The sequence below is a fragment of the Thioalkalivibrio sp. ALE30 genome, assembly GCF_000377465.1.
Lineage (GTDB): Bacteria > Pseudomonadota > Gammaproteobacteria > Ectothiorhodospirales > Ectothiorhodospiraceae > Thioalkalivibrio.
The window spans coordinates 456815-513950 of the sequence record NZ_KB898168.1 but is presented as its reverse complement, the minus strand read 5'-3'; the positions used below and the strand labels follow the sequence as shown (position 1 = coordinate 513950).

The window sequence follows — 57136 nt, the reverse complement described above, 5'->3', positions numbered from 1 at the left end:
CGACAGACGGTCCCGATCCAGCTCCGCCTGCCACTCTACGGCGCGCACGTTTTCGCACGGGGGCAGCACTGCCGTGTCGTGCCGATATTCCCCTGTGATCGTGCCAACGTGATAGATCCGGCGACTGGAGTCGTACGTCAGTACCCGGTCTCCTGCGGCCATCTCGTCCCGAAAACGGATCAGTTGGCTCGCCGCGCTCAGGCGTCGGCCATCGGGCCAGTCCGGAAAGCGTGAGCGGTATTCTTGTACGAGCGATGCCTTGTCCGCGAAGGCGGACAGATCGCCTATCTCTTCCCAGCCAATGCCGACATGGCCCTTTTCACGAAACTCATCGGCCTGCCGCCCTCCCTGGCCCGCACGCACCATCCACATATTCGTTTTAGCCATCGTGCACCTTGTTTAACGTTTCCATGCGGACCATTGGCCCATTAGCCAAGTCTCCCACCAGCCCGCGTCTGTGGCTGAAGCTCATGCTCCTGTCTTGTTCCATGCTGGTTTCAACGTGGAGACCAGGCTGTCTTCGAGGCCGGCGGCCAAGTTCACGTGAAACCCGCCGTAATGAAGCAACCCATTGTCCGGGAGGGCGTATACGGTGACGGCGCTTCCGGTACGTAGCGCCTCAATGATCAATTTGTTGCCCTTGATGTTTGTCGACTGAGTTGGCCCTGGGTTCTGGTAGCCGTAGAGCCGGGTCTTCAAGGGCCGCGTGGTTTTTCCGACGTACATCACTTCACCGTCCACTACTAGCGCATACAGGATATTTCTTTCAGAGGCGCAATCTGTGAGCGTGCATCGGGCTCTGCCGTCTTCAAGCGCCCAGTTCCCTGCGGGTCGAAAGCCAATATGCTCCAGTCTCTGGAGTGCTGTTTCGTCGGTGCTCATGGCGAATTGTGGTCGTATCCTTTACCGAAAGCCCATGTCGGTTTCTACCGGGTCGGGGTTGGCCGATGCCGTGCGGTTTCCGTATCTAGTTCCCGTCGGCAGTGGTTGGCTGCTCGAATACTACCCACTCGCGGGAGCAGTCCTGGCAGGCGCTGGTGTAGGTCGGGCCGGATTTTGTCACTCGGACCTTGCGGGACTGGCAGGCCGGGCAGGGCACCTTCATTGAGGTGTTCGTGCCGCAGGAGTCGCAGCGAACGTAGTAGCCGTATTTGCCGTACATGCCGGTCAGCTTGTCTTGCTGGTCGCAATTCTTGCAGGCGAGCGTGGAGGCTTGGCTCGGGCTTGTAGCCGGTGAGGGCGCGGCTTGGGTGGGCTGCGGTTCCGGCGTCGACGGTCGCTGTGCCTTTGGTGCCGGCTCGGGCTTAACGGAAGCGGGCGGCTCCTGCACCTGCGGGGCCGGCTCGGCCACGGCCGAAGCACTCGCACTTGCTCCGAGGTGGCTTTGGAGCAGGAAGTCGCCGATGCCTTCGATTTCCTTTTGGCTGAATCGTGGCCGGGCCGTCACCAGCCCCTTGGCTCGTGAGCCGACCAGTTCGCGTACCTTTTCCGCGACGAACTCGCTCTTGACCACGCGGTTCGCGATCGCACGGGGCATCTCATCGCGGTGCAGGATCGCGCTGCTGGATACGGCGCAGAGCGTCCTCCAGTCACGGCCACCAATCTGGGTCTGGAGGCCCAGCAGTCGGCCGAGAAACTTCTCCACGTTCTGGCGAAGGAGATCCTTGACCAGGGCCTCTTGCAGCTCCGCTTGCCGCACAGGGGAGGGCATGCCGTACCAGTCGCCGCGGTAGCTACGTGACCACTCCCCATGGCCGTTCACCTTCACCTCGCCGTAGATGCTCTTTGACTCGATGATGACCAGCCCATAGGGATGCACCACCAGGTGATCAACCTGCGCGCGCTCCCCGTTATGCTCGATGCGCAGGTCGTTGATGATCCGCACGGTCTCATCGTCGCCGAATTCGCGCCGCAGGTAGAATGCCACGTCCTGTTCCTGCTGGTGCCCGGCCTTTGAGCGTTCATCCTGACCGCTTGGCCCATCCTTCTCCTTAAGAATCATCGAATCTCCTGAGTTGAGCCGTAAAGCCTCTCCGTCGTCGCCTTACACGATTTCCGCCAGGCGCCCCCAGCGGCCGATTTCAGCGTCGAAATGGGCGCTTTAAGGCGTTGAACAAGCCTTTAGGGGGCGTTAATCGTCAACAATACAGATGGTTATCGTGGTCCGACCCCGTTATCTTGTGCCCTTAAAGTCCGGTTTCTACAGTAGGTTACCGTGGTCCGACCCCGTTATGGTGTGAGAGGGTTACCGTGGTCCGACCCCGTCATGGCCTGGACCACCGGTAGATTACGAGCGGAGCGAGTAATTTATCCGTGTGCAGCAACTTGTTACGTGTTTTCTATAATCCGTTCGGCCTCACGTACACCCAAAGGAGAAATTTTACAAATTGACCCTTGAACAATATCGATTAAATTGTCAGAGCGAAGCTTCTCGATTATTGACTTAAACCTGGTTCGATTTCTGTAACCAATAAGGCTTTGAATTTCGTCGATACTATATCTATCTCTCTTGTATAGGGTGATGATAACTTTCTGATCTGCCTTCAATTTATTGTCCATAATCATAAAAGACTCGCCGTCATCCCAGATCAAGTCGAGATCTCTCTCAAGAATGGCGTCGGTTAGGGCGTGAGCATCATCAGGGTTAGAGGCGGTTACATTACGCACAAGCTCTGCCAAAACCCACTTAGTCGAATTCAGTATAAACGTGGCGTCCATTTTGTTCGGGGAAATCGAAGAAATATGGCCAACCCCCCGTTTATTCCGAATGCAATAGATCGAGAAAAGAACTCTTGGAATTAAAATCCTGAACGCTTCGTCTCCCGTTGCGGATTCATATTTACTCAAAACTGTGGGACTAAAGGATCCCATAGCTTTTGCCAGCGGAGTGGTGCTGCCAAAAAGCTCAAATTCAACGATTCGTCGAGCGGCTTCAACGAAATGACCAGCATCGAGCTCACTCGGCTTCCACCTTTCTATGCGATAATTTCTTAGAACCTCTGAGTATGCAGAAATCAGCGCATCGACGATGTCAGCCGGATAAGAAGATTTTAAATACTGACCGATTTTAGGATTGAGCACTTTCTAGCAGCTCCCTTGCCTTCTTTTCTCCTTGGAAAGTGAGCTTTACATTTTTATTACCACCCTTCACGCCGTCCGACAGAAAGATAGTTCTATCACTGAATACTTTAGAAAAGTTCGGGGAATCTAGACAACCGTGCTCCTCGCAAACCGTGCGAATATCCTTGGAGGCAATCATTTCGTCGCCAAGCAACTTGGATCCGTAGCAGAGCAAAATTGCCGCATTAGTCATCTTAGACTTAACTGTAGTGCCAGGTATGTCAGAAACAATTTTTAGTTTTCCGTTTATTTCTGAAAAATAGTTGGGATACTGAGCAATACCTTCATTTTGAATATCAGCAACAGTCTGGCTTGCTTGCGAAGCATTGTCTTCTTCAGCTTCAATGCTAACGCTCGCGCTTCTCTCCGCGCCAGCTTTTTCGGTAGCATTTTCTTGTTGATGCTGTTCAACTACCACATGCCTTGAGATGACCCTTATCAAGTCAGTCAGACTCTCAAAGTGCTGTGACACAAACTCCTCTGAACCCTCTAGCTCCAAGATACCTTCGTGTGCAGAGTACTTAAACTTTGCTTTTTCCGTCATTTTTGTCTCCTAATTGGTAACACGTAACGCCGCCAACACGCGCGGCTTTGCAGTGGAGGCGAAGCCGCAACGGAAAAGCCGTCGCTGTGCTTGGCATGGTTAGGCATTACTATGCTCCCTTATCAATCCACCACATGATAACTTGTGCCGCAACGCCCAATACTCCGATGATCACAATAGCCCAGGTAAGGTTGTTGCCAACTTTGGCCGTTGCAAGATTATCTCTATGTTTCTGCTTCTCCAATTCGTGATTCGATAGCGTTTCAAGAGCTTTGCCCGACAACAAGTACCCATCGTTATCCCGCTTCAAATCACCTGATTCAGCAAACGATTCAAGCAGGAGCTTAAGGTGTTCTTTGTGTTGGTCTTTGCCGGGGTGAAAGAACCATTTCCTCGAATATAGCTGCATACCAAGAAATAGCGGGTCAAATTTTTCCTTAGGTTTTTGGATGCTGCGCTCAACAAGATACTGAAGCAAGTCCATACGCTCAGCTCTAATAAGTTGCTGCCGATTGAATCTCTTCTGGGAATGTTTGTCACGGAAGATCACCCATCGGTGCCAATAGCATGCATTAGCCATCAAGAACTTGAGCGGACTAGAGTAATCGAACTGGTACCCGTTGTAGTAGTGCTCAATTCTTAAAGAATACTCGGTACTTCTAATATCCTCTTGAGAAAGAGTCGTAATATCTCCCGAATCATTGTCTTTTCTTACGAGCGCTTCATACCCTTTTTCGGTCTTTCCTTTGAGCCATACCTGCTCTTTACCAGTACTGTCCACGAGATGCACAGCGTAGAAATCGTTCTCAAGTGCTCTCGGGCCACTTAGAGGTATAGAACCAGGTGCGGGCTTTTCAAGAGCTTTGTCAATGGCACGAAAAAACAATGTTCTCCCCCCCCTGCCTAACAGTGATTGGATGGCGCGCACGGATATTGGATGAACGTGCGCGCGTGTTTAATTGGGTATTCAACCGGGCGCGTGGCGTAAGAAAGCGTCGTTAAATCAGCCGGATCGGGCGCCGAAGTGGTGTTTAGGGCCGTGTTATCTCGCGCGGCTGTCAATGCGGTTTGGGGCCATGGTCGAGCGGTGAACCCTTGGTGCTTCTGGTCGTTTGTCATGTCAGGCGCCAGTGGACGTTGTCCGTGCTGGCCTGGCCGAGGATTTGGAGGGCGGCTAAGACCTGGGTGATTGACTTCGTTGGTTTGCGCTTGAAGTGGCTGGCCAGGGCGTCCGGGGTCTGGGGGCCGATGGCGAGGAGGCGGCGGACGGCTTCGACCTGGTCGGGCATGGATTTGGGCCAGGTGGGCTTTTTGGCCGGTTCGGTTGGGGTCGCGGCGGCGGCCTCGGGCTGGGCTTCCAGGGTGGCGGTGGTCTGGGTGGCTTCGGGGGCCTGGTAGTCGGGGCGCAGCCAGCGGATGTGGCCCTGGGCTTCTTCGGCGGCGCGTTCGGCGTTGAGCGCGACGAGGCGGCTGAGAAGTTCTTCTTCGGCTTCGGCCTGGTCGGCGGGCTTGTCCGGCAGCGGGGTGGTGGCGCCGGGGCGGCCGACGAGGCGGTCGTCGAGGTCGCTCCAGCCGTAGGCCTGGAAGACGGCGCGGTCGAGGTCGTCGTGCAGTTCGCGCAGCAGGGAGACGAGGCCCTGTTCGTGGATGGTGCGTTCCTTGACGGTCAGCGGTTCTTCGGCGCGCAGTTTTTCCAGCACGTTGTACATGCCGGTGAGGGTCAGGTCCGGGTGCTCGGCCTGGCGCCCCTTGCGGTGGGCGTCGATGCGTTCGGCGAGGTCGCCGATGGTGGCGGCTTGCTGGTCGTCGAGTTCCGGGAAGGGAAAAGTGTCAAAGCAGCGAATCTTATTGTAGATCGGATCATTGCCAACGCCCAATCGGCTGCCTGTCGCGAGGCTCCAAATAATGTGGAGCCGCGATTGGAGAACCCCAAGGTGAAACCCGCTCTCCAACGCGATCGTGAACACCTTATGGTCGGTTACGTAAGTGCGGTCGATAAACACGAAGACGCGGTGTTTCGACGTTTCTGTGGTCCCGACGAACCGTGGCAGACCCGCCAAGGCAGCTCTTATCTTGGGTCGCTCCCATCCAAATCGCCACCATAGTTCTCGGATGGATTTTCGCCTGTTCTGGTCTCGCTCTGGTTTTACGTGGTTGAGCACATGCTGGAATGCGGCTGGATTGGCCTTTCGGGATTCTTCTTCCGACATTCCGGAGAAGTCGATGACATAGCGCTCGCGAGGCTTCTGAAGAATGTCGCGCCCACCGAGGTAGGGGCGAATACATGATGCGTTTGACTGCATCATCTCCGTAGCTGAACCTGAGTCTAGGATAAACCCCGAACCATGCAGTGCTGACCCCATTCCGCTAAGCCCAAGAGGAGCTTTCAGCGGGATCGCTGAGCTTACATTGGCACCAATACTGAGATCTGAAAAAATTGTCCCCGTTCGAGAAGTAAGGGACACATTGCGATAGTCGTCGTTTCCCGAGCGCTCAGAAACGACCGAAGATAAAATTCCCTGCTGCGCTCCACTATCTGTGACCGTCATGCTGATACGGACGGCAGCGCCATTGGCGGTGTCCACCCAGGGATGGTCAGGAACTGCAAAGGCGATTGATACCGGGTTCTTGCCGGAGAGCGCCGATTCGACCACCTTTCGGTTAAATGATTGCCCGATACTGTTGGTAGTAATGAAGCCGAAGCGCCGCGCTGCGCCCTTGCTGACTTTCTGTGCAGCGATGCACCACCAATACATCACGAAGTCCGCGGAGTCCGGGACGATGCTCCTGAAAACCTCGCGCATGGCGTCCACATAGCCATCGCCTAGTGCTGCGCGCATTCGTTTTGTTCCGATAAACGGCGGGTTACCGACGATGAAGTGGGCTTCGGGCCATTCGGTGCGGCGCGGGTTGCTGTAGTGGTAGACGGGGGTGCGGGCGGTCTCGTCGGGGATGAGTTCGCCGGTGACGGGGCTTTTCTTGTAGCTGATGCCGTCCCAGATGGTCACGGGCTGGCCGTGGTCGTCGGTCATGGGTTCGCGGGCATCAAAGTCGATCAGCGCGTCGCGGCATTCGATGTTGTGGAAGTCGCGCAGGATGGGTTCGGGCAGGCTGAGGCGGCCGTGCAGGCGGTAGTGCCATTGCAGGTAGCCGATCCACAATACGATTTCGGCGATGGCGGCGGCGCGTGGGTTGATCTCCAGCCCGAGGAATTGGTGCGGGTCGACGGTGAGGCCTTCGGTGTCGAAGCTGGCCTGGCCGGCGCTCAGGTCGCGGATCAGGTTGAGCACTTCGCCTTCGAGGCGCTTGAGGTGTTCCAGCGCCACGTAGAGGAAGTTGCCGGAGCCGCAGGCGGGGTCGAGCACGCGCGTTTCGCACAGCCGGTGGTGGAAGCGGCGCAGCTCGTCCAGGGCCTTGTCGGGCTTGTTCTGTTGCAGCCAGGCCTCGGCGGCGACCTGCACGGTGTTCCATTCGGCGCGCAGGGGCTCGATGAGCGTGGGCATGACCAGGCGTTCCACGTAGGCGCGCGGGGTGTAGTGGGCGCCGAGCTTGTGGCGTTCGCGCGGGTCCAGCGCGCGTTCCAGCAGGGTGCCGAAGATGGCGGGTTCGACGAAGCGCCAGTCGGCCTTGCCGGCCTGGATGAGGAGGCCGATCTGGTCGGCGTTGAGCGGGATGGGGTCGATGTTCTGGAACAGGCCGCCGTTGAAGCGCTGCACCTTGTGCATCAGCTGGCCTTCATAGCCGCCGGTGTTCATCGTCTCCCACAGCGAGCGCATGGCGTCGGGGAAGTGTTCGGGGTTTTGTTGCAGGCGCTCGAGCAGGGCGGTGAAGCTGCCCTTGGGCAGGAGCTCGACGTCCTCGCTGAACATGGTGAACAGGCAGCGCTTGAGGAAGTGCGCGACGCGCTCGACATCAAAGCCGTGCTGTTCCAGGGACTTGGCCAGTTCGGCCAGGCGTGCGCTGACCTCGCGGGTGACGCGGGCGGCGTGCTTGCTGGCGTCGAGCTGGTCCGGCGCCAGCCACAGATGGTGCAGGCGTTGCTGGATCTCGGGGTCGCGCAGGTCTTCCAGGCGGATGCGGTGGCGGCTGGGATCCGGGTACGGGACGTAGGTGCCGCCGGAGCGGGAGAACTCGGCGTAGAGCTCCAGGCTGCGGCCGACATCGGTGACCACGATGAACGGCGGGCGGGCTTCGTCTTCCGGCAGGGCGCGCACGTACTGGTCGGCCTGGTTCTGCGCGGCGAGCATGGCCTTGTCCCAGCCCTGGGTGTGCAGGCCCTTGCCGGTCTGCTTGGCCTCCAGCACGAAGCAGCCGCGGCGGTAGAGGTCGATGTAGCCGCGGTTCTCGCTGCCGTCCGGGTTGCGGATGGTGACGCGGCGTTCGAAGACATAGGCGTTGTCGGCGGTGTCGTCGCTGGCCGGGTCGGGCTGCGGCAGGTCGAGCAGCGCGCACAGCTCGGTGAGGAAGAGCTGGTAGTTGGCGCGTTCGCTGCCGCCGGTGTCGCGCCAGCGGTCGAGGAAGGCCTCGACCTGCTCCGGCGCGGCAATGGGGGCGGGGCCGGATTCTTCGGCGTGGGCCGGGCGGGCCGCGAGTCCATCCATGTGACGCATGTCCGTTTACGTGTTGGGCCCGACCTTACCGATTCTGTTTGCGGTTGTCCTGTGGGGTGCGGCTCTTGGGGTTAGGTGTGTAGTGCCGTGGTGGGTTCGTGCGTGGGAGATCGCGGCTCTTCGCTGCGCCGCGGCCGGGATGACGAGGGGGGGCTGCGGGCGGGATGACGGTGTGTGGTGGGGCACAAATTGTGGGAGTGTGCTGTGGGAGCGTGCTTGCACGCGAAGCCTTTGACTGTGTCCGACCTTGGCAGGGGCTTCGCCTGCAAGCAGGCTCCCACAAGGGGAGGCGGGCTGGTCGGGTAATTTCTTCGGGTGGGGTTAATGGGTTGGGAGGCAGTCGGGCAGGGATTGTTCGAGCGAGTGGGGGGTGATGCCGAGGTCGGCGAAGGTGCCGAGGGTGGGGTTGGCGATGTTGTCCTGTTGCATCAGGTAGAGCTGATCGCGGGTCAGGGGCGGGTTGGGGAGTAGTGAGCCGAGGGCGGCAAGGGCGTGCCAGACGGTAAATGGTATGGGCAGCATGGGGCGTTTGCGGCCCAGGTGCGTGAGGACCAGGGCCACGATCTGGCGGTAGGTGAGGATGTCCGGGCCGCCGAGTTCGTAGATGGGGTGTGTGGGCGGCTCGTCTGCGCACAGGCTCGTGAGGGCGCGGGCGATGTCGCTGACGTGTACCGGTTGCAGGCGGGTGGTGCCGCGGCCGAACAGGGGGATGACCGGCAGGGGCGCGAGGCCGGCGAGGTTGCGCAGGAAGGCGTCGCCCGGGCCGAAGAGGACGCTGGGGCGCACGATGATGGCGTCGGGGAATTCGTGCAGGACGGCGGCTTCGCCTTGCGCTCGGGCACGGATGTACGACGATGGCGAGCGGCTGTCGGCGCCGATGCCCGAGATCTGGATGACGCGCTCCAGGCCCGCCTTGTGGGCGGCGCGGGCGAGGCGCGCGGCGCCTTCGACGTGGATGGTGGTGAAGCGCAGGTTGCGTTGCTCCACGTACAGGCTGACGGCGTTGATAACGCCCCTGGCATCTTCCACGGCGCGGGCGACATCGGCATCGTCCCGGATGTCGGCGCGGCAGTGCTCCACTCGGGGATGATTTTGCAGAGAATCGGGTAGTACCGGGCGGCGTGAGGCGATGCGCACGGTGTGCCCGGCGTCGAGCAGTTCGTGCACCGTGGCGCGGCCGAGAAAGCCGGTGCCGCCGAATACCGTGATGCGCTTCGGGTGCATGGTGAGCCCCTTGGTTCAAGTTCGCCGGGCGGTATGACTGAGCGACGGCTTGTCGCGCAGACCGGCCGGGTCAGCGGCGCCGTGTTGCCCCTGGGAAAGCCGGAAGGCGATGCGTTGCGATGGGCTTTGACAGGGGGCGGGGAGTCGGTACAATACGCGGCTCGAAGACGACAGGCGCGTAGCTCAGCTGGTTAGAGCACTACCTTGACATGGTAGGGGTCGTTGGTTCGAGTCCAATCGCGCCTACCAGTTTGTAGAAAAAAGCGAGTCAGGGTCCGCCCGGCTCGCTTTTTTTGTGTCCGGGGTTCGGGCGGGCGCGTCGACAGGGCCGAGTAGAGGCGGCAGGCTGAGCGCTCGCGTGGGGTTTGAAAGGGGGGGCTTCGCGTCCGGCGATGGCTTGGTGATGCGTTATCCGGTTTGGTTTTCCTGGCTTGTGGCGGTGCTGTTGCTGGCGCTGGTGGCCGGCTGTGTCCCGCTGCAGCCGGCGCCGGAGCGTGCCTGGCAGGGGCTGGAGCCGCCGGCGAGCGAGGGGCCGCTGGCGACGTGGCTGCAGGGGCATCCGCCGGCCCGGGACGAGGGCAAGACGGGCTTCCGGTTGCTGGACGAGGGGGCGGAAGCGTTTCGCTGGCGCGTGATGAGCGTGCGCATGGCACGCGAGCGCATTCAGGTTCAGTCTTACATCTGGCGCGACGATGCGGCGGGCCGGGTGCTGATGGGCGAGCTGCTGGGGGCGGCGGATCGCGGGGTGCGGGTGTCGCTGCTGCTGGATGACATCGATGCGCGCGGGCGCGACGCCACCCTGGCCGCGATCGATCAGCACCCGAATATCGAGGTGCGGGTCTTCAACCCGTTTCGCAGCCGCGAGGGCTTGTTGCGCGCGAGTGCGGAGTTCTTCTTCCGCGGCAGCGACCTGAACCACCGGATGCACAACAAGGCCTGGATCGTGGATGGGCATCTGGCGATCACGGGCGGGCGCAATGTGGGGGACGAGTATTTCGAGGCCAGCCCGGACTACAACTTCGCGGACCTGGACCTGGTGGTGGTGGGGCCGCTGGTCCGGGAGATCGATCTTTCGTTTGTGGAGTTCTGGAACAGTCCGGGGGCGATCGGGGTCGAGCGTCTGGCGCGGGAGAACGCCTCACCGGAACGGCTGGCGATGCAGCAGGGGGCCTTGCGCGCCTGGCTGGCACAGAACCACACCCACCCCCTGATGCAGATGGAGCCCCTGAACGGATTGCCGGTGCCGCAGCCGGTGGCGGATGCGGCGGCCTATGTGTGGACTACGCAGGCCGAGTTCGTGGTGGATGACGAGGCCAAGGCGCGCGGGCGCGGCGAGGGTTCGCGGGTTGCGAATGCGCTGGGCGAGCGGCTGCTGGGCGTGGAAGAGGAACTGCTGATCGTGTCGCCGTATTTTGTACCGGGGCGCGACGGGACGGCCCAGTTGGCGCGCATGAGCGAGGCGGGGGTCCGGATCCAGGTGCTGACGAATTCGCTGGCCGCCAATGATGTGGCCTTTACCCATGCGGGGTATGCGAGCCGGCGCCACGCCTTGCTGGATGCCGGCGTGGAGCTGTTCGAGCTGCGCCCCACCGGGCCGCCGCGCTGGGCGCGCCTGGAGCGCGACCGCGGGATCGATGCCTCGCAGGCCAGCCTGCACACCAAGCTGCTGGTGTTCGACGGCCGCGAGGCCTTTGTGGGCTCGTTCAATCTGGATCCGCGCTCGGCGCATACCAACAGCGAGTCGGGCGTGTTCCTGCGCGAGCCGGTTCTGGTGGAGCGGCTCGCGGCGCTGCATCAACAAGGGATTCGGCCGCAGGTGGCCTACCGGGTGGGGCGGGATGCGACCGGCGGCCTGGTGTGGCGGGACGGCTCCGGCAATGCCCACCGTTACGAGCCCAAGGCGGGGCTGTGGCGGCGGTTCGTCTCCGGCGTGACCCGGATTCTTCCGGTCGAGCCGTTATTGTAGGGGCCGGCCGGAGGGTAGAGGCCGGCCAGCGGCCCAGACACTCAAGGAAAGGAGAGCGAGCGATCATGGAATGTGGACAGTGTGGCAAGCAGAACCCGCCGGACGCGCGGTTCTGCATCCAGTGCGGGGCGCCGATGGCGGTCGGAGGCGGCGGGCACGACGGCCCGCCCGAGGACCGCGCGGCCTATGGCGGGTTCTGGGTCCGTGTCGGGGCCTATCTGGTGGATGGCGTGATCATCGGGGTGCCGCAAATCGTCGCGCAGGCCGTGATCAGCCCGGAGACGATGGCGGTTCGCGGGCCGGATGACCCGGTGCCGCCGGCGGAGGTGGCCTGGTTTCTGGTGAATATGCTGGTGGCCTGGCTGTACTGGGCGGGCATGCACAGCTCCCGGTATCAGGCCACGCTGGGCAAGATGGTGTTCGGGCTGCGGGTGGTGGATTTCAACGGCGAGCGGATCTCGTTCCTGCGCGCGACCGGGCGGCATTTCGCGACCATTCTGTCCGGGATGATCCTGATGATCGGCTACATCATGGTGGCCTTCACCCGGCGCCGGCAGGCGCTGCACGACCTGATTGCGCAGACCCTGGTGGTGCGCAAGGAGTGGGTGCGCTGAGCGTGGGCGGGCGGCTGCGCCACATCCCGCTGGCCTCGGGGAACGTTTGGTGACGGAACCGGGGCGGGCAACTGTGGACTTCGACGTGGTCGTGATCGGCGGCGGCGCGGCCGGGCTGATGTGTGCGCTGACGGCGGGCGGGCGCGGGCGGCGGGTACTGGTGCTGGACCACGCCAACCGGGTGGGCAAGAAGATCCTGATGTCCGGTGGCGGGCGCTGCAACTTCACCAACATGTACTGCGAGCCGGAGAATTTCATCTCCGCGAATCCGCATTTCGTGAAGTCCGCGCTCAGCCGCTACACCCAGTGGGACTTTATCGCCCTGGTGGAGAAGCACGGCATCCCGTACCACGAGAAGAAGCTGGGGCAGCTGTTCTGTGACCGGTCGTCGAAGGACATTGTGCAGATGCTGCTCGACGAGTGCGCGGCGGCCGGGGTGACCGTGCGCACGGATACACCGGTGACGGATGTGGCCACGGGGGCGCCGCATCGGCTGCAGGCCGGCGGGGATGCGATTGCCTGCGAGTCGCTGGTGATCGCCACGGGGGGCTATTCGATCCCGCGCATGGGGGCCACCGGCTTCGGGCTGGACCTGGCGCGTTCGCTGGGCCTGGCGGTCCAGCCCACCCGGCCGGCCCTGGTGCCGTTCACCCTGGGCGGGCGGCCCCTGGAGGAGCTGGAGGGGCTGTCGGGTGTGTCGCTGGACACGGTGACGACCGCCGGGGGCATGGGGTTTCGGGAAAACCTGCTGTTCACGCATCGCGGACTCAGCGGGCCGGCGGTGCTCCAGGCCTCGTCGTACTGGGTGGAGGGGGAACCGGTGGCGATCGATCTGTTCCCGGGAATGGACCTGGCCGCCCATCTGCGCGAGCTGCGGGAGCAGCGCCCGAAACTGGAGCTGAAGAGCGTGCTGGGGGAGCAGTTGACCCGCCGGGTCGCGCAGCGCTGGTGCGAGCTGTGGGTGGAGAACCGGCCGCTGGAGCGCCTGAGCAATGCCGATATCGAGCAGGTAACGGGGGTTTGTCAGCCCTGGACGGTCTGGCCGTCCGGGACCGAGGGCTACCGCACCGCGGAGGTGACGCTGGGCGGGGTGGATACCGCCGCCCTGTCCTCGAAGACGATGGAGTGCCGCTCGATCCCGGGGCTCTATTTTATTGGCGAGGTCGTGGACGTGACCGGGCATCTGGGCGGGCACAACTTCCAGTGGGCCTGGGCCTCCGGGTACGCGGCGGGCATGTACGTCTGAGCGGTTTTTGTGCGCCGCGAACACGGCCTTTCGTGCTGTTCGGGAAACTGTGCTGGGGTTTCGCCTGTCGGGTTGGAAGGACCCGTGTTGGAAGAACCCGGGGTGGGTGACTACTCTTCAAATTCCCAAGCAGCAACGCAAGGAGCTGGCATGAAGATCGATCAGTTGGTAGAGACGGCCGAAGCGATGGTGGCCCCCGGCAAGGGCATCATCGCCATCGATGAATCCACCGGGACGATCGGCAAGCGGCTCGGCGCGGTCGGGGTCGAGAACACCGAGGAGAACCGGCGGACCTATCGCGAACTGCTGCTGACCACGCCGCAGCTCAACGAGTACATCTCGGGCGCGATCCTGTATGACGAGACCATCCGCCAGTCGACCCGCGACGGCAAGCCGTTCGTCGACGTGATGAACGAGTCCGGCATCCTGCCGGGCATCAAGGTGGATACCGGCGCGAAGGACCTGGCCGGGTTCCCCGGCGAGAAGGTGACCGAGGGCCTGGATGGCCTGCGCGAACGCCTGGAGGAATACGCCAAAATGGGCGCGCGGTTCGCCAAGTGGCGCGCGGTGATCACGATTGGCGACACCATGCCCACCGACACCTGCATCGAGTCGAATGCGCACGCGCTGGCGCGGTATGCCGCGCTGTGCCAGGAGCAGGGCATCGTCCCGATCGTGGAGCCGGAGGTCCTGATGGACGGCAGTCACGACATCGAGACCTGCTACGGCGTGACCGAGGCGACCCAGCGCGCGGTGTTCAAGGCGCTCTACGAGCATCATGTCCTGCTGGAGGGCACCATCCTGAAGGCCAGCATGGTGCTGCCGGGCAAGGACTGCCCCGAGCAGGCCAGCGTGGAGGATGTCGCGCATGCGACGCTGCGCTGCCTGGAGTCCGCTGTGCCGGCGATCCTGCCCGGGATCGTGTTCCTCTCCGGTGGGCAGAGCGATGCCGACGCCACCAATCACCTGGATGCGATGAACCGCATCGGCGGGGCCCCGTGGCCGCTGTCCTTCTCCTATGGTCGCGGCATGCAGCAGGCGGCGATGGAGCTGTGGGGCAAGGACATGGGCGCCAATTTCGAGAAGGCCCAGCAGACCGTGTACGAGCGCGCCCGCGACAACGGGCTGGCGGCCCAGGGCAAGTACGCGGCCTGAAGCTGATGCCGCATGGCCTGGATCCAGGGCCGGATCCACGGCCGGGTCCACGGATTGGGGGATCTATTGATCTGGATCAAGAAAGACCGGCGGATGGCTGACTAGCCTGAAACCGTCGGATCCGAACAACGGCCGCCAAGGAGCGCACGATCCCCCAGCGTGCAGGCGGCCGGATGCTTCCGACGGTGTATGTCGCGTCTTGGCCTGCTATCTCCGGATAGCAGGCTTTTTTGTGTCGATTGCCTGCCGAACTGTGACGCATTCCTCAGGAATTCAAAGTTTCGCGATCTCGCGGGAAGGGGTGGCGAAGGTGGGCGCTTCTCCTGCCCATGTCCGGGAAAATGTGGTTAGTGCAGGCTCGCTTGGCCGGCTCTGGCGGAACATTAATGGGTTTTGCGCGTCGGGAACTGCGTGGGGCCGCGGTAATGCCCCGTCGTTTGACGAGAAATCCAGAAGATCACCAAGGAGAGCGACATGAGTCTGACACGCCGAGAGTTCCTGGAGGCCATGGTGGCCGCAAGCGCCGCCGGCTTCTCGATGAATGCCTGGGCTGGCGAGAAGGGATCCTGGCGACCGGCCGATGCGGATATGTATGACCTGCCGAAATTCGGGAATGTCTCGCTGCTGCACTACACGGACTGCCACGCGCAGCTGAAGCCGGTGTACTTCCGCGAGCCGGACGTGAACATCGGGGTTGGCGACATGCAGGGCAAGCCGCCGGTGATGGCCGGGAAGGAACTGCTGGAATACTTCGACATCAAGCCCGGTACGCCGCTTGCGCACGCCGTGACGCACATGGATTTCAAATATGCGGCCGAGAAGTACGGACGCCTGGGCGGGTTCTCCCACCTGTCCACGCTGATCCAGAAGCTCCGAGCGGAACGCCCGAACTCCCTGTTGCTGGACGGAGGCGACACCTGGCAGGGCTCGGCCACGTCGCTGTGGACCAACGGCCAGGACATGGTGGATGCGCAGAAGCTGCTGGGCGTGGACATCATGGTCGGCCACTGGGAGTTCACCTTTGGCGACGAACGGGTGATGGAGGTCATCGAGAACGACTTCAAGCCCAACAACATCGAGTTTCTGGCGCAGAACATCGAGGATCGCGACTGGGGCGACCCGGTCTTCGAGCCCTACACCATCCGCGAGATGAACGGGGTCCCGGTGGCGGTGATCGGCCAGGCCTTCCCGTATACCTCGGTGGCCAACCCCGACTACATGTTCCCCGACTGGAGCTTCGGCATCCGCGACGAAAACATGCAGCGGATGGTTGACGAATGCCGCGAGAAGGGGGCCAAGGTGGTCGCGATCCTGTCGCACAACGGCATGGTCACGGACATGGAGATGGCCCGCCGCCTGCGCGACGTGGACGTGATCCTGGGTGGCCACACCCACGATGCCGTGCCCGGGGCGATGGAGATCGAGAATGCCGGCGGCGAGCGGACCCTGGTGACCAACGCCGGTTCCAACGGCAAGTTCGTGGGCGTGATGGACCTGGATGTGACCGACAGCGGCATCCGCGACTACAAGTTCACGCTGCTGCCGGTGTTCTCCAACCTGATCGAGGCGGACGCGGAGATGGAAGAGCATATCCGCAAGGTTCGCGAGCCCTACGAGGACAAGCTGAGCGAAGAGCTGGCGGTTACCGACGGCGTGCTGTATCGCCGCGGCAACTTCAACGGCACCTTCGACGAAGTGATCATGGACGCGATGATCAAGGAGATGGATGCCGAGGTGGCCCTGTCGCCGGGCTTCCGCTGGGGCGTGAGTGTGCTGCCGGGCTCGCCCATCACTTTCGAGGAGCTGATGACGCAGACCGCGACCACCTACTCGGAGACCCAGCGCAACGAGATGACCGGCGAGCAGTTGAAGAACGCGCTGGAGGACGTGGCCAACTCGATCTTCAACTCCAACCCCTATCACCACCGGGGGGGCGACATGGTCCGGACCTCGGGGATCGAGTACACCATCGATCCGCATGAATCCATGGGCAGCCGCATCAGTGATATGCACATCAACGGCGAGCCGCTGGATCCGGACAGGAAGTACGTGGTCGCCGGCTGGGCGAATGTCCACGAGCCGCTGGATACGGACCCGGTCTGGGACGTGGTCGCCAACTACCTGCGCGAGCACGACACCATCAGCCCCGGCAAGCCCTACCTGCCGCGACTGAAGAACGTCGAGGGCGATCCCGGTCTGGATCGCTGATCGACCCCTCTGGCTTGGCCCGCGCGAGCGGGCCGGTTAGTCTCGCAGCCGCCGTGCACTGCCTGCACGGCGGCTTTTTTGTGGGAGCGATCCGGAGATGGAGACAAACGGACCGGGCTTCTCGGGCCTGTTGCTGTACTGCCGGCCAGGGTTCGAGGCGGATCTGACGGCGGAACTGACCGACCGCGCGGCGCGGGCGGGATTGGGTGGCTTCGCGCGCGTGCGCGCCGGCAGCGGCTCGGTTCACTTCGAGCCGGCAGATGGCTCCGTCGAGGCGCTCGCGGGGGCGCTTCCGTTCTCCGCGCTGATCTTCGCGCGGCAGGTGTTCCCGGCGTTTCCGGTCCTCGAGGGGCTGGATCGCGCGGACCGGCTGACGCCGATCATCGAGCAGGCGGAGGCCTCCGGTCTGGCAGTGGATTCCGTCTGGCACGAGATGCCGGATACCAACGAAGGGAAAGGGCTGCGCCGCCTGGTCAAGGCCGTCGAGCGGCCGCTGGCCGCAGTACTGCGCAAGCGCGGGGTGCTGCGGGCACAGGCGGACGGGCAGCGGTTGCATGTCTTCTGGCATGCGGGCGATTGCGTGCAGCTCGGTGTGAGCCGGCCGGGGGAGCGCAGCGAGTGGCCGGGCGGCATCCTGCACCTGCGCTCGCCGCGCGAGGCCCCCAGCCGCTCGACCCTGAAGCTGGAAGAGGGGTGGCATACCTTCATCCCCCGGGAGGACTGGGACACGCGCCTGGCGCAAGGCATGCAGGCCGTGGATCTCGGGGCGGCACCCGGTGGCTGGGCCTGGCAACTGGTACGCCGCGGGATGTACGTGCACGCGGTGGACAACGGGCCGATGGATGACCGGTTAATGGCCACCACCCAGGTGGAGCATCACCGCGAGGATGCGTTTTCGTGGGAACCCCCGAATCCGGTGACCTGGCTGGTCTGCGACATTGTCGACAAGCCGGGGCGCGTGGCGGCGCGTATGGCGGACTGGCTGGAGGCGGGCTGGTGTCGCGAGGCGATCTTCAACTTGAAGCTGCCGATGAAACGGCGCTGGCAGACGGTGGACCAGTGCCTGGACCATATCGAGGAGCGCCTGTTGGACGCCCGGATCGCCCACCGGATGCAGGCGCGACAGCTCTACCACGACCGCGAGGAGATCACGGTCCACGTGCAGCGCGACTGAGTCGGGCGTTATTCGCCCTGCACGGTAATGGTCAGCCGGCGCGTGTGGGCGGCATAGCGGTGTTCCCACAGGAAGACGCCCTGCCAGGTGCCGAGGATCAGCCGCCCCTGGCCGACCGGGAGCGTCAGGTCGTTGTGCGTGAGCATGGCCCGGGCGTGGGCCGCCATGTCGTCGTCGCCTTCCATGTCGTGGCGGTAGGCGGGGTCGCCGTCCGGGGCCATGCGGGCGATCAGGGTTTCCAGGTCGTGGCGGACGTCGGGATCGGCGTTCTCGGTGACCAGCAGCGAGGCGCTGGTGTGGTGCTGGAAGACGTGGCAGGTGCCGGTGGTGATGCCGGAGGCGCGGACGATGTGCTCCACGGCCTGGGTGATGTTCAGCGTGCCGCGGCCGCGGGTCTGCTGGGTCAGGGTGTCCTGGTACACGGCCATGCATCTACCTCGAATGCAAACAAAAAAGCGCCCGCAGGCGCTTGATTGGTCGGTCTAATTTGGTGGAGGCGGCGGGAATCGAACCCGCGTCCGCAGGACCTCCGCCTTCGGCTCTACATGCTTATTCTGTCTTTGAGTTTAACCAGCCGCTACCCGACAGGCAGGGAATGCAACTGGCGATCCCGGTTGAGTTTTAATGGATCCACGCCGGGCGCGCTTCACCACGAGCTTATGAGAGTCGACGCCCGATACTGGACGCATAAGCACGGCTCCAGTCGGACGGCATCTACCGGTTTTTAAGCGGCGAGTGCGTAGTTGTCGTCGTTGGCAACTATTTTTTTGCAGCGGTTTTTACGAGGTCCACTACAGCCTCGGCATGCACCTCAGGTTTCGCGACCCGCGTCGAAGCCAAGTCGCCCCCAAGTACTGTCATGGACATGGTAGCGCATCCGAAGTTCCCCGGCCATGTGATTCTTCGTTCGGGGAAGGGCAAGGGCGGGTTCACCACGGAGGGCACAGAGGATACAGAGCAGGGCGATTTACAGGAAGATTGGAAGACGGGGAGATTTTTAATGGGATGACAGGCACCCGCCAGGGCGATCATCGACACCCCAAAACCTTCCTGCCTTCCCGTCTTCCTGTAGACAAGCCCTTGACCTTGACCTTCTCCGTGCCCTCTGTGGGCTCCGTGGTGAGATCGGTCTGGCAGGTCCCGCGCGGGGGGCGGGTCCGGTACAATGCGCTGCTTTTGGCACGTCCGGTTCGAGGAAGCGCAATGCGGGTTGTGGAAGGGGGCGCGGCGGTCTCGCCGTTTCGGCTGCGGGCTCTGGAGGCAGGGCTGCGGGCAAGCGTACCGGGCGCGGGCCCGCTGGCCGCGCGGTTTGTCTATTTCGTGGAGACCCGGCGGCGGTTGACGCCGGACGAGGAGGCGGTGCTCACGCGCCTGCTGCGGGAGGGCGAGACCTGGGTGGCCCCCGAGTTCGCCGTGCAGCGAGAGCTGGTGGTGATCCCGCGCTTCGGCACGATCAGCCCGTGGTCGTCGAAGGCCACCGAGATTGCCCATCACGCCGGGCTGGAGGACGCGGTCGAACGGATCGAGCGCGGCATTCACTGGCAGATCGGGGGCGACGCGGCGGCCGGCGCGGACCTGGAGGCGCTGGCCGCGCTGCTGCACGACCGCATGACCGAGGCGGTGATCGAGGATCCCGCGGCCGCGGCACAGCTCTTTCACAGCGAGACGCCGCGCTCGCTGGCGCGCGTGGAGCTGGGCGAGGACGCCCGCGCCGCCCTGGAGCGCGCGAACGGGGAGCTGGGACTGGCGCTGTCCCCGGACGAGATCGACTACCTGGCGGACGGATACTCCGCGCTGGGGCGTGCTCCGACCGACGCCGAGCTGATGATGTTCGCGCAGGCGAACTCGGAGCACTGCCGGCACAAGATCTTCAATGCCGCCTGGGTGCTGGATGGCGAGGCCGACGAACGCACGCTGTTCGGGATGATCCGCCAGACCCATGCGCGCCATCCCGAGGGGGTGTTGTCGGCCTACAGCGACAACGCCTCGGTGATCGCCGGTCACACGGGCGTGCGCCTGATGCCGGATGCGATCACCGGTGAATACCGACGTGAAACGCTGGATCTGCCGATCCTGATGAAGGTGGAGACCCACAACCACCCGACCGCGATCTCGCCGTTCCCCGGCGCCGCGACGGGTTCCGGGGGCGAGATCCGCGACGAGGGCGCCACCGGGCAAGGCTCCAAGCCGAAGGCAGGGCTTACTGGCTTCTCCGTATCGAACCTGCGGATCCCGGGCCGCGGGCAGCCCTGGGAGCGCGACTTCGGCCGGCCCGGGCGCATCGAGAGCGCGCGCCAGATCATGCTGGATGGCCCGATTGGCGCGGCGGCCTTCAATAACGAGTTCGGCCGTCCGGCGCTGGCCGGATACTTCCGTACGCTGGAGATGGCGCTGCCGAATCCGGCGGGTGGCGAGACGCTGTACGGTTACCACAAGCCGATCATGCTGGCCGGCGGGGTCGGGTCGATCCGTGGCGAGCACGTGCACAAGCAGGATGTGCCAGCGGGGACCCCGATCGTGGTGCTGGGCGGTCCGGCCATGCTGATCGGCCTGGGCGGCGGGGCGGCCTCGTCCATGGCCAGTGGCGCGAGCTCCGAGCAACTGGATTTCGCCTCGGTCCAGCGCGGCAATCCGGAGATGGAGCGCCGCTGCCAGGAGGTGATCGATCGCTGCACGGCCCTGGGGGCGGGCAACCCGATCCTGTCGATCCACGACGTGGGCGCCGGCGGGCTGTCCAACGCGATCCCGGAGATCCTCGACGACGCCGGGCGCGGGGGCGTGATCCAGCTCCGGGACCTGCCGACCGCGGAGCCCGGCCTGTCGCCGATGGAGCTGTGGTGCAACGAGGCGCAGGAACGCTACGTCCTGGCGATCGCCGCCGAGCATCTCGAGACCTTCCGCACCCTGGCCGCGCGCGAACGCGCGCCGTTCGCGGTGGTGGGCCGGGCGACCGACGAGGGCCACCTGAAGGTCGAGGACAGCCTGTTCCACGAACCGCCGGTGGACATGCCCATGGGCATGCTGCTGGGCAAGACGCCGCGGATGACGCGCGAGGACCGGCGCCTGCTACCGCCGGAAACGGCGTTCGATGCCGAGGCCTGTCCACTCGCCGAGGCGCTGGAACGGGTGCTGCACATGCCGTCGGTGGCCGCGAAGCACTTCCTGATCACCATCGGGGACCGCAGCGTGGGCGGCCTCGTCGCACGCGACCAGATGGTGGGGCCGTGGCAGGTCCCCGTGGCGGATTGCGCGGTGACGCTGACCGACTTCGACGGCTATACCGGCGAGGCGATGGCCATGGGCGAGCGCACGCCGCTGGCGATCCTGTCGGCCCCGGCCTCCGGGCGCATGGCGATCGGGGAGGTCGTGACCAATCTGGCGGCAGCCGATATCGACGGTACGCATGCGATCCGCCTGTCCGCCAACTGGATGGCCGCGGCCGGCGTGCCCGGGGAGGACGCCAACCTGTTCGACACCGTCCGCACGATCGCGGAGGACCTGTGCCCGGCACTGGGCATCTCGATCCCGGTCGGCAAGGATTCGCTGTCCATGCGGACGGTCTGGGAGACCGCGGACGGGCAGGCGCGGCACATGCACGCGCCGGTATCGCTAATCGTATCCGGGTTTGCCCCGGTGGCCGATGCGCGCCGGACGCTGACGCCGCAGCCCGACCCGGAGGCCGATGACCGGCTCTGGCTGATCGATCTGGGGGAGGGCCATGGCCGCTTGGGCGGCTCCGCCCTGGCCCAGGCCTACGGGCAGGTCGGCGCGACCCCGCCGGACGTGGTCGATGCCGCACGCCTGCGCGCCTTCTTCGAGGCCATTACGACCCTGCGTCGCAACGGCCTGCTGCGCGCCTACCACGACCGCTCCGACGGTGGCCTGATCACGACCCTGCTGGAGATGGCCTTTGCCGGGCGCTGTGGGCTGGAGATCGCGGTCCCGGAGGGTCAAGCGCCGGGGGCGTGGTTGTTCAACGAGGAGCTGGGCGCCGTGGTGCAGGTCGCGCCCGGTGCCGAATCGGCCCTGCGCGACGCGATGGCGGAGGCTGGCCTGGAGGCGCATCTGCATCCGGTGGCCCGACGGACCGACGACGAGCGCGTGGTGATCCGCCATGGCGACCAGGAGGCCTTCTCCGCCACGCGCGCGGCGTTGCAGCGCCACTGGCAGGAGACCTCGGCTTGGATGCAGCGGCTGCGGGACGATCCGGAGTGCGCCGACGAGGAGCTCGCCCGGGTAGACGCCGACGGCGGCCTGCAGCCGCGGGTCACCTTCGATCCCGCCGAGGACGTGGCCGCACCGATGATCGCGCGCGGCGAACGCCCCCGAATCGCGATCCTGCGCGAGCAGGGGGTTAACGGGCAGCTGGAGATGGCGGCGGCCTTCGAGCGGGCGGGGTTTGCCCCGGTGGACGTGCACATGACCGACCTGCTGGACGGTCGCCAGGATCTGGGTTCGATGCAGGGCGTGGCCGCCTGTGGTGGATTCTCCTACGGCGATGTGCTGGGTGCCGGTGGGGGCTGGGCGCAGACCATCCTCAACCACCCGGCGCTGCGGGATGCCTTCCAGGCGTTCTTCGAACGCCCCGAGACCTTCACCCTGGGGGTTTGTAATGGCTGCCAGATGCTGTCCCACCTGTCCCCGCTGATTCCGGGGGCGGGCCACTGGCCGCGATTCGTGCGCAACCGTTCCGAGCAGTTCGAGGCGCGCCTGTCCCAGGTGCGGATCGAACCGGGCCCGGCGATCCTGCTGGAGGGGATGGCCGGCTCGGTGCTGCCGGTGGCGGTGTCGCACGGGGAGGGGCGTACATACTATGCCGATGGAGCGCCGATCCACGACCAGGCCGCGCTGCGCTATGTGGAGGCCGATGACACGCCGGCGTCGCAATACCCGGCGAATCCCAATGGCTCCGTGGGCGGCGCCACGGGCTTTGCCAGCGAGGACGGTCGCGCGCTGATCATGATGCCGCACCCGGAGCGCGTGTTCCGTACGGTGCAGCACAGCTGGCACCCGGCGGACTGGGGCGAGGACGGACCGTGGCTGCGGCTGTTCCGCAATGCGCGCGCATTCGTCGGCTGAAGCGCGCCGGGTCGATGGTCTATAACGAAGGCATTTGGTCGGCGGACAGACGAGGCGGGTACGGACATGGATGACGCCAGCAAGGACGAATTCCTCGGGGAGGACCTGCGGGTTACGACGACTCTGATGATCGGCCCGTCGCAACGCCCGGTTACGGATCCCGTGCTGGCGCAGCGCCTGATCGAGAGCCTCGACCTGTTCGACGACGCACACCCGCGCGGAGCGATGCCCCACGAGGACGAGGGTGCCCCCGAGGTGCAGCGCCTGGAACACAAGCTGGACCTGCTGCTGCACCTGGTGGCGGAGTCGCTGCATCCGGAACGCCCGGACCCTGTCGAGCTGGTACTCAGCGGGCACGGCATGGTGCTGCCCGCGGGCACGCTGCCCGAGGATTGCGAGCGGGTGGAGGTCTATTTGAGCCGCCTGCTGCCGCAGCCCTGCGTCCTGGGTGTCGAGACTCCGACAACCCGCGGAGGCCAGCAAATGACTCGCTGGACGGGGGGCGAGGGGGCCCTGAAAGAGGCGATCGGGCGCTGGATCTTCCGCCTGCACCGCCGCGAGGTGGCGGAGAAACGCCAGAAAGTTGACGGCAATCGCAATTAGACAGGATACTGCGAACTCGATCACATCATCGGATGCGGGCCGGGCGTCACCCGTTGCCACATCCGGTCGCGAACATCGGGGCACAGCGGTATGCGGGATCCGGGCGAACAGCAACAGGCGATGCGTATTGCACTCAGCGGTGACTCGGGCACGACGGATGCCACCCGGGCGATCCTGAACTGCCTGGGCTGCGAGGCCGAGCATCAGCCGGCCACTGGCACCTTCGAGAACGTCGCCCCCGCCGCGATCTGGCTTTGTGGACCCGCCGCCGAGCTGTCCGCCCGGCTGCAGGATGCACGAACGGAAGACGCCGCGGTGGTCGTGCAGCCTACCGACGGGGGCGAGGTCCAGGGCGAAGGGGTGGACTGCGTGGTGGAGCACCCGCTTTCCATCGCGCGGGTTTCGCAGGTCCTGCAGTGGCTTCGGTTCGGCCGCGAGCCGGGATACGACGACATGCCCGGGCTGGTCGGGTCGCATCCGACCATGCAGGCGGTCAAGCGCCTGGTGGGCCAGGTGGCCCGCACCGACGCCACCGCGCTGATCCTGGGCGAGACCGGCTCCGGCAAGGAGGTGGTGGCCCGCGCCATCCACAACGCCTCGGACCGGGCGGACAAGCCGTTCGTGGCGGTGAACTGCGGCGCGATCCCCGGAGACTTGCTGGAGAGCGAGCTGTTCGGGCACGAGAAGGGGGCCTTCACCGGTGCCTTCACCGCCCGCGCGGGGCGTTTCGAGCTGGCCGAGGACGGCACGCTGTTCCTGGACGAGATCGGCGACATGCCGCTGCCGATGCAGGTGAAGCTGCTGCGCGTGCTGCAGGAACGCGTCTTCGAACGTGTCGGTTCCAACAAGTCGCTCCCGGCGCGGGCCCGAATCATTGCCGCCACCCATCGCAACCTGGATGACGCGGTGGCGGATGGCAGCTTCCGCCAGGACCTGTTCTTCCGCCTCAGCGTGTTCCCCATCGAATTGCCGCCCCTGCGCGAACGCACCAGCGATATGCCGCAACTGATCGGTGCGCTGGAAGAACGGCTGCGCGAGCAGGGCATGAGCCCGGCCCACCTGACGCCGGCCGTGGTCGCGCACCTGGGGCAGCTCAACTGGCCCGGCAATATCCGCGAACTGGCCAACCTGCTGGAACAGCTGGCGATCATGTATCCCGATCTCCCGGTGGATCTGGCACAGCTGCCTCCCCGGGTCCGTCCGGAAGGGATCGAGGATCTGGCCGTGACCTCTCCCACACCCGGCGGCACCGAGTCGGGGTCGGCGGGCGCCAGCCTGCTGGCCGGTGGACTGCCGCCGGAGGGGGTCGATCTGCGCAGCTTCCTCAATGATCTCGAACGCGACATGATCACCCGCGCGCTGGACGAGACCGGGCATGTGGTGGCGCGCGCGGCGCGTCGCCTGGGGATGCGCCGCACCACACTCGTGGAGCGCATGCGCAAGTTCGGGCTCGGCAAGGCCTGACCCGGCCTCCGGCCAGACGGGCCCCGACCGTAGTGGAGGTCGGGATCCCGTCACCACAAGCCCTGAATTCCCGCGCGACGGTCGACGGATGCTTGACGGGTTGCCCTCCCGTTTTGGATAAACCCCCAATTAATCAGTTACCTGTAACGCTGGCGCGTTTTTTGCTGAACCTTCCCCGAATCTCTATGGGAAGACGTTCATGTCGCGAGCCACAATCCTGTTGGTGGATGCCGAACCGGCACTGCGCGAGGCCGTGGTCCGGGTCCTGGCCACGATTCCTCGAGTCCGACTGCAGGCCTGCAAAGCGGCCGACCTGCCGCAAACCGTGGAAGGGGCCCGTCCCGCAGCGGTGCTGCTGGGCGGTGAACCCGCCCTGAGCGGAGAAGTCCTTCCCGAACCGCGATCCTGCGTCGCCGCGATCAGTCTGGAAGCCAGTCGCGAACGCGAGCTGTCGGCCATGCGAGCCGGGGTGGACGCGCACTTTGCCCTGCCGGAGATGGCGGACGCTCTGGCCGAGTGGCTGCGGCCGCTGCTGGTCTCGGCGCAGGAATTCGAAGCGCCGGCGCTGGTGGCCCGCAGTGCTGCGATGCAGGGGATCGATCGTTTTGTATCGCGGATCGCGCGCAGCGCCGCCACGGTCTTCGTGACCGGCGAGTCAGGGGTGGGCAAGGAGGTCCTGGCGCGGCAGCTGCACGCGCGCTCCCCCCGCAGCCGCGGGCCGTTCGAGGCGATCAACTGCGCCGCGCTCCCGGAGGCCATGCTGGAGGCGATGCTCTTCGGGCATGCCAAGGGCGCCTTTACCGGTGCGCTGGAGGCCCGGCCCGGCAAGTTCCAGCGGGCCCACGGCGGGACCCTGCTGCTGGACGAGGTGACCGAAATCCCCGTGCACCTGCAGGCCAAGCTGTTGCGGGCGCTGCAGGAGCGGGAGGTAGAGCCGCTGGGCGGGCGCCAGGCACAGCGTGTGGATGTGCGGGTGATCGCCACCTCCAATCGCGATCTGCGCGAGGCGGTGGCCGAAGGCCACTTGCGCGAGGATCTGTATTACCGCCTGAACGTCTTCCCGCTTTGCATCCCGCCGCTGCGGGAGCGCCCGGAGGATATCGTGCCACTGGCACAGGCCCTGCTGCGGCGGCTGAGCCGCGGGCGCCTGGGGAAACTGGACGCCGCGGCGCAGCGGCGACTGCGGGAGCACGACTGGCCGGGCAATGTCCGCGAGCTGGCCAATGTGATGGAGCGCGCGATCACGTTGCACGAAGGCGATGACGACCGGGTGACGCTGGAGGCGGTCTGGCTGGATGCGGACATGCTGGCACCCTGGAGCTCGGGCGACTCCGGCAATCAGGCGATCCGGATGAACACGCCCGAGTGGTCGGCCAGCGACGAAAACCCGACGCCGATGCTGGAGCAGACCCTGCAGACCCAGGAGAGCCGGGTGATCCTGAATGTCCTGCGCGAGTCCGGCGGGCGGCGCAAGGAGGCCGCGGACCGACTGGGAATCAGCCCCAGAACATTGCGTTACAAGATTGCGCGCCTGCGCGAGAACGGCTTTGCGGTTCCGGCGTCGGGATGACGCCCAGCGAGGCTGGCATATGGATTGCTTGGAGTTTTGAAGAAAACGGTAAGCCGCGCACATGGGAGCACAAGGGGTCCGTGCAGGCCGCCGGGTCGCCATAGCGAGAACCCCCGAGGGTAGGAAAGATGAGCGAGATGCAGATTCAGAACGTCCTGCAGCAGATGCGTCAGCTGACGCAGACCAGCGGGATCGAGGGGACCAACCCGGCCCAGCCCAATCGCGAACCGCAGCGGGTGGGCGGGGCGGATTTCCAGAACGTGCTGACCGAGTCGCTGCGCGGCGTGAACCAGACCCAACAGGCCGCTACGGATCTGCAGACGCGCTTCGAGCTGGGCGACGACAGCGTCAGCCTGCCGCAGGTGATGACCGCAATGAGCAAGTCCAGTATCGCCTTCGAGGCGACCAACCAGGTACGCAACCGGCTGCTGACGGCGTACCAGGAAATCATGCGGATGCAGGTCTGATCGGCCGGACGGGCTGAGGGAGAGAACGGACGATGGCCGACAATGCACAGTCCCTGCCCGCGGTGGTGACCGGGGGATTCAAGGAGTTCAACGGGATGCCCGCGGGCCGCCAGCTTGCCCTGATCGGGATGCTGGCCGGCGCGATCGTGGTGATCGTGGCGCTGCTCTACTGGGCCATGCGCCCCACCTACGTGCCGCTGTTCCCGCGCATGGACGCCGAGGACGCGGCCGAGGTCGTGCAGGTGCTGTCCCAGGCCGGCATCCAGTACCAGGTGGATTCCACGACCGGGCAGGTGAAGGTCCCGCAGGGCGATGTCGCCGACGCGCGGCTGCAGCTGGCCGGCGAAGGGCTGCCGCGCTCCGGCGACCTCGGCTTCGAACTGTTGCAGGAGGACACCGGGCTTGGCACCAGTCGGATGATCGAGGGGGCGCGTCATCACCGGGCGATGGAAGGCGAGCTGGCGCGCACGGTCGCCTCCCTGGATGCGGTGGATCGCGCGCGGGTGCACATTGCCGAGGGGGAACAGTCGGTGTTCGTGCGCGACCGCCGGCCGGCCAGCGCCTCCGTGGTGGTGCACCTGCGCGGCGGACGATCCCTGAGCGAGACGCAGGTGGGGGCCATCGTGCATCTGGTGGCCTCCAGCACCTCGGATCTGGATCCCGAGCGGGTCACCGTGGTCGACCAGCGCGGCACGCTGCTGACCCAGGACGGCGGCGAGGCGGGCATGGGCGGCAGTGGCGATCGCCTGAACTTCACACGGGATGTGGAGAACCGCTATACCGACCGCGTTCGGGATCTCCTGATCCCGATCGTCGGGCGCGACAAGGTGCGCGTTCAGGTCAATGCCGATATTGATTTCTCGCGCGTGGAGCGAACCGAGGAGCTGTACGATCCCGAGACCATCGCGCTGCGGTCCGAACAAAGCCGGGAGGAAGAGCGCACGGGTCCCGAAGGCGGTGCCGGGGGCGTCCCGGGCGCGCTGACCAATCAGCCCCCCGAGGGCGGCGTGGTCGGGGAAGAGGGCGAGGAAGGTGCCGCTGCTCCGGCGCCGCTCCCGGGCAGTCGCAGCACCAACGTGACCAGAAACTACGAGGTCGATCGCCGCATCAACCACATCCGCGAGATGCCGGGCGGCGTGCGCCGGGTCTCCACCGCGGTGGTCGTGGACTTCCGTCAGGAGGTCAACGAGGACGGCGAGACGGTGCAGGTGGCGCGGGACGCCGAGGAACTGGAGCGCATCGAGGCATTGGTGCGCGAGGCGGTTGGATTCAACGCCGAACGAGGCGATACGATCAATGTGGTGACCGCGCCGTTCGAGGCGCCCGCGGACGAGATCCCGGCGGAGGAGATCGCCTTCTGGGAGCAGCCCTGGTTTATCGAGGTGCTGAAGATCGTGGCGGCGCTGTTGCTGGCCCTGATCATCCTGCTGACGGTGGTGCGCCCGGCAATGAAGCAACTGATGAAGCGTCCGGCACCGCCCCCGCGGCGCGAGGATGACCGCGAGGCCCTGACCGACGAGTCCGGCGGCGAGGCCGGCATGGGGCCGAGCGAGGGTTCGGCCGTGGCCGCGCTGACGGGTCCCAAGGGTCCGGATCAGCAGGAGATGGATCTGGAGGCCGTGCGCGAGATGGTCCGCGAGGATCCCAAGCGCGTGGCGCAGGTAATGAAGACCTGGTTGGGTGACGATGGCCGCTGACAAGAACTCCAAGCTGGAAGGCGCCGAGCGCGCCGCCGTGTTCATGATGAGCCTGGGCGAGGATGCCGCCGCCGAGGTCATGCGCCACATGGGGCCCAAGGAGGTGCAGAAGATCGGCACCGCCATGGCCTCGATGGACCGCATCTCGCGCAGCGATGTGAACGCCGCGCTGCACGAGTTCTCCACCCATGTGCAGGAACAGACCGCGCTGGGCGTGGGCGCCGACGAATACGTGCGCAGCGTCATGGAGAGCGCGCTGGGCGACAAGGCCTCGGGCCTGATCGACCGCATCCTGCTGGGACGCAATTCCAAGGGCATCGAGGCCCTCAAGTGGCTGGACCCGCGCGCCATCGCGGACATGCTGCGCAATGAGCATCCGCAGATCGTGGCCATCGTGCTGTCCCATCTCGATTCCGACCAGGCCTCCGACACCCTGCAGTACCTGCCCGCGCGGGTGCAGTCCGACATCGTGATGCGCATCGCCACCATGGATGGCGTGCAGCCCCAGGCCCTGCAGGAACTCGACGAGATCCTCGACCGGCAACTCTCCGGTAATGCGGCGAGCAAGACCTCGATGCTGGGGGGCGTGCGCTCGGCGGCCAACATCATGAACCTGATGGAGGGTTCGCGGGAGGCCGAGATCATGGAGACGATCAAGGAGTCGGATTCCGATCTGGGCACGCGTATCGAGGAAGAGATGTTTGTCTTCGATAACCTGGTGGATATCGACGACCGTGGCATCCAGACGCTGATGCGCGAGATCCAGACCGAATCCCTGGTGCTTGCGCTGAAGGGCGCCGACGACGACCTGAAGGACAAGATCTTTCGCAATATGTCCAAACGTGCCGGCGAGATGCTGCGCGAGGATCTCGAGGCCAAGGGCCCGGTGCGTGTCAGCGAGGTCGAGGCCGCGCAGAAGGAGATCCTGTCGGTGGCTCGGCGCCTGGCCGAGAACGGCGACATTGTGCTTGGCGGTGGCGGTAGCGAGGCCATGTTGTGAGCGACAGCTCGGCGGCCAGGCTGTATACCGACGCCTCGGCGTCGCTGTGGGAGCCGCCGGAGATCGGTGACGACGGTGTCCATCCGCCGCGCCGTCTGCCCACCGCCGCCGAGATCGAGGCGATCGAGGAAGAGGCGCGCAAGAACGGTTTCGAGTCTGGCTATGCCGAAGGTCACGAACTGGGCCAGAAGGAGGCGGAAAAGGCGGCCCGGGCGCGCGAGGACAAGAAACTGCGCGAAACGGTGGCCGCACTGGAGGCGGTGGCCGGCAGTCTCGCCGATCCGCTGGCCGATGCAGCCGACGCCCTGGAGCCGGAGCTTTTGGCCCTGGTGACGGTCCTGGCGCGCAAGGTCGTGCAAAGCGAGCTGGAGTCCCGGCCGGAGCAGATCCGGGCGGTTCTCGAGGGCGCGCTGGCTCAGTTGCCGGGACGCAACCAGGAGGTGCGGGTGCATCTGAACCCGGAGGACCAGGGGCTGGTCGAGACCTACGCCGAGCGCGCGGACGCGCGCATCACCTGGGTCCCGGATCCGGGCCTGGCACGCGGCGGGTGCCGGGTGGAGGCGGGCGCGGCGAGCGTGGACGCGAGCCTGGAGCGGCGCTTGCAGCATGCGGTCGAGGCCCTGTGGAACGGCGAGTATGCCCCGGCCGCTGACGCCGAGCCCCGGGATGACAGCGCCCATCAGGCGTCCGACCGCCCGGATGCGGAGGAGTCATGAGCACTCCGATCGACGAACTGCGCCGCAAGGGCCGCGAACGTCTGAGCACGGGGCTTCTGGACCGGTTGCAGCAGTCCCGGGGGCGCGTGGAGCGGGTCAACCCACCCCAGGCGGAGGGGCATCTGTCGCGCCTGACCGGCCTGACGCTGGAGGCCGAGGGTCTGCGCCTGCCGATTGGCGGGCGCGCCCTGATCCACGGCGAAACCGGGGAGCCGGTGCCGGCGGAGGTGGTCGGTTTCCAGAACGAGCGCACCTTCCTGATGCCGGAGGAGCTGGCCACCGGGTTGACCCCCGGGGCTCGCATCGAACCGCTGGACAACCAGCGCCAGATCCCGGTGGGCGAGGGGCTTCTGGGACGGGTGATCGATGCCAACGGGGCACCCCTGGATGGCCAGGGGCCGATCCGCACCCATGATTTTGGGCCGCTGGCCGGGCGTCCGATCAACCCGCTGCAGCGTGCGCCCGTGCGCGAGCCGCTGGATGTCGGGATCCGGGCGATCAACGGCCTGCTGTCGGTGGGGCGCGGCCAGCGGCTGGGCCTGTTCGCGGGTTCAGGGGTCGGCAAGAGCGTTCTGCTGGGCATGATGACGCGCAACACCACAGCGGACGTAATCGTGGTCGGCCTGATCGGCGAGCGTGGTCGCGAGGTGAATGAGTTCATCCACGAGATCCTGGACGAGGAGTCGCGTACGCGTACCGTGGTGGTCGCGGTTCCCGCGGATCAGTCGCCGCTGCTGCGCCAGCATGGTGCCTGGGTGGCCACGGCGGTGGCCGAGCATTTCCGGGACCAGGGGCTGCACGTGCTCCTGCTGATGGACTCCCTGACCCGGTTTGCCCAGGGGGCGCGGGAGATCGCGATGGCCATTGGCGAGCCGCCGGCTTCCAAAGGCTATGCGGCGTCGGTGTTCGCGCGCCTGCCACAGCTGGTGGAGCGAGCGGGCAATGGCGATGTCGGCGGGGGCTCGATCACGGCGTTCTACACCGTGCTGGCTGAGGGTGACGACCAGAACGACCCGATCGTGGACGCAGCGCGGGCCATCCTCGACGGTCATGTGGTGCTCTCGCGGGAGATCGCAGAGACAGGCCGCTACCCGGCCATTGATGTCGGGGCGTCGGTCTCGCGTGTGATGTCGTCACTGATCACTCCGGAACACGAACGCGCGGCCCGCCGCTTCCGTGATCTGGCCGCCACCTACATGCGCAATCGCGACCTCATCGCGGTGGGGGCCTACCGCAAGGGCGCCGATCCGCATCTGGACGAGGCGGTGGCGATGCATGAACGCCTGGAGGCCTATCTGGGGCAGGGCCGCGACGAGGCCGTCAGCTTCGACCGCGCCCGGGATGATCTGCTGGCCCTGGTCGGGGGTGGCGCGGCATGAACCCGAAGCGCCTGGAGCGCCTGCTGCGGCTGCGCAAGATCGAGGAAAGCGAGGCGACGCGCCAGCTGGGCGAGCGGCTGCAGCAACTGGATGCCATCGCCGGCCAGCGCGAGCGCCTGGAGACCTATCAGCGGGAATACCTGCAGGCAACCCTGCCGGACGATGCCAATGCGCTGAAGTGGCTGGCCGGCATGCGCGACCAGCTGCGCTCCGCGCTGGAGCAGCAGGATCTGCGCATCCAGGCGGCCGAGTCCCAGGTGGAGACGGCGCGCCAGGAGTGGCTGGAACGCCATCGAAACAGCCTCTCGCTGGAGAAGCTGCTCGAGCGCCGGCGGGCCGAGACCGCGCGGCATGACGCGCGACGCCAGCAGACGGAACAGGATATGTGGGCCACCCGCCAGGCCCATGCGCGCGAGGCAGACGCGCGTTGGCAGGGTTCTTGAATGGACCCTGAGTATCGATTGAGGCAAGGGCCCGGGGATGACCCCGGCAGACCGAGGATCCGGCAATGATCGCAACACAGAATACGGGCCAGGGCATGCTGCCGCTGCTGCAACTGCTGGGTGGCAGCTCGATGCAGGGCCTGGACGACCTGAAAGGCCTGCAAGGCCGCCTCAAGGGCCAGGACGGCGAGGACTTCCTGGCCATCCTGGAGCCCCAGATGGAGTCGCTGCTGGCCAGCCTGGGCGTTCCCGGCGAGGAACTGGAAGGCCTGGACCTGGAGGCGATGCTGGCGCGACTCCAGGACTTGCTGGACGGGCGGCCCCTGGCCGCGGATCCCGAAGGGGGTGGCAATACCTTGCCGGTCGCCGCGCTGATGGCTGCGACCCAGGAACCGGGACGAGCCGAGGTGCCCCGAGCCGAAGGTACCCCGGCCCGGGGAGGAGGCGAGGAGCGGGCCCTGCCCGTGAAGCCGCTGCCGGCCGCGGTCATGCGGCTGTTCGTCGAAGCGGCCCAGGCCAATGCCGGACGGGATGGCGCGGTTGCCCTGAAGCCCGACGTGGTGGGTGCGCAGGGAGGCATGGCCCGCGACAACGTCCTGGAGATCCTCGCCCAGTGGATGGGGCAGGGGGGTGACGAGGCGCGCCGCGGCCGTTCCGACCCCCTGAGCGGGGTGCTGCCGGCCCAGGGGCTCGGGCAAGCCGAAGGGGCGGACGGGGCGCGGGCGTTGCCGCGCCTCGATCTGACACGACTCCTGCAGCAGCCCAACGGGGCCCGGGAGCTGGCCGACCAGGTGCGCATGCTGGCCCAGGCGCAGGGCGGGCGTACCGAACTCAAGCTGCACCCGCCGCAACTGGGCAGCCTGGATGTGCGTGTGCTGGTCGAGGGTGATCGCACCAGTATCCAGTTCATCAGTGCCAATCCGGTGACCCGCGAGGTGCTGGAGGCGGCCATGCCGCGCCTGCGTGACAGCCTGGCCGAGAGCGGCCTGATGCTGGACGATGCGACCGTGTCCGACCACGCGGCCGAGGAGCAGGCGGAGCAGGAGGCCGGCGAGACGGCGCTCGCGGCGGATGACGAGGCTGCCGAGGCCGAGGACCGCGAGGCCGATGGCAGCACGCTCTCCATGCTGAACCGGCGCCTGGACCTGTTTGCCTGATCCCTCCGGCCCGGTGGCAGCCGCGGCCTGCGGCCGTGGCTGCCGGCTCGTTCCTGCGCTGATGCCGGGTTCTCCCTGTTCCCGTGTGCCGCCAAGATTCCGTCTTTCACGGCGGCCGGGCGGCCGATTCTTGACGTTCTTCATGTTTTCCGCGCCCGCGTTTGCCCCGGAAAACCGCCAGTGACTACCCGTAACTGACGGATTAAAAACACTAAAACGACTTCTGGCATCAGCCTTGCTAAGGTTTGTACCGAGAACGAATCCTCGGTTTACCGGACAGCGGGTGCGATATGGCAGAGAAGGAAGTCAATCTGGACGACGACGAAGGCGGCGCCCCGAAGAAGGGCGGGAAGGGCAAGCTGATCGTCCTGATCCTGGTCGTCCTGTTTCTCGTAGCCGGCGGTGCGGCCGCCGCCTGGTTCTTCCTGATGGCGGACGGTGACGATACCGAGCAGGTCAAAGCCGGCCCGCCCGAGCGGCTGTACACCAGCCTCGAGCCGATGACGGTGAACATCGAGGCCCCGGGGCGCATCCGCTACCTGCGCGCGGAACTGTCGCTGGTGACCCATGACCCGGCGGTCGCCGAGGCCTTCGAACGGCACCTGCCGGCAATCCGAAACGACCTCCTGGGCATCCTGGCGGAACAGCGCTACGAGGATCTCAATACCCGCGCGGGCAAGGAGGCCCTGGCGGAAGAACTGAAAGAGACGATCGCCGGGATCCTGCGTTCCCGCGATGCCCCGGACGCGGTCGAGGCCGTGCTGTTCAACGAACTGGTGATGCAGTAGGAGCCCCGTCATGGCACAGACGGATATCCTCAGCCAGGACGAGATCGATGCCCTCCTGCACGGCGTGGACGAGGGCGACGTCGAGACGGAAGACCCGTATCCGAGTGATGGCCAGGCACGCGAATTCAACTTCGCCACCCAGGACCGGATCGTGCGTGGGCGCATGCCCACGCTGGAGATGATCAACGAGCGCTTCGCGCGTCACCTGCGGGTCCGTCTGTTCAACGTGCTGCGTCGCTCCGCCGAGATCTCGGTGGTGGGCACCCGCATCACCAAGTTCTCCGAGTACATGCATTCGCTGTTCGTGCCCACCAGCCTGAACCTAGTGCGCGCGCATCCGTTGCACGGCACCGGGCTGTTCGTGTTCGACCCGAAGCTGGTGTTCATCCTGGTGGACAACTTCTTCGGCGGCGACGGCCGTTACTACACCCGCATCGAGGGGCGTGACTTCACCCCGATGGAGATGAAGGTGGTGCACGGCGTGCTGGAAGGCGCGTTCGAGGACATGCAGAAGGCCTGGCAGCCGGTCATGGAGCTGGAGTTCGAGTTCCTGAACTCCGAGGTCAACCCGCAGTTCGCGAATATCGTCTCGCCGACCGAGATCGTGGTGATCAGCGAGTTCCACATCGAGCTCGACGGGGGCGGTGGCAACCTGCACGTGACCCTGCCGTACTCGATGATCGAGCCGATACGCGAGCAGCTGGACACCGGTATCCAGTCGGACCGCTCCGACGTGGACCAGCGCTGGATGCACGCACTCCAGGAGGAGATTCAGACCGCCGAGGTCGAGATCAGCTCCATCCTGGCCGAGACCGAGGTGACCGTGCGCGAGCTGCTGGATATCCAGCCGGGCGACATCATCCCGGTTGATCTCCCCGAGAAGATTTCCCTGCAGGTCGAAGATATCCCGATGTTCCGCGGGAAGTTCGGCGTATCCAATGGGCTGAATGCGATCCAGATTTCGGAACGCATCATCAAACGATAGAGGGCCGCAGCATGGCAGACACCGACGATCCCAAACAGGACACCCCCGGCCCCGACGCGGAGGCCGCCGCCGAGAATCCGGAGACGGAGGGCGGTTCCGATGACCAGGCCCTGGCCGACGAGTGGGCGGCCGCCCTGGCGGAGCAGAAGGACGAGGATGGCGAGGCAGCCGCCGACCCCGACGCGCTGCTGAACGAGGCACAGGGCGGGGCGTCCGAGGACCCGGCGCAGGAAGCGCCGAAGGCCGAGAAGCGGGAACGCAAGCACAAGCCGGACCCGGGCGCGGAGGCCCTGCAGCCGGAGCAGCTCTCCGGCGTGGTGCAGGGCGACGGGGAGGAGCTGAACCTGGAGATGGTCCTGGATGTACCGGTGACCATCTCCATGGAGATCGGCCGCACGCGCATCCCGATCCGCAACCTCCTCCAGCTGAACCAGGGCTCGGTGGTGGAACTGGACCGCCTGGCCGGCGAGCCCCTGGATGTGCTGGTGAACGGGACGCTGATTGCGCATGGCGAGGTGGTGGTGGTCAACGAGAAGTTCGGTATTCGACTGACCGACGTGATCAGCCCCAGCGAACGGATCCGCAAGCTCAAATAGCCATGAATCAACGCTATACGCACATCGCGGCCCTCGTCCTGACGGCCGTTACGGGGAGCCTCTGGCCACTGACCGCCCTCGCCGAGGGGGGTAGCGGCGGCGCCGCCGGGTATCTGGCCCAGCTGATCGGCGGTCTGGTCCTGGTGATCGGCGCGATCGTGGTGCTGGGCTGGGTCCTACGGCGCACACAGGGCGGGCTCAATCGCGGCTCCCAGGTGATCGAGATCGTCGCGGCGCGCTCGGTGGGCGCGCGCGAGCGCCTGGTGCTGGTCCAGGTCGGGGACGAACAGGTCCTGGTCGGGGTTGGGCCCGCCGGCATGCGCACGCTGCACACCATGAACGAACCGGTACTGGCCCCGGCCGGCGAGACCCCGGACTTCTCGAGCGCGTTGAAGCGCGCGGTGACGCGGCGTGCGCCGGTCACCGGCGAGCGGGGGCAGTCGTGATGTCGGTGCTGCTGCGGATTGGGCTGGGGCTGGCTCTGCTGGCCCTGCCGGGCCTGGCCGGAGCGCAGGTCGCGCAGGGCATCGAGGCCCTGACGGTGACCACCAACGGGGATGGTGGCGAGACCTATTCGGTGACGCTGCAGATCATCCTGCTGATGACGCTGCTGACCCTGCTGCCGTCGATCCTGATCATGATGACCGCGTTTACGCGCATCCTGGTGGTGCTGGCCATCCTGCGCCAGGGCCTGGGTACGACCCAGACACCGTCCAACCAGATCCTGATCGGTCTGGCGTTTTTCCTGACCCTGTTCGTGATGGCCCCGGTGTTCGAGGAGATCTACGACACCGCGTTTGTGCCCTACGTGAACGAGGAGATGGGGACCGAGGAGGTGCTGCAGGCCGGGGTGCAGCCCCTGCGCGAGTTCATGCTGGCGCATACCCGCGAGAGTGACCTGGCGATGTTCGCCGAGATCAACGGGATCGACGGCTTCGAGGATGCCGACGATATCCCGCTAAGCCTGCTGGTGCCGGCGTTTATCACCAGCGAACTCAAGACCGCGTTCCAGATCGGCTTCCTGATCCTGATCCCGTTCCTGATCATCGACCTGGTGGTGGCCTCGGTCCTGATGTCGATGGGGATGGTGATGCTCTCGCCGCTGATCATCTCGTTGCCGTTCAAGGTGATGCTGTTCGTTCTGGTCGATGGCTGGGCGCTGATGATGAACACCCTTGCCACCAGCTTTTTTGTTTAGGAGGTTCCGATGACACCCGAACTGGTGGTCGATATCGGGCGCGAGACGCTCACGGTGGTGGTTCTTCTGGCCGCGCCGCCGCTGCTGACGGCGCTGGCGGTGGGCCTGGCGATCGGCATGCTTCAGGCCGCCACCCAGGTGCAGGAAATGACCCTGTCGTTCATCCCCAAGCTGCTGGCCATGTTCGCGGCCCTCCTGATCAGTGGCCACTGGATGCTGGCGCTGCTGATCGACTACACCGAGCGCCTCTACGAGGGCGCGCCGGGGATGGTGGGGTAGACCGATGACCCTGGCGGCGGAACAGCTGGTGCTGTGGGTGGGGGCGGTCCTGTGGCCGTTCGCGCGCATTGGCGCCATGCTCGTCGCCATGCCGATCTTCGGCGCCGACACGGTCAACGCACGGGTGCGCATGGGGCTGGCGCTGCTGCTGGCCATCTTTGTCGCCATGCAGGGGCCGGTGCTCCCCGATATCGACCCCCTGAGCCTCGAAGGCGTGGTGGTGACGCTGCACCAGATCGCGATCGGGGTGTTTATGGGCTTCATCCTGCAGATGGTCTTCTCCGCCGTGACCCAGGCGGGCGAGGTGATCGCACTGGGCATGGGGCTGGGTTTCGCGTCCATCGTGGACCCGGCCCAGGGCGTGCAGGTGCCGGTGGTGTCGACCATCTTCGTGATCTTCTCGACGCTGCTGTTCCTGGCGATGAACGGCCATCTGATCGCGCTGGAACTGATGCTGACCAGCTTCGAGACCATGCCCATCGCCCCGACTGGACTGAATGCGGAGGCCTTCTACGCGCTGGTCGCGTTCGGATCGACGATGTTCGTTGGCGCGGTGCTGGTGGCGCTTCCGGCGGTCGCCTCGCTGCTGCTGGTGAATATCTCCATGGGCGTGATCACCCGCGCCTCGCCGCAGCTCAACATCTTCGCGGTGGGCTTCCCGATGATGATCCTGATCGGCTTTGTGCTGCTCATGTTCACTTTTCCGGGGCTGCCGGAACGCTTCGGGGAGCTGATGCTCGAGGCCTTCCACCTGATGCAGACCCGGATGGGGTTCTGACATGGCCGAGAACGAGAACGGGCAGGAAAAAACCGAAGAGCCCACTCCGAAACGCCTGCGCGAGGCGAAGGAGAAGGGTCAGGTCCCGCGGTCACGCGAGCTCAGCACCTTCCTGGTGCTGATGACCGCGGGGGCGTTCATGTTGATGTACGGCCCGAACATGGGCGCGCAACTCGCGGAACAGATGACCAGTCGTTTCGATTTCGATCCCGAAATGGCGTACGACTCCTCGCTGCTGCTGCCCTACCTCGCCCAGGAGATCTTCCGCACCCTGCGCACGCTGTTTCCGCTGTTCGGGGTATTGATCGTCGCGGCCGTGATGGCGCCGATCGTGATCGGGGGCGCGAACTTCTCCTGGAAGGCGGCGGCCCCGAAGGCCTCCAAGCTGAATCCCGGAAAGGGGCTGAAGCGCATCTTCTCCTGGCAGGGGCTGATGGAGTTCGGCAAGACCTTCGCCAAGTTCGTGCTGATCTCCAGCGTCGCGGTCGCGGTGCTTGCCACCTTTTCCGATCGCCTGCTGATGCTGGGCTACGAGCCGATCCATCAGGGTATCGCGCATACCGCCCAGCTGGTGCTGGGGACCTTTATCGCGGTATCGGCCGCGCTGATCGTGGTGGCGGCCATCGATGCGCCGTTCCAGATGTGGAACCACCAGAAGCAGCTGCGCATGACCCGCCAGGAGGTCAAGGACGAATACAAGGAGACCGACGGCAAGCCGGAGGTCAAGCAGAAGGTCCGCCAGCTGCAGCAGGAGATGGCGCAGCGGCGGATGATGGAGGAGGTCCCGAAGGCCGACGTGATCATCACCAACCCGACCCATTACGCCGTGGCCATCGTCTACGAGGCCTCGCGCATGGCGGCGCCCAGGGTAGTGGCCAAGGGCGCCGACGAGGTCGCGGCCTCGATCCGTGCGGTCGCCGACGAACACGCGATCGTCCGCGTCGAGGCGCCGCGCGTCGCCCGCGCGATCTATTTCACCACGGACCTGAACCAGGAGATCCCCAACGGCCTGTTCGTCGCCGTCGCACGCATCCTGGCCTATGTCTACCAGCTCAAGCGGGCCGACGCCGACGCGCAGATGCCGGATGACCTGCCAGTGCCGGAGGATTACCTCGATCCGGACAAGCAGCGCGGCAAGCGGAGGGATCGCTGATGGCCTTCTTCGACCGCCTCGGGAACGTCGGCAAGTGGGGACTCGGCGCGCCGATCCTGCTGATCGCCATGCTGTCGATGATGGTGCTGCCGCTCCCGCCGCTGGCGCTGGACGTGCTGTTCACCTTCAATATCGCGCTTTCGCTGGTAGTGATCATGGTTGCGGTGTATACGCCGCGGCCGCTGGAATTCGCCGTGTTCCCGACCGTGTTGCTGGTCGCGACGCTGCTGCGCCTGGCGCTGAACATCGCGTCTACGCGGGTGATCCTGCTGGAAGGCCATACCGGGACTGACGCGGCGGGCAAGGTGATCCAGGCCTTCGGCGACTTCGTGGTGGGCGGCAACTACACCGTCGGCCTGGTGGTGTTCGCCATCCTGATCATCATCAACTTCGTGGTGGTCACCAAGGGCGCGGGGCGCGTCTCCGAGGTCAGCGCCCGCTTCACCCTGGATTCCATGCCCGGCAAGCAGATGGCGATCGACGCCGACCTGAACGCCGGCATCCTGACCCAGGAAGAGGCGCGCAAGCGCCGCGAGGAGATCGCCAGCGAGGCGGACTTCTATGGCTCCATGGACGGGGCCTCCAAGTTTGTTCGCGGTGACGCGATAGCCGGCATCCTGATCCTGTTCGTGAACATCATCGGCGGCCTGACCATCGGGGCCGTCCAGCACGGCATGACGATCGGCGATGCCGCGACCAATTACGTGCTGCTGACCATCGGCGATGGTCTGGTCGCGCAGATCCCGTCGCTGGTGCTGTCCTCCGCGACCGCGATCATCGTGACCCGCGTGACCAGCAGCCAGGACATGGGGCAGCAGGTCTTCGGCCAGATGTTCTCCAACCCGCGCGTGCTGTACGTGGCCGGGGGTGTGATCGCCGCACTGGGGATCGTGCCGGGCATGCCCAATGCCGTGTTCCTGGGCCTGGCCGCGCTGATCTTCGGCGGGGCATACCTGCTCAAGCGCCAGGCCCGCGAGGCCGAGGTGGAGGTGGAGCGCATCCCGCAGGAGGACGAGGGCGGGGCCCGGTCCGAGGATCGCGACCTGACCTGGGAAGACGTGCCGCCGGTGGATCTGGTGTCGCTGGAGGTGGGCTATCGCCTGATCCCGCTGGTGGATCGCACCCAGGACGGCCAGCTGATGGGCCGGATCAAGGGCGTGCGGCGCAAGCTCTCGCAGGAGCTGGGATTCCTGCTGCAGCCGGTGCATATCCGCGACAACCTCGAACTGAGCCCGAATGCCTACCGCATCAGCCTGCTGGGCGTGACCGTGGCCGAGGCCGAGGTCTTCCCCGAGCGCGAACTGGCGATCAATCCGGGCGAGGTGTTCGGGACGGTGCCGGGCACGCCGACCAAGGACCCGACGTTCAATCTGGATGCGCTGTGGATAGACCCGGCGGACCGCGACCAGGCCCAGGGTGCCGGCTATACCGTGGTCGACTGCGCCACGGTGATCGCGACCCATCTGTCACAGGTGTTCCGCGAGAACGCGCATCGCCTGATCGGCCACGAGGAGGCGCAGCACCTGCTCGACCAGCTGGCGCGCCATTCGCCGAAGCTGGTGGAAAACCTGGTGCCCAAGACGCTGTCCCTGTCCATCGTGCTGAAGGTGCTGCAGAACCTGCTGGCCGAGCAAGTCTCGATCCGCGACCTGCGCACGATCGCCGAAACCCTGGCAGACGAGGGGGTCAAGAGTCAGGATCCCGGCACTTTGACCGCGGCGGTGCGGGTGGCCCTGGCGCGCTCGATCGTGCAGGACCTGGTGGGGCCGGAGGACGAGCTGCCCCTGATCGCGCTGGATCCGTCGTTGGAACAGCTCTTGCATAAGTCCCTGCAGGGGAGCTCGGGCGGCACGGTTGGACTGGAGCCCGGGCTGGCGGAGCGGCTGCAGCGCTCGGTGGCCGATGCGGCCCGCCGCCAGGAGACGGCCGGACAGCCGGCGGTCCTGGTGGTGGCACCGGAGATCCGCTCCTGGATCGCCGGGTGGCTGCGCGGCGCGGTCCGCAGTCTGACCGTGCTGGCCTTCACCGAGATTCCGGACAATCGCCGGATCCGGGTGGTTGCCACCGTCGGCCAGGAAGAGTCGCAGAAGCAGTCCGCCTGAACGACACGATGAAGGGTTCCGCCGCGCGAGCGGCGCAGGAGAAAAAGCATGAACGTCAGACGATATCGGGCCCGGGACATGCGTGATGCGATGCGCCAGGTGCGCGAGCAGCAGGGCGAGGACGCGGTCATCCTGTCCAGTCGCCGGGTCGACGGCTGGCTGGAGGTGGTCGCGGCGCTGGAGGACGGCGCCGCGTCGGAGCCGGTAGCCGCGCAGGACGCGCCCGCGACGAGCCGCGAAGCGAGCACAACCGCCCGACCGGCCCGCGAGCGCGGCGCCGGTCAGGCCGCGGCGTCGTGGCCGGCCGACCCGGAGCTGACCGCCATGCGGCAGGAGCTGCGCGACCTGCGCAGCCTGATGACGCGCCAGTATGCGGAGAGCGAAGAGGCGCGCTGGGCGGCCCGCCACCCGCTGGCGGCGGAATGCAAGGCGCGCCTGATCGACCGCGGGTTCAGCGAGGCCCTGGCGCGCAGCCTGGCCGGAAGCATTCTCGATGACAGCTCGCCGGAACAGGCCTGGGAACGCCTGCGGGCGCGGTTGTCGGGCGCGATTGCCACCCACCGGCCGGACATCCTGGACGAGGGCGGCCTGCTGGCGCTGGTCGGGCCCACCGGCGTTGGCAAGACCACCACGCTGGCCCGCATCGCGCTGCGCCAGATCCGCCGCATGGGCCCGGATTCGGTTACGCTGGTCACCCTGGACAGCCAGCGCATCGGGGCCACGCGCCAGTTGCAGGCCTTCGCCCAGATGGCGGGGATCTCGGTGCGGGTGCTGCAGAACGCGAGAGAGTTGCGCGAACTGGCGCGCCGCGTGGAGGATGGGCACCTGATCCTGGTGGATACGGCGGGACAGGCCCCGCGTGCAGTGGAGGACGAATCCCTGTTCGCGCACCTGCCGCCGGACATCCGGGCCGAGAGCTGGCTGGTGGTGTCGGCGACGACCCAGGGGAGCGCGTTGCGGCGGGTGCTGGAGGCATTTCGCAAGGCGGAGCCCTCGGCGCTGGTGCTGACCAAGCTGGACGAGGCCGAGGAGCTGGGCGAGGTCCTGTCCGTACTGCTCGATCAGCACCTGGGGCTGGGGTTCGTCAGCGATGGCCAGCGTATTGCCGAGGACTTTCACCGGGTCGATACCGGGTATCTGACCCGACTGGCCCTGGAGGATGCCGCCGATGAACCCGGGGCAGCGGCCAATGCCCGCGAGACCTGGGCGGCCGAGCGCCTGGCGGAGATGGAACCGCCGCGACGCGCGCGCGCCCAGGCACGTCCGGCACGGGCGGCGGAGCCCGCCACGCTGGAACTGATTCAACCGGTCGGGAAGGGGCGCTATGCCACGCACTAACAAGCCGTTGAAGGTCATCGCGGTTGCCTCGGGCAAGGGCGGGGTGGGCAAGACCAACGTATCGGTGAACCTGTCGGTGGGCCTGGCCCGGCTCGGGCGCGAGGTCATGCTGTTCGACGCCGATCTGGGCCTGGCCAACGTGGACCTGCTGCTGGGGATGCGTCCCGAGCGCACGCTGCACGACCTGGTGACCGGTGATGTGGACAGCCTGGAGGATGTGCTCGTCCAGGGGCCGGACGGGGTAAAGGTGGTGCCTTCGGCTTCGGGGATCGCGGCGATGGCCAACCTGACGCCGGCCGAGCATGCCGGTCTGATCCATGCCTTCAGCGCCTATCGCAAACCCCTGGATGTGCTGATCGTGGACACCGCGGCCGGCCTGCAGGAATCCGTGACGTCGTTCTGCCGCGCGGTCCAGGAGACCCTGGTGGTGGTCTGCGACGAGCCCGCCTCGATTACCGACGCTTATGCCCTGATCAAGGTCCTGCACCGCGATCATGGCCTGCGTCGCTTCCGCATGGTGACGAACATGGTCGACGGCCGCGAAGGCGCCGAGCGACTGATGCAGAAACTCAATACCGTCTGCGGCAACTACCTGCCGGAGGTGGTGCTCGACCTGGCCGGCTATATTCCGATGGATGATCACCTGCGCAAGGCGGTGCAGAAACGCGCGCCAGTGGTACAGCAGTACCCCGGGAGCCCGGCGGGGAAGGCCTTTGCCGAACTGGCACGGACCGTAGACCGCTGGCCGGTGGGCGGCGGTGACCACGGTGGCGTCGGGTTTTTCGTGGAACGGATGCTGCAGAGCGCATGATGACGACGCGTAATCGACTTTCCGGCTATCAGGCGGCCTCCGCGGCCAGCGGCGGGCACGAGGAGCTGATTGCCGATCACGTCGAGCTGGTCCACCGCATCGCCCATCACCTGATGGCGCGGCTCCCCGCCTCGGTGCAGGTGGATGACCTGATTCAGGCGGGCATGATCGGGCTGCTCGAGGCGGCGCGCCAGTTCGAGGGCGGCCAGGGCGCGACCTTTGCCACCTACGCCGGGATCCGCATCCGTGGCGCGATGATCGACGAGCTGCGCCGCAGTGACTGGACACCGCGTTCGGTGCACCGCAACAGTCGGCGTATTGCCGCGGCGATCCAGACCGTCGAGGCGCGCGAGGGGCGGGCGGCGCGTGGCAGCGAGGTCGCCGCCGAGCTGGACGTGCCGATCGACCAGTACTACGAGATGCTGCAGGATCACGCCGGAGCCCACCTGTTCGCCCTGGACGACCTCGGCGGGGGTGACGACGGGGCCGATCGCGTGATCGAAGGGCAGGAGGTGTCGCCGGCCCGCACCCTCGAGGCCGGTGAGTTCCGTCAGGAACTGGCCGAAGCCCTCGGCGACCTCCCCGAACGCGAGCGGCTGGTGCTGTCGCTCTACTACATCGAAGAGCTCAACCTGCGCGAGATCGGCGCCGTGCTGGGCGTGACCGAGTCGCGCGTCAGCCAGATCCGAAGTCAGGCCACCATTCGACTGCGCGCCCGCCTGGGTTCGTGGCTCGAAGACGGTACGGCTTTGCAGTTATTCTAAAACCCACCCTACGAATCCCGGAGTGACGTGTGGACAAGGGAATGAAGATTCTCATCGTGGACGACTTTTCCACGATGCGGCGCATTATCAAGAACCTGTTGCGTGATCTTGGCTTCAACAATACCCAGGAAGCCGACGACGGCAGCACCGCGCTGCCTATGCTGCAGAACGGGGATTTCGACTTTCTGATCACCGACTGGAACATGCCCAACATGCCGGGGATCGACTTGCTGAAGGCCGTGCGCGCCGACCCGAACCTCAAGTCCATGCCGGTGCTGATGGTGACGGCGGAGGCCAAGCGCGACCAGATCGTCGAGGCGGCCGAGGCGGGCGTGAACGGCTACGTGGTCAAGCCGTTCACCGCCGAGACGCTGAAGGAAAAGATCGACAAGATCTTCGAACGCATTGAAGCACAGGGATAATCATGGGCCTGTGACCGATATGCCCGACGCCCGTGGCACCGACCGCCGCGGGCGTCGTCCGAAACCTTCCGCGCCGTACCCGCAAGAGGCTTCTCATGACTGAACAGGAACACCCACCACGCGACGATCAGCTGGAGCTTGCGCGGCAGTTGGTCAAGACGCTGGAGGCGGGCGACGACACGGGCGCCCGGGCGCTGGTGCAGGATCTGGCGCGCCCCTATGACCGCGAACTCTTCGACGAGCTGGGCAAGCTGACCCGTGATCTTCACGAGGCCCTGCAAAGCTTCCGCGGCGATTCGCGTCTGGTCGAACTGACCCAGGCGGAGATCCCGGACGCAAAGGAACGCCTGAATTACGTGGTCACGATGACCGAACAGGCGGCCCACGACACCATGAATGCCATCGAGTCGAGCCTGCCGATCGCGGAGTCGTTCAGTCAGCAGGCGGCCGACCTGACGGCGAAGTGGACGCGCTTTCGCAACCGCCAGCTCTCGGTGGAGGAGTTCCGGGACTTTGCCCGCGAGCTCGACACGTTCTTCGCGCAGGCGGGGGAAGACACCGAGGAGCTGCGCCGGCTGCTCTCCGAGGTGCTGATGGCACAGAGCTATCAGGATATTACCGGCCAGGTGATTCGCCGCGTGATCCAGCTGGTGACCGACCTGGAAGAGAACCTGGTGTCCCTGATCCGGCTCTCCAGTGGGCGCATGGAGCAGGTCGAGGCGGCCGAGGCGTCGCTTGAACAACGCGAGGAGGATCGCGAGGCGGACCGCAAGGGTCACGGTCCCAGCGTGCCCAAGACTCAAGATTCCGCCGCGGATGTCGTTCAAGGACAGGACGAGGTGGACGATCTGCTATCGAGCCTGGGCTTCTAGGCAGTTCCCCTCATGCGAATGGCGCCACGCGACCGGAGAGACTGAATGGCCATCGACCCCAATGACGAAATCCTTCAGGACTTCCTGATCGAGGCCGGGGAACTGCTGGAGGGGCTCAACGAGCAACTCATCGACCTGGAACAGAATCCGGATGACCGGGATCTGCTGAATGCGGTCTTTCGTAGCTTCCATACCATCAAGGGCGGGGCCGGCTTCCTGAGCCTGGATCCCCTGGTGACCGTGTGCCATCACGCGGAGGACGTCTTCAACCTGCTGCGTAACGGTGAGCGGCGGGCGGACAGTCACCTGATGGACACCATGCTGCGGGTGCTGGATACCCTGAACGTGATGTTCGGGGACCTGCGCTCCGGCGTGGATCCCACGCCCGCCGAGGCCGACCTGGTGGAAAACCTCCGGCGCATGGCGAACAACGAGGACGTGGCGGCGGAGCCCGCCGCGCCGCCGCCCCCGGAACCCGAGCCGGAGCCAGAGCCCGAACCGCAAGCGGATACGGATGCGGAACCGGCGGCGGATGGCGAAGCGATGGTCGGTGCCGGTGACGAGATCACCGACGACGAATTCGAGGCCCTGCTCGACAGCCTGCACGGCGATCAGCCGCCGAAGCCCGTGGAGACGGACTCCACCGCGGGCGATGCGGCCGGAGAAGAACCGGCTGCGGAGGATGCGAGTGGCTCCGGCGACCTGATCACCGACGACGAATTCGAGAACCTGCTGGACGAGTTGCAGGCCAAGGGCGCCGGGCCGGCCGCTACCGGGGCAGTCCCCAGCCCCGCAGACGACGAACCTGCGGAAGCCCCGTCGGCGAAGCCCGAACCCGCCGAACCGGAGAAGGCCGCCGCGCCCGCCGATACCCCTGCAGGAGGCCAGGGCGGTGGCGGCGCGCGTGCCGGCGGCGGGGGTGCCGAGGGGGGCGGTCGGGCGGCCCCGCAGGGCGAGACTTCCGTGCGCGTCGACACCGAGCGCCTGGACGAGATCATGAACCTGGTGGGCGAGCTGGTACTGGTGCGCAACCGGCTGAGCATGCTGCGCTCGCAGCATGTCGATGACGAGCTGGGCAAGGCGATCAGCTCCCTGGCCCTGGTGACCTCGGATCTGCAGACCTCGGTGATGAAGACCCGCATGCAGCCGGTGAAGAAGGTCTTCAACCGCTTCCCGCGCGTGATCCGCGATCTCTCCCGCAATCTGGGCAAGGAGATCGAGCTGGAGATCTTCGGCGAGGACACCGACCTCGACAAGAACCTGGTCGAGGCCCTGTCGGATCCGCTGGTGCACCTGGTCCGGAATGCCGTGGACCACGGCATCGAGACCCCCGAGGTACGCGAGGCGGCGGGCAAGCCGCGCAAGGGGACCGTAGTGCTGGGGGCCGCTCAGGAAGGCGATCACATCGCGCTGCTGATCAAGGACGACGGCGGCGGCATGGACCCGCAGGCCCTGCGGCGCAAGGCCGTGGAGAAAGGCCTGATGGAACCGGCCATGGCCGAGCGCATGACCGATCGCGAGGCCTTCAACGTGATCTTCATGGCCGGCTTCTCGACCAAGACCGAGATCTCCGACGTCTCCGGCCGCGGGGTCGGGATGGACGTGGTCAAGACCAAGATCTCGCAGCTCAACGGCACCATCGAGATCGACTCCGAGGTGGGCGTGGGCACCACGCTGCGGGTCAAGCTGCCCCTGACGCTGGCGATCCTGCCCGCGCTGATGGTGATCCTGGATGGCCGGCGCTTCGCCATCCCGCTGGCGTCGGTATCCGAGATCCTGGATCTGGACCTGACGAAGACGCACTACGTGGATGACCAGGAGGTCATCATCGTGCGCAAGCAGGCTCTGCCGATTCATTACCTCAAGCGCTGGCTGAAGCCGGGCCACGAGCCCGAGCCGCGCAAGAACGCCCATGTAGTCGTGGTGCATACCGCCGATCGCAAGGTAGGTCTGGTGGTGGATGACCTGGTCGGTCAGGAAGAGGTGGTCATCAAGCCCCTTGGGCAGAATCTGCAGGGCGTGAAGGGCCTGGCGGGCGCCACGATTACCGGGGATGGCGGGATCGCGTTGATCCTGGATGTCTCGGATCTGGTGACCATCCTGATGCGGCAACTGCAGATGTCCGGCCGTCCCCGCCGCGCATCGCGCACGAGCGAGGGCTGAGGATGCCGATCAGGGTTCTGGTCGTCGACGACTCGGGGTTCTTTCGTCGACGCATTGCGGAGATTCTGGATTCCGACTCGGGCATCGAGGTGGTCGGCTCGGCCGAGAACGGCGAGCAGGCGATCGCGAAGGTGCGCGAGCTCGACCCCGATGTCGTGACCATGGATATCGAGATGCCGGTGATGGACGGCATCACCGCGGTACGCAAGATCATGGCCGAGAGTCCGCGGCCGATCCTGATGTTCTCCAGCCTGACTACCGAAGGCGCCCAGGCCACCCTGGATGCGCTGGAGGCCGGGGCGGTGGACTTCCTCCCCAAGCGGTTCAGCGACATGGCGGGCGACGAGGACAGCGCCCGCATGCTGCTGCGCCGCCGGGTGCGTTCGCTGTCGCGCAGCCGCGCGCGCTCGGCCAGCGCGCCGGGCACCAGCACACCGGCCCGCGAGTCGCGGCCGACCGCGCGGCGGGAAGAGGCCGACCGTCAGGCCGCAGACGCTGCCAAGCAACAGCCGCCGGTCGCGCGCACCCGGCCGCCAACACCCCTGCGGCAACTGCGGGCGGTCCTGATCGGGACTTCCACGGGGGGGCCGGTCGCCCTGCAGGAGGTGCTGAAACCGCTACCAGCCAGTTTCCCGTTGCCGATTGTGCTGGTCCAGCACATGCCGGCCAGCTTCACGCCGGCCTTTGCCGACCGGCTGAACGCGATGTGCAACATCGAGGTGCGCCAGGCGAAGGACGGCGATGCCCTGAAGCCGGGCGTGGCCCTGCTGGCCCCCGGGGGCATGCAGCTGACTCTGGAACGGGGCAGCCAGACCCATGTGCGCATCGCGGAGAGCCCGCTGGGCACAATCTACAAGCCAAGCGTGGACGCCGCATTCAGCTCCGCCGTGGATGCGCTGCGCGGACAGGTCCTCGCGGTCGTGCTGACCGGGATGGGCGCGGACGGGCGCGAGGGTGCGCGGGCGCTGAAAGGGGCCGGGGCGCAGGTCTGGTCGCAGGACGCGGCGACGTGCGTGGTCTACGGGATGCCGGCGGCGGTGGCAGAGGCCGGTTTGTCCGATCACGTCTATCCGCTGCCCGAGATCGGTCCCGCGCTGGTCAAGGGGTTCTGCTGACATGGATATCCTGAGCCTCATCGGGGTGACGCTGGGGCTGGTGGCCGTGCTCGGAGGCAGCATTGCCAAGGGCAGCGGCCTGGGCGCACTGTGGAATGCTGCGGCGTTCGTGATCGTGGTGCTGGGGACGCTGGGGGCGACCCTGGTGCAGGCGCGCCTGACGGTGTTCATGCACGGGATGCGGATCCTGCCGTGGGCCTTCAAGCCGCCGAAGATCGACAACCGGGCCATGGTCGAGCAGATCGTGGAATGGTCGCATGTGGCGCGCAAGGAAGGCCTGCTCGGGCTGGAGACCCTCGCCGACGAGGAGAGCGACGGCTTCGCTCGCAAGGGGCTGCAACTGCTGGTCGACGGCAGCGAGCCGCAGACCATCCGCCAGATCCTCGAGGCCGACCTCGACAACCGCGAGCACTTCGACATGCAGGGTGCGAAGGTGTTCGAGAGCATGGGCATCTATGCGCCGACCCTGGGTATCGTGGGGGCGGTCATGGGCCTGATGGCGGTGATGCAGAACCTGGCGGATCCAAGCAAGCTGGGGGCGGGGATCGCGGCGGCCTTCGTGGCGACCATCTACGGGATCGCCTCGGCCAACCTGCTGTTCCTTCCGCTGGCCAACAAGTTAAAGTCGATTATTCAGAACCGCTCGCAACACCAGCAAATGCTGATGGAAGGTCTGATCGCGATCGCCGAGGGCGAGAACCCGCGAAATATCGAAAGCAAGCTGAGTGGCTTCATCCACGAGTGAGGTCACCATGGCGCGACGCAAGCGGGCGGAGGAACATCAGAATCACGAAGCATGGGCCATTCCTTACGGGGACCTGGTCACTCTGTTACTTGCGTTCTTCGTCGTGATGTACGCGATCTCGTCGGTGGATGATGGCAAGTATCGCGTGCTGTCGGAGTCCCTGGTGGATGCCTTCCGGGCGCCGATGCAGGCGGAGCCCATACAGGTGGGGGATCCCACCGTGGCACGCGAGCGCTCCCCGCAGGATCTGCGCGCACTGGTGCCGATCGAGGTCCAGCCGGGGCTGGTGGAGGACGGTCCGCAGCCCATCGACATGGCCTTGAGCGGGATGCTGGACGACAGCCCCGACGACGCCGGCATGCAGGCCTTTCTCGACGAACTGGCGGAGACCGCCCGCGAGATCGAGCAGGCCATGGCGCAGTGGATCGACCAGGGCGACCTGCGCGTGACCCGGGAGGCCTACTGGCTGGAGATCGAGATCACCAGCCGCCTGCTGTTCCCTTCCGGGTCGGCGACGCTGAACCCGGAGGCCGATGCGTTGTTGCAGGAAGTGGGGGGTATCCTGGCCCCGCGGGTGTCGCGCGTCCACGTGGAGGGGCACACCGACAACGTCCCCATCCAGACGGCGGTCTATCCTTCCAACTGGGAGCTCTCGTCCGGACGCGCCGCGGCCGTCGTCAGCGTGTTCGAGGAGACGGGTGTGGACCCCGAGAATCTGGTGGCCCTGGGGTATGGCGAACACCGACCGGTGGCCAGCAACGAAACGGCGGAGGGCCGTGCCGAGAATCGGCGCGTGTCCATCGTGGTCTTGCCCGGGGCGCGGCCACGCGCCGAGGGGGCGCAGGAACCGGAGCGCCTGCGCGAGGATCTTCCGCCCGCGCCGCTCCCGACGGATGGAGACACACCATGAAGGTCTGGGCGGTGGCAAACCAGAAGGGCGGGGTGGGCAAGACTACGACCACCGTAACGCTGGGCGGCCTGCTCTCCGGTCCGGAGCAGCGTGTGCTGCTGGTGGATGTGGATCCGCATGGTTCGCTGACGGCCTATTTCGGCCACGATCCGGAAACCGCCACGCGCGGGGTGTACGAGCTGTTCAGCCAGTGCGCCGAAGGGACCGACCCGGATCCTAACGGGTTGATCCGCGAGACCCGCTTCCCGGGGCTGGATTTGCTGACCGCGAGCACCGCCCTGGCCACCCTGGACCGCCAGCTGGGGACGCGCAGCGGCATGGGCCTGGTGCTGAGGCATGCGCTGGAGAAGGTCTCCGACCAGTATGACTACGTGCTGCTGGATTGCCCGCCGATGCTGGGTGTGCTGATGGTGAATGCGCTGGCGGCCTGCGACGAGCTGCTGGTGCCCGTACAGACGGAATTCCTCGCCCTTAAGGGGCTTGAACGGATGATCAATACCCTGAAAATGGTACAGAAGTCGCGCAAGGCCGAGCTGCAGTACCGGATCATCCCCACGCTTTTCGATCGCCGGACACGCGCCGCGCACGAGGCCCTGGCCGAGCTGCGCCGGCTGTACGGGGACGACGTGTGGCCCGGGGTGATCCCGGTGGACACGAAGTTTCGCGATGCCTCCAGCGCGGGTCAGCCGCTTTGCTTCATGATCCCCGATGCGCGCGGCGTGCTCGCATACTCGGACCTGCTGGAGGCGATCGGCGGGCAGCTGTCCGAACCCCATGAACGGAGGCGGCGCGGATGAAGCGATCCACAGTCGACAACCTGGCTCTGAAGGCGGAACCAGAGGCGCTGGACGACTATTTCGGCAGCCTGCTCGACGAACCGGAACCGGTGCGGACGCTGTTGCGCCCGGACCTGCTGGAGCCGCCCGCACCGGTGGCGGAAGCCGTTCCGGAGGTCGACACTTCGACGTCGGTTGGGGAGCTGGAGGTAGCGCCTGCCGCGACACCGCCCGCACCGCCCGACGATCCGGCGGAGCGGGACTACCCGCGCCCCGAGGAGTCGTTCTCCGCCCTGGTGATCGAGGCCGGCAACCTGACGCTACTGGCGCCGCTCCACGCGCTGGGCGGTGTGGCCCCGCTGGACAGCCTGGAGGTGCGACCGACCCCGAATCACTCCGTCTGGTACCTTGGGCTGGCCGATACCAAACAGGGCCGGGTGCAGCTGATCGACCTGGCCGCGGTGGTGACGCCGGAGGACCGCGAATACGAGCCGGATACCGCCCGCCAGGTCGTGTTCCTGGCCGGCTCCCGCTTCGCCCTGGCCTGCCGGGCGATCCACGGGACCCGCGTGATCCAGCCGGACTCGCTGCGCTGGCGCAGCCACCGGCGGCGCCTGCCGTGGCTGGCCGGGGTGGAGCGCGAGAAGATGGCGACGCTGCTGGATCTCGAGGCCCTGGACCGGACCCTCGACGAGGGCGGCTGGGACTGATGCACCCCGCGCGGCACTCAAGCCTCGCGGCGAGCGGCCGATAACCCGGTCAGGAAGACACCACAGGGCGAAACCCGCCTGCACGGAACATCGAGGACGACATGAGCAGCGCACAAGACGTAGAAGCCATGGCCAAGGCCGACACCGCTCCGTATGTGACCTTCAGCCTCGCGGAGGAAACCTACGCGATCGATGTCCTGCAGGTTCAGGAGGTCCTCAAGGTCACCGAGATTGCGCCGGTTCCCGGCGTTCCGGATTACATCCTCGGGATCATCAACCTGCGCGGCAATGTCGTGACCGTGATCGACGCGCGGCGGCGCATGGGGCTGGACGATCGCGAATCCGACGAGGCCTCGCGGATCGTGATCATCGACGTGGACAACCAGAACGTCGGGATCCTGGTGGACTCGGTATCCGAGGTCGTGCGGATCGCCCCGGATGCGGTCGAGCCGGCGCCGGAGGTCGGCAACGATGACAGCAGCCGTTTCATCCAGGGGGTCACCAGCACCGAGGAGGGGCTGACCATCCTGGTGGACCTGAACAAGCTGCTGTCCGACGAGGAGTGGGCGCAACTGCGCGAACTGTAGCGCGGGCGTCGGGTCCAACTCCCTGAACAAGCGGGCCATTGGGCGCAAGCCGGGAGGTGAGCCATGGTCGACGAGTTTCAGCCGGATCGCACGGTCCGGCCCGTGCATACCACCGTTCCCGGTCGCCGTCTGAGCGACGATCACGACCGCGACCCGGTCTTTCGGCCCGCGGTGCGTCCGACCCAGCAGCGCCCGCCACGCAAGGAGGAACGCGGCAAGCGGCGGGGTCTGATCGACGATTACGCCTGAGACGTCCGTCCGCGCGCGCCGCTGCGAGAAATCCGCAAACCCGGGCTGATCGCGCTCCGGCAATCGCGCTGCGCTGGCCAGGCGCCCACGATTCACGCGACAATCACCGGGCCCGGTATTCAGGAGAGTGCGCGCAATGGGAGAGGGAATGGTGATCTGGCTGGTCGCGCTGATCGCGCTGCTGGCGACCATCGTGGCCGCATTTTCCGTGGGGCTGGTGATCCTGCTGCGGCGCCAGCTCGCCGCCCTGCGCCAGGACTATCAGCGCCAAGCCACCTCGGTGATGGCGTTGCAGGGGGCCATGAAGGCCCTGTCTGAGGGTGTGGCCACCCATGGCCAGGCCCAGGCCTCCGTGCAGCGGGCCCTGGAACGCCTGCATGACCAGCACAGCGAGTTGCGGGCCCGCGAAGGGGACAGCGGTGCCTACGAGCAGGCCATTCGTCTGATCCAGCAGGGCTTGGGGCGCGAAGAGGTGCGCCGGCGCTGCGGGCTCACATCCACCGAGCTCGACCTGCTCTTCAGCCTGCACGGGACCGGCACGGCGGCGCCAACGGGTTCTAGCGGGCGTTCATGATTCCGGCTCGGGCCCGCCGCCCGAGCGTCCCCGGTTGCGCGATGCATCCCGATAGTCATCGGGGGTAATGCCCGCCAGGAGAAAGACGAAGGCGAGAATCTCCGCCACCGCCACGTACAGTTCCTCCGGGATCTCGCTCCCGACGGGGATCTGCGCCAGCGCCTCGCTCAGCGCCGGGTCCTGATGCAGCGGGATGCCGTGCTCCTCGGCGATCCGCAGGATGGCCTCGGCGGTGGCTCCCGATCCACTGGCCGTGATCTTCGGCGCCCGGCGCCGATCCCATTCCAGCGCAACCGCCCGCTCGGGCGCCCCGTCGCGCCCGGCCTTTCGCTCTCCGGTGTCCCCGCGTGCCACCGTTCAGGCCTGCTCGTCGAGCATACGGTGGGTGCCCGGCGGCCGCGGCTCGGGGTCCACCTCGCCCTGGCGGACCGACAGCCCGGTGACCGTCAATTCGCGCTCGTCCAGACGTTCGCGCAGCCGGGGCAGTTCCTGCCGCAGGCGCGCGACCGTCTCGGGCTCGCTTGCGGTGAAGTGCACGTTGACGCCTGCTGTGCGGGCGCCCGCTGCCACGCGCATCGGTCCCAGGTCCCCGATATCCAGGGTCAGCACGATCGACCAGGGAGGATCCGGCTCCTCGTCAGTGGGCGACTCGCGCTGGATCTCGCCGAAGACGCCGTGGACGGCCTGCTCGCTGCGTAGCGGCAGCTCGAAGAACCAGCGGCTGTTCCCGGGTTCGTCGCTGGCGAAGGATTGCAGCGACTGGAGCTGCAGGGAGGTGACGCGCTTCAGCAAGCCTTCCAGCAGCCCCGTCAGCGCTGGCAGGGCGGGTGCGTTCGCTGGCGTCGCGGGGGCCGGCGGGGCCGCCGCGGGGCGGGATTCACTTCCCTGGCGGAGCTGATCGGCCGCGCGCAGCAACTGGGCCTTGAGATCGACGGCCAGGGGATGGGCCGGGCCCTGGCCCCGGGCCGCGAGCCCCAGCATGGCCTCCATCCAGAGCCCGGATTGCTGAACCTGCTGGCGCAGGCTTTCCGGCTGTGACAGTTGTGCCGGCGACGGGAGGAGGTCGACAAGACGCTGGAGCGCTGGCGGTAGAGGGGCCGCCGCTCCGGTGGCCTGCGTTGGCGCTTCGCCGCGTGGAGCTCCACCGGCGGGTGGTAGTAGCGCCTGCAGGGTAGGGCCCAACGGACGCGCCCCGGGGAGGTGCTGGCGGAGTTCCTGTCCCAGCCACTGCTGAGCGGGACTGGCCGACGGACCAAGCCCGGCGGGTCGCGGGCCGGCGCGGTCCAGCGTCAGGGGTAGCAGACGCACCTCCAGGCGCGGCTCGGTCCGGGTGATCTCGGCGAGCATCACCGGCGGGCCCGAGCCACCCGCGGGTCGATTCACCAGTGCATCGGGCAGGGCGCCGGCCAGTTGTGCCGTCACCAGCGCAGGGCTCGCCGTAGGTCGCGCTGCCGCTCCGGCTGTCCCCGCGGTGTTCGCACCGGCGGTATTCGCACTGGGTCCCAGACGCAGGCGCACGCTGCGATCCGGGAGGACATCCAGCACCCGAACCTCGATACGGGCCCCAACCTGGAGGCTTGTGGCTTCACGACTCCCGGCACCCCCAGTCAGGGTGCCGGGGGATGTCCAGCCGGGGATTCGCGGGCCGCCAAAGTCGACCATGACCACTTCCTGAGTTTAAAGGCTCAGCATCGCACACCGCGGGGCCGGGCATGAAACGAATCCGCCGGCGCATTCCGGTTTGGTATCCTGCGTGTTTTGATGATCGAGATGACGATGGAGATGGCGAAGATACGTGTACTAATGGTGTGCCTGGGCAACATCTGCCGTTCGCCCATGGCGCACGGGGTGTTCGCGGCGCGCATCCGCGAACACGGGCTGGAACACGCGATCGAGGTGGACTCGGCCGGGACCGCGGGCTATCACGTGGGTGCCAAGCCCGATCGCCGCGCAAGCCAGGAGGCGCGTTCGCGCGGCTACGACCTGGATGATCTGCGCGCACGCCAGCTGGAGCCGGAGGACTTCCTCGAGTTCGACTACATCCTGACCATGGACGACGCGAACTACCGCAACGCCGAGGCGATTCGTCCGCCCGAGGCGCGGGCCGAGTTGCTGCGGTTTCTGGACTTTGCCCCGCAGTTCGATGAACACGAAGTCCCGGATCCGTACTACGGCGGAGACGAGGGCTTCGTGCACGTCATGGATCTGGTGGAGGCGGCCGCCGACGGGCTTCTGGCCCACATCCGCGAGCGTCACACGCTGAAGGCCTCCTGAGCCGACCCCGGGACCGTAACGCCTGATCGCGATGATAGGAACGGGTCCGGGGATAGCGGAGCCGGACCCACAAAGAAAGGGCCCGCCGAAAGGCGGGCCCTTTTCGATTGGAACCGGCTGGTTCCGTTCAGTCGTTGCCCTTGCGCTCCGTGTCGCCGGCCGTGGTGTCGGCCGGTTCCGGGGCAGGCTTGGGCGTCGAGACGCGTTCGGCCTTTGCATCGTCGGGCTTCGACGGGGCAGGGGCAGAGGATGCGGCGGCTTCGTCGCCGGACCGTTCCGGGGTCGGTTTCGAGCGCGCGCTCTTCGCCGTGGCCGGTGCCTCGGTCGATTCCTTCGGCGTAGCTTCGCCCGGGTCCGGGGTCGCTTCGCCGGCTCCCGTCTTCGCGGCACCACGCGGCCGACGCTTGGCCGGGGCCGGGCTGTCGGCCTCCGGTTTCGGTGCCGCCTCGGCACTGGGGGCGGGCGCGTTTTCCGACTTTTCCGGTTTCGCTGCGCCCTGGCTTTCGCTGGAGGCCGGGCTCACATCCCCGGTCGGGTCGGCATCGGCGCCAGGCTTGCGGCCGCGTCCACCGCGGGTACGACCCTTGGCTGACGGCGCATCCGCCACACTTTCATCGCTGTCCCCTTTCGCCGGTGTTCGCTCCGGTGCAGCGTCCGGCGAGGCGGGGGTCGATTCGGTTTGCGGCTGCCGACCGCCCCCTGACGGGGCGTCCTGGGGCTTCCCGGAGGCCGGGGCGGAATCGGCCGGAGTCGGCGCTTCCCGGCCGGATTCGGTGGCGTTTGCATCCCCCGACGCGCTCTGGGTGCCATCGCCCCCGGTGTCGCCGGCATTGTCACCGGAGCGGCTACGGCCACCGCGACGACGGCCTCCACGGCGGGAGCGGCGGGACCGCGTACGCCCCTTGCTGCCGTCGTCCTCGTCGGATTTCTCGGGACCCTTGCCCGCGGGGGCACCGCCGGTGTCGCCGGTCGCGGGTTGATCCTGATCTCGCGCAGGCGGCTTCTCCGCCGGCTTGCCGTTGCCCTTCTTGTCACCGGCGGTCTTGTCAGCAGTCTGGCCCTCGGGGCCCCGGCTCTCGGCCGCGGGTTTGGTCGCATCGCGGCCCGGACCCTTGTCGGCCTCGCTGTCCTTCTTGCCGCCGCGCCGCGAGCGACCCTTGCCGCCATCACCCTTGTCGGACCTGGCGTTATCGGACTTGGCGCCATCGGCCTTGTCGGGGCCGCCCTTGCGCCCATTGCTGCTGTCGCCGCGCTTGTCGCCGGACTTGCGGCTGCCGCTGTCGGCCTTTTTCCGGGAGCCGCCGCGCGCGCCGCCACCCTTGCCGCCACGGTCGCGGCCGCCTTCCTTGCGACGACCTTCCGATTGTTCCTGTTCCTGGTCGGATGCGGGCGCGGCATTGGGGAACAGCGAGGACCAGATACGGGCAAAGAATCCCGGCTGTGTGACCGGCTCCGACGGTTCGGGGGCCATGGGTGCGGCTTCGCTGACGGGGGCGGGCCCGGTCATCTTG

At 66.2% G+C, this 57136-nt stretch carries 52 protein-coding genes, 1 tRNA gene, 1 other RNA gene and 1 pseudogene (2 of these 55 cut by a window edge); 42 read left to right on the top strand and 13 right to left on the bottom strand.

What is annotated here, in order from left to right; all coding sequences use genetic code 11:
- The 8 genes from D107_RS0102300 to D107_RS0102285 all read right to left on the bottom strand — a co-directional run.
- Positions 1-372, bottom strand: partial view of a restriction endonuclease gene (locus tag D107_RS0102300; protein ID WP_026280718.1) — the 5' portion only. The gene continues 618 nt to the left of window position 1, outside the view; only the first 372 of its 990 coding nucleotides appear in the window; it begins with the start codon at positions 370-372; its stop codon lies off the left edge, out of view.
- Positions 373-468: 96 nt separating this feature from the next.
- On the bottom strand, positions 469-882 hold the full coding sequence (locus tag D107_RS13530) for a GIY-YIG nuclease family protein (protein ID WP_081619342.1): 414 nt from the start codon (positions 880-882) through the stop codon (positions 469-471).
- 85 nt (positions 883-967) lie between these two features.
- Positions 968-2002 (bottom strand): nuclease-related domain-containing protein, encoded by a 1035-nt coding sequence (locus D107_RS0102295; RefSeq protein ID WP_018880670.1) that lies wholly within the window; start codon positions 2000-2002, stop codon positions 968-970.
- Positions 2003-2328: 326 nt separating this feature from the next.
- Positions 2329-3081: a hypothetical protein gene (locus tag D107_RS14005; protein ID WP_155988085.1), complete on the bottom strand. Its 753-nt coding sequence runs from the start codon at positions 3079-3081 to the stop codon at positions 2329-2331.
- Positions 3068-3664, bottom strand: a complete 597-nt coding sequence (locus D107_RS14000; RefSeq protein ID WP_155988084.1) for a hypothetical protein — start codon at positions 3662-3664, stop codon at positions 3068-3070. The genes D107_RS14005 and D107_RS14000 overlap by 14 nt, the downstream gene beginning before the upstream one ends.
- Positions 3665-3773: 109 nt before the next feature.
- The gene (locus D107_RS13995; protein WP_155988082.1) at positions 3774-4550 is read right to left on the bottom strand and encodes a hypothetical protein; all 777 of its coding nucleotides are present in this window, start codon (positions 4548-4550) and stop codon (positions 3774-3776) included.
- 229 nt (positions 4551-4779) lie between these two features.
- Positions 4780-8265 (bottom strand): DNA methyltransferase, encoded by a 3486-nt coding sequence (locus D107_RS0102290; protein ID WP_018880669.1) that lies wholly within the window; start codon positions 8263-8265, stop codon positions 4780-4782.
- A 330-nt stretch (positions 8266-8595) separates the two neighbouring features.
- Positions 8596-9498 carry a complex I NDUFA9 subunit family protein gene (locus D107_RS0102285; RefSeq protein ID WP_018880668.1) on the bottom strand — a complete coding sequence of 301 codons (903 nt, stop codon included), beginning with the start codon at positions 9496-9498 and terminating at the stop codon, positions 8596-8598.
- 172 nt (positions 9499-9670) lie between these two features.
- Here D107_RS0102285 and D107_RS0102280 point away from each other — a divergent pair.
- From D107_RS0102280 to rlmM, 7 genes are all read left to right on the top strand, one after another.
- Positions 9671-9747 (top strand) — tRNA-Val (locus tag D107_RS0102280).
- 154 nt (positions 9748-9901) lie between these two features.
- Positions 9902-11464, top strand: coding sequence for a phospholipase D family protein (locus tag D107_RS0102275; protein ID WP_018880667.1), 1563 nt, complete (start codon positions 9902-9904; stop codon positions 11462-11464).
- Between the two features lie 65 nt (positions 11465-11529).
- The gene (locus D107_RS0102270; protein ID WP_018880666.1) at positions 11530-12078 is read left to right on the top strand and encodes an RDD family protein; all 549 of its coding nucleotides are present in this window, start codon (positions 11530-11532) and stop codon (positions 12076-12078) included.
- 73 nt (positions 12079-12151) lie between these two features.
- Entirely contained in the window at positions 12152-13324 is a 1173-nt protein-coding gene (locus tag D107_RS0102265) for an NAD(P)/FAD-dependent oxidoreductase (RefSeq protein WP_018880665.1), read from the top strand.
- A gap of 150 nt (positions 13325-13474) precedes the next feature.
- On the top strand, positions 13475-14479 hold the full coding sequence (locus tag D107_RS0102260) for a class I fructose-bisphosphate aldolase (RefSeq protein ID WP_018866236.1): 1005 nt from the start codon (positions 13475-13477) through the stop codon (positions 14477-14479).
- 474 nt (positions 14480-14953) lie between these two features.
- On the top strand, positions 14954-16687 hold the full coding sequence (gene soxB / locus D107_RS0102250) for a thiosulfohydrolase SoxB (RefSeq protein WP_018877352.1): 1734 nt from the start codon (positions 14954-14956) through the stop codon (positions 16685-16687).
- 97 nt (positions 16688-16784) lie between these two features.
- Positions 16785-17861: a 23S rRNA (cytidine(2498)-2'-O)-methyltransferase RlmM gene (gene rlmM / locus D107_RS0102245; RefSeq protein ID WP_018880664.1), complete on the top strand. Its 1077-nt coding sequence runs from the start codon at positions 16785-16787 to the stop codon at positions 17859-17861.
- Between the two features lie 8 nt (positions 17862-17869).
- Here the strand turns inward: rlmM and D107_RS0102240 are convergent, their stop codons facing one another.
- Both D107_RS0102240 and ssrA read right to left on the bottom strand, forming a co-directional pair.
- Entirely contained in the window at positions 17870-18289 is a 420-nt protein-coding gene (locus tag D107_RS0102240) for a secondary thiamine-phosphate synthase enzyme YjbQ (RefSeq protein ID WP_018866240.1), read from the bottom strand.
- Positions 18290-18349: 60 nt separating this feature from the next.
- Positions 18350-18710, bottom strand: a transfer-messenger RNA (tmRNA) gene (gene ssrA / locus D107_RS13525).
- A 354-nt stretch (positions 18711-19064) separates the two neighbouring features.
- Between ssrA and purL the strand changes: the two genes are divergently transcribed.
- The 34 genes and pseudogenes from purL to D107_RS0102070 all read left to right on the top strand — a co-directional run bounded on the left by purL (position 19065) and on the right by D107_RS0102070 (position 53351).
- Positions 19065-22940 carry a phosphoribosylformylglycinamidine synthase gene (gene purL / locus D107_RS0102235; RefSeq protein WP_018880663.1) on the top strand — a complete coding sequence of 1292 codons (3876 nt, stop codon included), beginning with the start codon at positions 19065-19067 and terminating at the stop codon, positions 22938-22940.
- A 66-nt stretch (positions 22941-23006) separates the two neighbouring features.
- Positions 23007-23543: a PilZ domain-containing protein gene (locus D107_RS0102230; RefSeq protein ID WP_018880662.1), complete on the top strand. Its 537-nt coding sequence runs from the start codon at positions 23007-23009 to the stop codon at positions 23541-23543.
- Between the two features lie 90 nt (positions 23544-23633).
- Positions 23634-25007: a sigma-54-dependent Fis family transcriptional regulator gene (locus tag D107_RS0102225; protein WP_018880661.1), complete on the top strand. Its 1374-nt coding sequence runs from the start codon at positions 23634-23636 to the stop codon at positions 25005-25007.
- 199 nt (positions 25008-25206) lie between these two features.
- Positions 25207-26577, top strand: coding sequence for a sigma-54-dependent Fis family transcriptional regulator (locus D107_RS0102220; RefSeq protein ID WP_018880660.1), 1371 nt, complete (start codon positions 25207-25209; stop codon positions 26575-26577).
- A gap of 128 nt (positions 26578-26705) precedes the next feature.
- Entirely contained in the window at positions 26706-27044 is a 339-nt protein-coding gene (fliE, locus tag D107_RS0102215; RefSeq protein WP_018866244.1) for a flagellar hook-basal body complex protein FliE, read from the top strand.
- A gap of 32 nt (positions 27045-27076) precedes the next feature.
- Positions 27077-28741, top strand: coding sequence for a flagellar basal-body MS-ring/collar protein FliF (fliF, locus tag D107_RS0102210; protein ID WP_018866245.1), 1665 nt, complete (start codon positions 27077-27079; stop codon positions 28739-28741).
- On the top strand, positions 28731-29741 hold the full coding sequence (gene fliG / locus D107_RS0102205; RefSeq protein ID WP_018866246.1) for a flagellar motor switch protein FliG: 1011 nt from the start codon (positions 28731-28733) through the stop codon (positions 29739-29741). The genes fliF and fliG overlap by 11 nt, the downstream gene beginning before the upstream one ends.
- Complete coding sequence (locus D107_RS0102200) at positions 29738-30457, top strand: FliH/SctL family protein (RefSeq protein ID WP_018880659.1); 720 nt, start codon at positions 29738-29740, stop codon at positions 30455-30457. The genes fliG and D107_RS0102200 overlap by 4 nt, the downstream gene beginning before the upstream one ends.
- Positions 30454-31836 (top strand): FliI/YscN family ATPase, encoded by a 1383-nt coding sequence (locus tag D107_RS0102195; protein ID WP_018866248.1) that lies wholly within the window; start codon positions 30454-30456, stop codon positions 31834-31836. Before D107_RS0102200 ends, D107_RS0102195 begins: the two co-directional genes overlap by 4 nt.
- On the top strand, positions 31833-32279 hold the full coding sequence (fliJ, locus tag D107_RS0102190) for a flagellar export protein FliJ (RefSeq protein WP_018866249.1): 447 nt from the start codon (positions 31833-31835) through the stop codon (positions 32277-32279). Before D107_RS0102195 ends, fliJ begins: the two co-directional genes overlap by 4 nt.
- Positions 32280-32344: 65 nt before the next feature.
- Positions 32345-33436 carry a flagellar hook-length control protein FliK gene (locus D107_RS0102185; protein ID WP_018880658.1) on the top strand — a complete coding sequence of 364 codons (1092 nt, stop codon included), beginning with the start codon at positions 32345-32347 and terminating at the stop codon, positions 33434-33436.
- A gap of 290 nt (positions 33437-33726) precedes the next feature.
- Positions 33727-34224, top strand: a complete 498-nt coding sequence (fliL, locus tag D107_RS0102180) for a flagellar basal body-associated protein FliL (protein WP_018880657.1) — start codon at positions 33727-33729, stop codon at positions 34222-34224.
- Between the two features lie 10 nt (positions 34225-34234).
- Entirely contained in the window at positions 34235-35209 is a 975-nt protein-coding gene (gene fliM / locus D107_RS0102175) for a flagellar motor switch protein FliM (protein WP_018866252.1), read from the top strand.
- Positions 35210-35220: 11 nt separating this feature from the next.
- A complete protein-coding gene (gene fliN, locus D107_RS0102170) occupies positions 35221-35805 on the top strand; it encodes a flagellar motor switch protein FliN (protein ID WP_018875433.1) in 585 nt (194 codons plus the stop codon).
- 2 nt (positions 35806-35807) lie between these two features.
- Complete coding sequence (fliO, locus tag D107_RS0102165; RefSeq protein WP_018875434.1) at positions 35808-36251, top strand: flagellar biosynthetic protein FliO; 444 nt, start codon at positions 35808-35810, stop codon at positions 36249-36251.
- On the top strand, positions 36251-37003 hold the full coding sequence (gene fliP / locus D107_RS0102160) for a flagellar type III secretion system pore protein FliP (RefSeq protein WP_018866255.1): 753 nt from the start codon (positions 36251-36253) through the stop codon (positions 37001-37003). Before fliO ends, fliP begins: the two co-directional genes overlap by 1 nt.
- Before the next feature lie 9 nt (positions 37004-37012).
- Positions 37013-37282, top strand: coding sequence for a flagellar biosynthesis protein FliQ (fliQ, locus tag D107_RS0102155; RefSeq protein WP_018866256.1), 270 nt, complete (start codon positions 37013-37015; stop codon positions 37280-37282).
- Between the two features lie 4 nt (positions 37283-37286).
- Complete coding sequence (gene fliR, locus D107_RS0102150) at positions 37287-38060, top strand: flagellar biosynthetic protein FliR (protein ID WP_018866257.1); 774 nt, start codon at positions 37287-37289, stop codon at positions 38058-38060.
- 1 nt (position 38061) lies between these two features.
- On the top strand, positions 38062-39213 hold the full coding sequence (gene flhB, locus D107_RS0102145) for a flagellar biosynthesis protein FlhB (RefSeq protein ID WP_018880656.1): 1152 nt from the start codon (positions 38062-38064) through the stop codon (positions 39211-39213).
- Positions 39213-41315: a flagellar biosynthesis protein FlhA gene (gene flhA, locus D107_RS0102140; protein ID WP_018866259.1), complete on the top strand. Its 2103-nt coding sequence runs from the start codon at positions 39213-39215 to the stop codon at positions 41313-41315. Before flhB ends, flhA begins: the two co-directional genes overlap by 1 nt.
- Positions 41316-41363: 48 nt before the next feature.
- Positions 41364-42471: pseudogene (gene flhF / locus D107_RS0102135) on the top strand (flagellar biosynthesis protein FlhF); the annotation flags it as partial.
- 168 nt (positions 42472-42639) lie between these two features.
- The gene (locus tag D107_RS0102130; protein WP_038028158.1) at positions 42640-43464 is read left to right on the top strand and encodes a MinD/ParA family protein; all 825 of its coding nucleotides are present in this window, start codon (positions 42640-42642) and stop codon (positions 43462-43464) included.
- Complete coding sequence (locus D107_RS0102125) at positions 43461-44228, top strand: RNA polymerase sigma factor FliA (RefSeq protein WP_018866262.1); 768 nt, start codon at positions 43461-43463, stop codon at positions 44226-44228. The genes D107_RS0102130 and D107_RS0102125 overlap by 4 nt, the downstream gene beginning before the upstream one ends.
- A gap of 41 nt (positions 44229-44269) precedes the next feature.
- Complete coding sequence (gene cheY, locus D107_RS0102120; RefSeq protein WP_017942246.1) at positions 44270-44650, top strand: chemotaxis response regulator CheY; 381 nt, start codon at positions 44270-44272, stop codon at positions 44648-44650.
- Between the two features lie 95 nt (positions 44651-44745).
- Positions 44746-45522, top strand: coding sequence for a protein phosphatase CheZ (locus D107_RS0102115; RefSeq protein ID WP_018866263.1), 777 nt, complete (start codon positions 44746-44748; stop codon positions 45520-45522).
- A 45-nt stretch (positions 45523-45567) separates the two neighbouring features.
- Positions 45568-47685, top strand: coding sequence for a chemotaxis protein CheA (locus D107_RS0102110; RefSeq protein ID WP_018880655.1), 2118 nt, complete (start codon positions 45568-45570; stop codon positions 47683-47685).
- Positions 47686-47687: 2 nt separating this feature from the next.
- Positions 47688-48800 (top strand): chemotaxis response regulator protein-glutamate methylesterase, encoded by a 1113-nt coding sequence (locus tag D107_RS0102105; protein ID WP_018866265.1) that lies wholly within the window; start codon positions 47688-47690, stop codon positions 48798-48800.
- Between the two features lies 1 nt (position 48801).
- Positions 48802-49545 carry a flagellar motor protein gene (locus D107_RS0102100; protein WP_018866266.1) on the top strand — a complete coding sequence of 248 codons (744 nt, stop codon included), beginning with the start codon at positions 48802-48804 and terminating at the stop codon, positions 49543-49545.
- A 7-nt stretch (positions 49546-49552) separates the two neighbouring features.
- The gene (gene motD, locus D107_RS0102095; RefSeq protein WP_018877366.1) at positions 49553-50455 is read left to right on the top strand and encodes a flagellar motor protein MotD; all 903 of its coding nucleotides are present in this window, start codon (positions 49553-49555) and stop codon (positions 50453-50455) included.
- Positions 50452-51252, top strand: a complete 801-nt coding sequence (locus D107_RS0102090) for a ParA family protein (protein WP_018877367.1) — start codon at positions 50452-50454, stop codon at positions 51250-51252. The genes motD and D107_RS0102090 overlap by 4 nt, the downstream gene beginning before the upstream one ends.
- The gene (locus D107_RS0102085; protein WP_018877368.1) at positions 51249-51941 is read left to right on the top strand and encodes a chemotaxis protein CheW; all 693 of its coding nucleotides are present in this window, start codon (positions 51249-51251) and stop codon (positions 51939-51941) included. Before D107_RS0102090 ends, D107_RS0102085 begins: the two co-directional genes overlap by 4 nt.
- 128 nt (positions 51942-52069) lie before the next feature.
- Positions 52070-52528 carry a chemotaxis protein CheW gene (locus D107_RS0102080; RefSeq protein WP_018866270.1) on the top strand — a complete coding sequence of 153 codons (459 nt, stop codon included), beginning with the start codon at positions 52070-52072 and terminating at the stop codon, positions 52526-52528.
- A gap of 63 nt (positions 52529-52591) precedes the next feature.
- Positions 52592-52777: a hypothetical protein gene (locus D107_RS0102075; protein ID WP_018866271.1), complete on the top strand. Its 186-nt coding sequence runs from the start codon at positions 52592-52594 to the stop codon at positions 52775-52777.
- A 148-nt stretch (positions 52778-52925) separates the two neighbouring features.
- Positions 52926-53351 carry a DUF2802 domain-containing protein gene (locus tag D107_RS0102070; protein ID WP_018866272.1) on the top strand — a complete coding sequence of 142 codons (426 nt, stop codon included), beginning with the start codon at positions 52926-52928 and terminating at the stop codon, positions 53349-53351.
- On the opposite strand, the gene D107_RS0102065 is transcribed toward D107_RS0102070, so the two are convergent.
- Positions 53346-53705, bottom strand: coding sequence for an EscU/YscU/HrcU family type III secretion system export apparatus switch protein (locus D107_RS0102065; RefSeq protein WP_018880654.1), 360 nt, complete (start codon positions 53703-53705; stop codon positions 53346-53348). The genes D107_RS0102070 and D107_RS0102065 overlap by 6 nt on opposite strands.
- Positions 53706-53708: 3 nt before the next feature.
- Positions 53709-54773, bottom strand: a complete 1065-nt coding sequence (locus tag D107_RS0102060) for a flagellar hook-length control protein FliK (RefSeq protein WP_026280717.1) — start codon at positions 54771-54773, stop codon at positions 53709-53711.
- Between the two features lie 360 nt (positions 54774-55133).
- On the opposite strand from D107_RS0102060, the gene D107_RS0102055 reads away from it, so the two are divergent.
- Positions 55134-55625 (top strand): low molecular weight protein-tyrosine-phosphatase, encoded by a 492-nt coding sequence (locus tag D107_RS0102055; RefSeq protein ID WP_026279202.1) that lies wholly within the window; start codon positions 55134-55136, stop codon positions 55623-55625.
- A gap of 127 nt (positions 55626-55752) precedes the next feature.
- On the opposite strand, the gene D107_RS0102050 is transcribed toward D107_RS0102055, so the two are convergent.
- Positions 55753-57136 carry the end of an Rne/Rng family ribonuclease gene (locus tag D107_RS0102050; RefSeq protein WP_018880651.1) on the bottom strand. 1583 nt of this gene lie beyond the right edge of the window, so only the last 1384 of its 2967 coding nucleotides appear in the window; its start codon lies beyond the right edge, outside the window — the gene reads right to left on this strand; its stop codon occupies positions 55753-55755.

Excerpts from the sequence above, each read along its gene's own strand:
- D107_RS0102260 (WP_018866236.1), top strand. The coding sequence starts at position 13,475 with ATGAAGATCGATCAGTTGGTAGAGACGGCCGAAGCGATGGTGGCCCCC.
- D107_RS0102220 (WP_018880660.1), top strand. The coding sequence starts at position 25,207 with ATGTCGCGAGCCACAATCCTGTTGGTGGATGCCGAACCGGCACTGCGC.
- fliO (WP_018875434.1), top strand. The coding sequence starts at position 35,808 with ATGAATCAACGCTATACGCACATCGCGGCCCTCGTCCTGACGGCCGTT.
- flhA (WP_018866259.1), top strand. The coding sequence starts at position 39,213 with ATGGCCTTCTTCGACCGCCTCGGGAACGTCGGCAAGTGGGGACTCGGC.
- D107_RS0102185 (WP_018880658.1), top strand. The coding sequence starts at position 32,345 with ATGATCGCAACACAGAATACGGGCCAGGGCATGCTGCCGCTGCTGCAA.
- D107_RS0102285 (WP_018880668.1), bottom strand. The coding sequence starts at position 9,498 with ATGCACCCGAAGCGCATCACGGTATTCGGCGGCACCGGCTTTCTCGGC.
- rlmM (WP_018880664.1), top strand. The coding sequence starts at position 16,785 with ATGGAGACAAACGGACCGGGCTTCTCGGGCCTGTTGCTGTACTGCCGG.
- D107_RS0102090 (WP_018877367.1), top strand. The coding sequence starts at position 50,452 with ATGAAGGTCTGGGCGGTGGCAAACCAGAAGGGCGGGGTGGGCAAGACT.
- D107_RS0102230 (WP_018880662.1), top strand. The coding sequence starts at position 23,007 with ATGGATGACGCCAGCAAGGACGAATTCCTCGGGGAGGACCTGCGGGTT.
- fliR (WP_018866257.1), top strand. The coding sequence starts at position 37,287 with ATGACCCTGGCGGCGGAACAGCTGGTGCTGTGGGTGGGGGCGGTCCTG.
- D107_RS0102270 (WP_018880666.1), top strand. The coding sequence starts at position 11,530 with ATGGAATGTGGACAGTGTGGCAAGCAGAACCCGCCGGACGCGCGGTTC.
- D107_RS0102070 (WP_018866272.1), top strand. The coding sequence starts at position 52,926 with ATGGTGATCTGGCTGGTCGCGCTGATCGCGCTGCTGGCGACCATCGTG.
- D107_RS0102130 (WP_038028158.1), top strand. The coding sequence starts at position 42,640 with ATGCCACGCACTAACAAGCCGTTGAAGGTCATCGCGGTTGCCTCGGGC.
- D107_RS0102225 (WP_018880661.1), top strand. The coding sequence starts at position 23,634 with ATGCGGGATCCGGGCGAACAGCAACAGGCGATGCGTATTGCACTCAGC.
- fliG (WP_018866246.1), top strand. The coding sequence starts at position 28,731 with ATGGCCGCTGACAAGAACTCCAAGCTGGAAGGCGCCGAGCGCGCCGCC.
- flhB (WP_018880656.1), top strand. The coding sequence starts at position 38,062 with ATGGCCGAGAACGAGAACGGGCAGGAAAAAACCGAAGAGCCCACTCCG.
- fliJ (WP_018866249.1), top strand. The coding sequence starts at position 31,833 with ATGAACCCGAAGCGCCTGGAGCGCCTGCTGCGGCTGCGCAAGATCGAG.
- fliF (WP_018866245.1), top strand. The coding sequence starts at position 27,077 with ATGGCCGACAATGCACAGTCCCTGCCCGCGGTGGTGACCGGGGGATTC.
- D107_RS0102080 (WP_018866270.1), top strand. The coding sequence starts at position 52,070 with ATGGCCAAGGCCGACACCGCTCCGTATGTGACCTTCAGCCTCGCGGAG.
- fliN (WP_018875433.1), top strand. The coding sequence starts at position 35,221 with ATGGCAGACACCGACGATCCCAAACAGGACACCCCCGGCCCCGACGCG.
- cheY (WP_017942246.1), top strand. The coding sequence starts at position 44,270 with ATGAAGATTCTCATCGTGGACGACTTTTCCACGATGCGGCGCATTATC.
- D107_RS0102115 (WP_018866263.1), top strand. The coding sequence starts at position 44,746 with ATGACTGAACAGGAACACCCACCACGCGACGATCAGCTGGAGCTTGCG.
- D107_RS0102275 (WP_018880667.1), top strand. The coding sequence starts at position 9,902 with ATGCGTTATCCGGTTTGGTTTTCCTGGCTTGTGGCGGTGCTGTTGCTG.
- D107_RS0102110 (WP_018880655.1), top strand. The coding sequence starts at position 45,568 with ATGGCCATCGACCCCAATGACGAAATCCTTCAGGACTTCCTGATCGAG.
- D107_RS0102055 (WP_026279202.1), top strand. The coding sequence starts at position 55,134 with ATGGCGAAGATACGTGTACTAATGGTGTGCCTGGGCAACATCTGCCGT.
- D107_RS0102125 (WP_018866262.1), top strand. The coding sequence starts at position 43,461 with ATGATGACGACGCGTAATCGACTTTCCGGCTATCAGGCGGCCTCCGCG.
- soxB (WP_018877352.1), top strand. The coding sequence starts at position 14,954 with ATGAGTCTGACACGCCGAGAGTTCCTGGAGGCCATGGTGGCCGCAAGC.
- D107_RS0102195 (WP_018866248.1), top strand. The coding sequence starts at position 30,454 with ATGAGCACTCCGATCGACGAACTGCGCCGCAAGGGCCGCGAACGTCTG.
- D107_RS0102240 (WP_018866240.1), bottom strand. The coding sequence starts at position 18,289 with ATGGCCGTGTACCAGGACACCCTGACCCAGCAGACCCGCGGCCGCGGC.
- fliL (WP_018880657.1), top strand. The coding sequence starts at position 33,727 with ATGGCAGAGAAGGAAGTCAATCTGGACGACGACGAAGGCGGCGCCCCG.
- fliE (WP_018866244.1), top strand. The coding sequence starts at position 26,706 with ATGAGCGAGATGCAGATTCAGAACGTCCTGCAGCAGATGCGTCAGCTG.
- D107_RS0102105 (WP_018866265.1), top strand. The coding sequence starts at position 47,688 with ATGCCGATCAGGGTTCTGGTCGTCGACGACTCGGGGTTCTTTCGTCGA.
- D107_RS0102085 (WP_018877368.1), top strand. The coding sequence starts at position 51,249 with ATGAAGCGATCCACAGTCGACAACCTGGCTCTGAAGGCGGAACCAGAG.
- fliM (WP_018866252.1), top strand. The coding sequence starts at position 34,235 with ATGGCACAGACGGATATCCTCAGCCAGGACGAGATCGATGCCCTCCTG.
- D107_RS0102290 (WP_018880669.1), bottom strand. The coding sequence starts at position 8,265 with ATGGATGGACTCGCGGCCCGCCCGGCCCACGCCGAAGAATCCGGCCCC.
- D107_RS14000 (WP_155988084.1), bottom strand. The coding sequence starts at position 3,664 with ATGACGGAAAAAGCAAAGTTTAAGTACTCTGCACACGAAGGTATCTTG.
- motD (WP_018877366.1), top strand. The coding sequence starts at position 49,553 with ATGGCGCGACGCAAGCGGGCGGAGGAACATCAGAATCACGAAGCATGG.
- D107_RS0102100 (WP_018866266.1), top strand. The coding sequence starts at position 48,802 with ATGGATATCCTGAGCCTCATCGGGGTGACGCTGGGGCTGGTGGCCGTG.
- fliQ (WP_018866256.1), top strand. The coding sequence starts at position 37,013 with ATGACACCCGAACTGGTGGTCGATATCGGGCGCGAGACGCTCACGGTG.
- D107_RS0102075 (WP_018866271.1), top strand. The coding sequence starts at position 52,592 with ATGGTCGACGAGTTTCAGCCGGATCGCACGGTCCGGCCCGTGCATACC.
- D107_RS0102295 (WP_018880670.1), bottom strand. The coding sequence starts at position 2,002 with ATGATTCTTAAGGAGAAGGATGGGCCAAGCGGTCAGGATGAACGCTCA.
- D107_RS13530 (WP_081619342.1), bottom strand. The coding sequence starts at position 882 with ATGAGCACCGACGAAACAGCACTCCAGAGACTGGAGCATATTGGCTTT.
- fliP (WP_018866255.1), top strand. The coding sequence starts at position 36,251 with ATGTCGGTGCTGCTGCGGATTGGGCTGGGGCTGGCTCTGCTGGCCCTG.
- purL (WP_018880663.1), top strand. The coding sequence starts at position 19,065 with ATGCGGGTTGTGGAAGGGGGCGCGGCGGTCTCGCCGTTTCGGCTGCGG.